At 42.5% G+C, this 57,671-nt stretch carries 47 protein-coding genes, 5 tRNA genes and 1 pseudogene (2 of these 53 only partly in view); 19 read left to right on the plus strand and 34 right to left on the minus strand.

Going from position 1 to position 57,671, the window contains the following annotated elements:
- On the plus strand, positions 1-1,028 hold the end of the coding sequence (locus FCV43_RS03830; RefSeq protein ID WP_136994074.1) for a bifunctional diguanylate cyclase/phosphodiesterase. 1,513 nt of this gene lie to the left of the window's left edge; only the last 1,028 of its 2,541 coding nucleotides appear in the window; its start codon lies off the left edge, out of view; the stop codon is at positions 1,026-1,028.
- 99 nt (positions 1,029-1,127) lie between these two features.
- Complete coding sequence (gene add / locus FCV43_RS03835; protein WP_017052127.1) at positions 1,128-2,132, plus strand: adenosine deaminase; 1,005 nt, start codon at positions 1,128-1,130, stop codon at positions 2,130-2,132.
- 139 nt (positions 2,133-2,271) lie between these two features.
- Here add and hemN read toward each other — a convergent pair whose 3' ends face one another.
- The 5 genes from hemN to FCV43_RS03860 form a co-directional block, all read right to left on the minus strand.
- Positions 2,272-3,663 (minus strand): oxygen-independent coproporphyrinogen III oxidase, encoded by a 1,392-nt coding sequence (gene hemN, locus FCV43_RS03840; protein ID WP_136994075.1) that lies wholly within the window; start codon positions 3,661-3,663, stop codon positions 2,272-2,274.
- A gap of 153 nt (positions 3,664-3,816) precedes the next feature.
- On the minus strand, positions 3,817-4,305 hold the full coding sequence (locus FCV43_RS03845; RefSeq protein ID WP_136994076.1) for a DUF2489 domain-containing protein: 489 nt from the start codon (positions 4,303-4,305) through the stop codon (positions 3,817-3,819).
- Between the two features lie 8 nt (positions 4,306-4,313).
- Complete coding sequence (gene yihI / locus FCV43_RS03850; protein WP_136994077.1) at positions 4,314-4,931, minus strand: Der GTPase-activating protein YihI; 618 nt, start codon at positions 4,929-4,931, stop codon at positions 4,314-4,316.
- Entirely contained in the window at positions 4,931-5,569 is a 639-nt protein-coding gene (locus tag FCV43_RS03855; protein ID WP_017052123.1) for a class I SAM-dependent methyltransferase, read from the minus strand. The genes yihI and FCV43_RS03855 overlap by 1 nt, the downstream gene beginning before the upstream one ends.
- Positions 5,570-5,916: 347 nt before the next feature.
- A complete protein-coding gene (locus tag FCV43_RS03860) occupies positions 5,917-6,534 on the minus strand; it encodes a c-type cytochrome (RefSeq protein WP_136994079.1) in 618 nt (205 codons plus the stop codon).
- A gap of 132 nt (positions 6,535-6,666) precedes the next feature.
- Between FCV43_RS03860 and yihA the strand changes: the two genes are divergently transcribed.
- Positions 6,667-7,320: a ribosome biogenesis GTP-binding protein YihA/YsxC gene (gene yihA, locus FCV43_RS03865; RefSeq protein ID WP_084654905.1), complete on the plus strand. Its 654-nt coding sequence runs from the start codon at positions 6,667-6,669 to the stop codon at positions 7,318-7,320.
- 781 nt (positions 7,321-8,101) lie between these two features.
- On the opposite strand, the gene polA is transcribed toward yihA, so the two are convergent.
- The 3 genes from polA to hemB form a co-directional block, all read right to left on the minus strand.
- Positions 8,102-10,900, minus strand: coding sequence for a DNA polymerase I (gene polA, locus FCV43_RS03870; protein ID WP_136994080.1), 2,799 nt, complete (start codon positions 10,898-10,900; stop codon positions 8,102-8,104).
- Positions 10,901-11,523: 623 nt separating this feature from the next.
- Positions 11,524-11,964 carry a GNAT family N-acetyltransferase gene (locus tag FCV43_RS03875; protein WP_017052117.1) on the minus strand — a complete coding sequence of 147 codons (441 nt, stop codon included), beginning with the start codon at positions 11,962-11,964 and terminating at the stop codon, positions 11,524-11,526.
- A 69-nt stretch (positions 11,965-12,033) separates the two neighbouring features.
- Positions 12,034-13,080 carry a porphobilinogen synthase gene (gene hemB, locus FCV43_RS03880; protein WP_113796156.1) on the minus strand — a complete coding sequence of 349 codons (1,047 nt, stop codon included), beginning with the start codon at positions 13,078-13,080 and terminating at the stop codon, positions 12,034-12,036.
- Between the two features lie 160 nt (positions 13,081-13,240).
- On the opposite strand from hemB, the gene FCV43_RS03885 reads away from it, so the two are divergent.
- A complete protein-coding gene (locus FCV43_RS03885) occupies positions 13,241-14,002 on the plus strand; it encodes a TatD family hydrolase (protein WP_136994081.1) in 762 nt (253 codons plus the stop codon).
- A gap of 290 nt (positions 14,003-14,292) precedes the next feature.
- Here the strand turns inward: FCV43_RS03885 and tatC are convergent, their stop codons facing one another.
- From tatC to rmuC, 7 genes and pseudogenes are all read right to left on the minus strand, one after another.
- Positions 14,293-15,042, minus strand: coding sequence for a twin-arginine translocase subunit TatC (tatC, locus tag FCV43_RS03890; protein ID WP_017052114.1), 750 nt, complete (start codon positions 15,040-15,042; stop codon positions 14,293-14,295).
- 181 nt (positions 15,043-15,223) lie between these two features.
- A pseudogene (gene tatB / locus FCV43_RS03895) lies at positions 15,224-15,524 on the minus strand (Sec-independent protein translocase protein TatB); the annotation flags it as partial.
- Between the two features lie 3 nt (positions 15,525-15,527).
- On the minus strand, positions 15,528-15,776 hold the full coding sequence (tatA, locus tag FCV43_RS03900; protein ID WP_017052112.1) for a Sec-independent protein translocase subunit TatA: 249 nt from the start codon (positions 15,774-15,776) through the stop codon (positions 15,528-15,530).
- Between the two features lie 56 nt (positions 15,777-15,832).
- Positions 15,833-17,467, minus strand: coding sequence for a ubiquinone biosynthesis regulatory protein kinase UbiB (gene ubiB, locus FCV43_RS03905; RefSeq protein WP_113796150.1), 1,635 nt, complete (start codon positions 17,465-17,467; stop codon positions 15,833-15,835).
- Positions 17,464-18,069, minus strand: coding sequence for a ubiquinone biosynthesis accessory factor UbiJ (locus FCV43_RS03910; protein ID WP_017052110.1), 606 nt, complete (start codon positions 18,067-18,069; stop codon positions 17,464-17,466). The genes ubiB and FCV43_RS03910 overlap by 4 nt, the downstream gene beginning before the upstream one ends.
- Positions 18,070-18,105: 36 nt before the next feature.
- Positions 18,106-18,888 carry a bifunctional demethylmenaquinone methyltransferase/2-methoxy-6-polyprenyl-1,4-benzoquinol methylase UbiE gene (ubiE, locus tag FCV43_RS03915; protein WP_029203315.1) on the minus strand — a complete coding sequence of 261 codons (783 nt, stop codon included), beginning with the start codon at positions 18,886-18,888 and terminating at the stop codon, positions 18,106-18,108.
- A 134-nt stretch (positions 18,889-19,022) separates the two neighbouring features.
- Positions 19,023-20,522 (minus strand): DNA recombination protein RmuC, encoded by a 1,500-nt coding sequence (gene rmuC / locus FCV43_RS03920; RefSeq protein WP_136994082.1) that lies wholly within the window; start codon positions 20,520-20,522, stop codon positions 19,023-19,025.
- Positions 20,523-20,654: 132 nt separating this feature from the next.
- On the opposite strand from rmuC, the gene FCV43_RS03925 reads away from it, so the two are divergent.
- Positions 20,655-21,554: a DMT family transporter gene (locus FCV43_RS03925; RefSeq protein ID WP_136994083.1), complete on the plus strand. Its 900-nt coding sequence runs from the start codon at positions 20,655-20,657 to the stop codon at positions 21,552-21,554.
- 157 nt (positions 21,555-21,711) lie between these two features.
- On the opposite strand, the gene FCV43_RS03930 is transcribed toward FCV43_RS03925, so the two are convergent.
- The 4 genes from FCV43_RS03930 to ftnA all read right to left on the minus strand — a co-directional run bounded on the left by FCV43_RS03930 (position 21,712) and on the right by ftnA (position 25,007).
- On the minus strand, positions 21,712-22,539 hold the full coding sequence (locus FCV43_RS03930) for an HDOD domain-containing protein (RefSeq protein ID WP_113796144.1): 828 nt from the start codon (positions 22,537-22,539) through the stop codon (positions 21,712-21,714).
- Positions 22,540-22,678: 139 nt separating this feature from the next.
- Complete coding sequence (locus FCV43_RS03935; protein WP_136994084.1) at positions 22,679-23,866, minus strand: NAD(P)/FAD-dependent oxidoreductase; 1,188 nt, start codon at positions 23,864-23,866, stop codon at positions 22,679-22,681.
- A 218-nt stretch (positions 23,867-24,084) separates the two neighbouring features.
- Positions 24,085-24,408 (minus strand): universal stress protein UspB, encoded by a 324-nt coding sequence (uspB, locus tag FCV43_RS03940; protein WP_017052104.1) that lies wholly within the window; start codon positions 24,406-24,408, stop codon positions 24,085-24,087.
- A 71-nt stretch (positions 24,409-24,479) separates the two neighbouring features.
- A complete protein-coding gene (gene ftnA, locus FCV43_RS03945) occupies positions 24,480-25,007 on the minus strand; it encodes a non-heme ferritin (RefSeq protein WP_017052103.1) in 528 nt (175 codons plus the stop codon).
- Between the two features lie 157 nt (positions 25,008-25,164).
- On the opposite strand from ftnA, the gene uspA reads away from it, so the two are divergent.
- Together uspA and FCV43_RS03955 are read left to right on the plus strand one after the other, a co-directional pair.
- Positions 25,165-25,599 carry a universal stress protein UspA gene (gene uspA, locus FCV43_RS03950; RefSeq protein WP_017052102.1) on the plus strand — a complete coding sequence of 145 codons (435 nt, stop codon included), beginning with the start codon at positions 25,165-25,167 and terminating at the stop codon, positions 25,597-25,599.
- Positions 25,600-25,650: 51 nt separating this feature from the next.
- Positions 25,651-26,541 (plus strand): carboxylate/amino acid/amine transporter, encoded by an 891-nt coding sequence (locus FCV43_RS03955; protein ID WP_136994085.1) that lies wholly within the window; start codon positions 25,651-25,653, stop codon positions 26,539-26,541.
- 166 nt (positions 26,542-26,707) lie between these two features.
- Here FCV43_RS03955 and FCV43_RS03960 read toward each other — a convergent pair whose 3' ends face one another.
- The 3 genes from FCV43_RS03960 to FCV43_RS03970 form a co-directional block, all read right to left on the minus strand.
- Positions 26,708-27,151, minus strand: a complete 444-nt coding sequence (locus tag FCV43_RS03960) for a hypothetical protein (RefSeq protein WP_136994086.1) — start codon at positions 27,149-27,151, stop codon at positions 26,708-26,710.
- Between the two features lie 129 nt (positions 27,152-27,280).
- Complete coding sequence (locus FCV43_RS03965; protein ID WP_136994087.1) at positions 27,281-28,060, minus strand: class I SAM-dependent methyltransferase; 780 nt, start codon at positions 28,058-28,060, stop codon at positions 27,281-27,283.
- Between the two features lie 55 nt (positions 28,061-28,115).
- Positions 28,116-31,253 carry an EAL domain-containing protein gene (locus FCV43_RS03970; protein ID WP_017052098.1) on the minus strand — a complete coding sequence of 1,046 codons (3,138 nt, stop codon included), beginning with the start codon at positions 31,251-31,253 and terminating at the stop codon, positions 28,116-28,118.
- A 105-nt stretch (positions 31,254-31,358) separates the two neighbouring features.
- Between FCV43_RS03970 and asnC the strand changes: the two genes are divergently transcribed.
- Positions 31,359-31,823, plus strand: a complete 465-nt coding sequence (gene asnC / locus FCV43_RS03975) for a transcriptional regulator AsnC (RefSeq protein ID WP_113796138.1) — start codon at positions 31,359-31,361, stop codon at positions 31,821-31,823.
- Between the two features lie 87 nt (positions 31,824-31,910).
- Here the strand turns inward: asnC and prlC are convergent, their stop codons facing one another.
- On the minus strand, positions 31,911-33,953 hold the full coding sequence (prlC, locus tag FCV43_RS03980; RefSeq protein ID WP_136994088.1) for an oligopeptidase A: 2,043 nt from the start codon (positions 33,951-33,953) through the stop codon (positions 31,911-31,913).
- Positions 33,954-34,113: 160 nt separating this feature from the next.
- Here prlC and FCV43_RS03985 point away from each other — a divergent pair, with 160 nt between their 5' ends.
- From FCV43_RS03985 to FCV43_RS04015, 7 genes are all read left to right on the plus strand, one after another.
- Complete coding sequence (locus FCV43_RS03985) at positions 34,114-34,968, plus strand: 23S rRNA (adenine(2030)-N(6))-methyltransferase RlmJ (RefSeq protein WP_136994089.1); 855 nt, start codon at positions 34,114-34,116, stop codon at positions 34,966-34,968.
- A gap of 102 nt (positions 34,969-35,070) precedes the next feature.
- Positions 35,071-36,441 carry a glutathione-disulfide reductase gene (gene gorA / locus FCV43_RS03990; protein ID WP_136994090.1) on the plus strand — a complete coding sequence of 457 codons (1,371 nt, stop codon included), beginning with the start codon at positions 35,071-35,073 and terminating at the stop codon, positions 36,439-36,441.
- A gap of 154 nt (positions 36,442-36,595) precedes the next feature.
- A complete protein-coding gene (locus FCV43_RS03995; RefSeq protein WP_113796132.1) occupies positions 36,596-37,918 on the plus strand; it encodes a serine/threonine protein kinase in 1,323 nt (440 codons plus the stop codon).
- A gap of 22 nt (positions 37,919-37,940) precedes the next feature.
- On the plus strand, positions 37,941-39,380 hold the full coding sequence (locus tag FCV43_RS04000; RefSeq protein ID WP_136994091.1) for a chromosome partitioning protein ParA: 1,440 nt from the start codon (positions 37,941-37,943) through the stop codon (positions 39,378-39,380).
- The gene (locus FCV43_RS04005) at positions 39,380-39,943 is read left to right on the plus strand and encodes a sigma-70 family RNA polymerase sigma factor (protein ID WP_113796128.1); all 564 of its coding nucleotides are present in this window, start codon (positions 39,380-39,382) and stop codon (positions 39,941-39,943) included. Before FCV43_RS04000 ends, FCV43_RS04005 begins: the two co-directional genes overlap by 1 nt.
- A gap of 29 nt (positions 39,944-39,972) precedes the next feature.
- Positions 39,973-41,535 (plus strand): hypothetical protein, encoded by a 1,563-nt coding sequence (locus FCV43_RS04010; protein WP_136994092.1) that lies wholly within the window; start codon positions 39,973-39,975, stop codon positions 41,533-41,535.
- 190 nt (positions 41,536-41,725) lie between these two features.
- Positions 41,726-44,035 (plus strand): acid phosphatase, encoded by a 2,310-nt coding sequence (locus FCV43_RS04015; protein ID WP_136994093.1) that lies wholly within the window; start codon positions 41,726-41,728, stop codon positions 44,033-44,035.
- 63 nt (positions 44,036-44,098) lie between these two features.
- On the opposite strand, the gene FCV43_RS04020 is transcribed toward FCV43_RS04015, so the two are convergent.
- From FCV43_RS04020 to FCV43_RS04065, 10 genes are all read right to left on the minus strand, one after another.
- Complete coding sequence (locus tag FCV43_RS04020) at positions 44,099-45,067, minus strand: SPOR domain-containing protein (protein WP_431188281.1); 969 nt, start codon at positions 45,065-45,067, stop codon at positions 44,099-44,101.
- Positions 45,068-45,231: 164 nt separating this feature from the next.
- On the minus strand, positions 45,232-46,188 hold the full coding sequence (locus FCV43_RS04025) for an ABC transporter permease (protein ID WP_136994095.1): 957 nt from the start codon (positions 46,186-46,188) through the stop codon (positions 45,232-45,234).
- Between the two features lie 2 nt (positions 46,189-46,190).
- Positions 46,191-47,168: an ABC transporter permease gene (locus FCV43_RS04030; protein WP_136994096.1), complete on the minus strand. Its 978-nt coding sequence runs from the start codon at positions 47,166-47,168 to the stop codon at positions 46,191-46,193.
- 151 nt (positions 47,169-47,319) lie between these two features.
- Positions 47,320-48,873 (minus strand): ABC transporter substrate-binding protein, encoded by a 1,554-nt coding sequence (locus FCV43_RS04035; RefSeq protein WP_017052085.1) that lies wholly within the window; start codon positions 48,871-48,873, stop codon positions 47,320-47,322.
- 110 nt (positions 48,874-48,983) lie between these two features.
- Positions 48,984-50,699 carry a dipeptide ABC transporter ATP-binding protein gene (locus FCV43_RS04040; RefSeq protein WP_136994097.1) on the minus strand — a complete coding sequence of 572 codons (1,716 nt, stop codon included), beginning with the start codon at positions 50,697-50,699 and terminating at the stop codon, positions 48,984-48,986.
- Between the two features lie 1,210 nt (positions 50,700-51,909).
- Positions 51,910-51,986: transfer RNA gene (locus FCV43_RS04045), tRNA-Pro, on the minus strand.
- A 70-nt stretch (positions 51,987-52,056) separates the two neighbouring features.
- Positions 52,057-52,132, minus strand: a tRNA-His gene (locus FCV43_RS04050).
- A 43-nt stretch (positions 52,133-52,175) separates the two neighbouring features.
- A tRNA-Pro gene (locus FCV43_RS04055) sits at positions 52,176-52,252 on the minus strand.
- A gap of 177 nt (positions 52,253-52,429) precedes the next feature.
- Positions 52,430-52,505: transfer RNA gene (locus tag FCV43_RS04060), tRNA-His, on the minus strand.
- A gap of 45 nt (positions 52,506-52,550) precedes the next feature.
- A tRNA-Arg gene (locus FCV43_RS04065) sits at positions 52,551-52,627 on the minus strand.
- Between the two features lie 299 nt (positions 52,628-52,926).
- Between FCV43_RS04065 and FCV43_RS04070 the strand changes: the two genes are divergently transcribed.
- Positions 52,927-53,337, plus strand: coding sequence for a c-type cytochrome (locus FCV43_RS04070; protein WP_315973051.1), 411 nt, complete (start codon positions 52,927-52,929; stop codon positions 53,335-53,337).
- 87 nt (positions 53,338-53,424) lie between these two features.
- Here the strand turns inward: FCV43_RS04070 and rep are convergent, their stop codons facing one another.
- Positions 53,425-55,440: a DNA helicase Rep gene (rep, locus tag FCV43_RS04075; RefSeq protein ID WP_017052415.1), complete on the minus strand. Its 2,016-nt coding sequence runs from the start codon at positions 55,438-55,440 to the stop codon at positions 53,425-53,427.
- Between the two features lie 181 nt (positions 55,441-55,621).
- On the opposite strand from rep, the gene FCV43_RS04080 reads away from it, so the two are divergent.
- The 3 genes in view from FCV43_RS04080 to FCV43_RS04090 are tightly spaced (at most 18 nt apart) and all read left to right on the plus strand, a layout consistent with a single transcriptional unit that may run on beyond the window.
- On the plus strand, positions 55,622-56,203 hold the full coding sequence (locus FCV43_RS04080; RefSeq protein ID WP_198927064.1) for a TetR/AcrR family transcriptional regulator: 582 nt from the start codon (positions 55,622-55,624) through the stop codon (positions 56,201-56,203).
- An 18-nt stretch (positions 56,204-56,221) separates the two neighbouring features.
- On the plus strand, positions 56,222-57,328 hold the full coding sequence (locus tag FCV43_RS04085) for an efflux RND transporter periplasmic adaptor subunit (RefSeq protein WP_136994099.1): 1,107 nt from the start codon (positions 56,222-56,224) through the stop codon (positions 57,326-57,328).
- Between the two features lie 12 nt (positions 57,329-57,340).
- Positions 57,341-57,671, plus strand: the beginning of a protein-coding gene (locus FCV43_RS04090; protein ID WP_136994100.1) for a multidrug efflux RND transporter permease subunit. It continues 2,792 nt past the right edge of the window; the window shows 331 of its 3,123 coding nt (coding positions 1-331); the start codon lies at positions 57,341-57,343; the stop codon falls past the right edge of the window.

Raw genomic sequence — 57,671 nt, forward strand, 5'->3', positions numbered from 1 at the left:
TCTACCTTCCAAACGCAACCCAGCAAGAAGAGGTCACACTGTTTGCCCATACCATACTTCAAATCTTCAACTCAGCATTTGTATTACAAAGCGAGAATGTCGTCATTAATGCTTCCATTGGAATTGTTGAAACTGCATCAAACCAAAACATGATGCTTTGGTTACGCAATGGCAGCATTGCATTAAGCCTTGCCAAGAAAGACATCACACACATTACGATATATAGCCCTGAAATGGCCGATGTCTCTCGTAACCGAACCAAAATGATGGCAAAAATTCAGTCCGGCTTAGCAAATGATGAGTTTGTTCCCTTCTACCAACCGATTATCGATCTCGCCACAGGAAACGTCATTGGAGCTGAAGCACTGGCTCGGTGGATAACCTCTGACAATGAAATCATTTCTCCAATCGACTTTATTCCATTAGCCGAAGATACCGGGTTGATTGAAGGGATTGGGCAGCAAATACTTGAAAAAACGAGCCATGACACTGCACACGCCATCCGCACCGGAAAATGGCCAATTAACTTCCAGATTCACGTCAATGTTTCAGTAAATCAACTATCTAAACCGACGTATATTGATGATGTAAAGCGAATCCTTCATGAAACAGGGCTTTCAGAATCGAACCTAACCTTAGAGATAACGGAATCTCGCATTGCTGATAGTGACCCGATGGTGATGCAAAACATGCGTACTCTCAAAGAGATGGGGATAGGCATCGCCATTGACGACTTCGGAACTGGGTACTCTTCTCTCGCTTATCTGCATAAGTTACCTTTCAGCTGTCTTAAAATAGATCGCGCTTTCATCAAAAAATTGGATAGTAAGAATTTAGACAGTTCAATTGTCGCTGCCATCGTGAATATCACAAAAGGGTTTAAGGTCAATTTAGTCGCGGAAGGCGTTGAAACCGTACAACAAGCAGAATTACTCGCGCAACTTCACTGCCCTCAAGTACAAGGTTTTCTGTACAGTAAGCCAGTGCCACTTGATGAATGGCCAACAGATTTAGTTAACATGAATTAGAAAACAGCACTTTGGGCTGATTTTCTAGACATTGAGTACTGACACTTAGGTCAATCATTTTTATACTTACGCTAACTACAGCGATCTGGAATCACAATAATGATAACTAAAAATCTGCCCCTAACTGACTTGCACCGCCACCTTGACGGTAATATCCGTACTCAAACTATTTTAGATTTGGGCCAAAAATTTGGTGTTGCACTGCCTGCTTACGATGTTGCAGCCTTAACACCTCACGTTCAGATTGTTGAAGCTGAGCCATCTCTTGTTGCCTTCCTTTCTAAGTTAGATTGGGGTGTGGCTGTTTTAGGTGATCTTGATGCTTGCCGCCGCGTCGCTTACGAAAACGTTGAAGACGCTCTTAATGCTCAAATCGATTATGCTGAGCTTCGCTTTTCGCCTTATTACATGGCGATGAAGCATAAACTTCCAGTTGCTGGTGTGGTTGAAGCCGTGGTTGATGGTGTTGAGGCAGGCATGCGCGATTTCGGCATCAAAGCTAACCTGATTGGTATTATGAGCCGTACTTTTGGTACCGATGCTTGCCAACAAGAACTCGATGCTATTTTGACTCAGAAAGACAAGATTGTTGCTGTCGATCTTGCTGGTGATGAGCTAGGTCAACCGGGTGATCGTTTCGTGTCTCACTTTAAACAAGTGAAAGATGCAGGCCTAAACGTAACGGTTCACGCTGGTGAAGCTGCAGGTGCAGAAAGCATGTGGCAAGCGATTCAAGAACTTGGTGCAACGCGTATTGGTCACGGTGTAAAAGCGATTCACGATCCAAAACTGATGGATTTCTTAGTTGAAAACCGTATTGGTATCGAGTCTTGCCTAACGTCTAATTTCCAAACAAGCACCGTTGAATCTTTGGCTAACCACCCTGTGAAACAGTTCCTTGACCACGGTGTTATGGCTTGTCTAAATACGGACGATCCTGCGGTTGAAGGTATTGAACTTCCATACGAATACGAAGTGGCAGCACCTCAAGCTGGGTTGACTCCTGCTCAAATTCGCCAAGCGCAAATCAATGGTTTGGATCTAGCCTTCATCTCTGATGCAGAAAAAGCAGAGCTACGAGCTAAAGTGGCTGACCGCGCTTAATTTTAACGGTCATCATTTTAACGGTCATCATTTTAACGGTCATCGTCGATAAGGGTTAAATGCTTTATCGACGGAAAAAAAAATGCCAGCATCGTTGCTGGCATTTTTATTGGTATAAACTGAACTCAGTAATAATCGATTAAATCACTCGTGAGAACTGCTGCTGTCTTGCTCGACTACGTAAGTATTTATCAAAGCACATGCAAATATTACGGATCAACAAACGCCCACGAAGCGTCACTCTAATTTCAGTGTTATCCACTTCAACCAATTCATCATCGATGAATGTTTGTAGCAGTTGTAAATCTTCAGCAAAGTACTGATTAAACGTTACTTTATACTCAGACTCGATCATACTCTTATCAAGTTTAAAGTTACAAATCAGCTGTTTAATCACTTCACGACGCAGTAGATCATCGCTATCAAGAGCGACACCTTTCCATAGCGCATGACGCAATTCATTTACTTGAGCATAGTACTTTTTCAGCTCTTTCTGGTTTTGTGCGTATGCATCACCAATCATTGAAATCGCTGAAACACCAAACCCAACCAGATCCGCTTCACCTTGAGTGGTGTAACCTTGGAAATTACGGTGCAAAATACCTTGGCGTTGAGCAACAGCCAGTTCATCATCAGGCAGAGCAAAGTGGTCCATACCAATAAATTGATACCCAGCGCCTGTTAGTGTGCCGATGGTGTCTTGCAAGATCGCCATTTTCTCTTCCGCTGCGGGTAAATCTTCATCTTTGATTTTACGCTGCGCTGCAAATAACTGCGGCATATGAGCGTAATTAAACACCGACAAACGACCCGGCTTCATATCCAGAACTTGAGACAAGGTTTCCGCAAATGACTCTTTTGTCTGTTTTGGCAAACCATAAATCAGATCTAGGTTAGTTGAACGGAAACCTAACTGCTTCGCGCGTTCAACCATCGCAATGATGAACTCTTCATCTTGTTCACGGTTTACGAGTTGCTGAACTTCTTTATTAAAATCTTGAACGCCGATACTTAGGCGGTTAAAGCCTTCACTGCGTAAGTGATCCAATACATCCAGCTCAATTTCACGAGGATCAACTTCAATACTAATTTCAGCATCTGCATCAAAGTTGAACTCTGCACGTAGAATCGTCATTAAACGAGTAATTTGAGCTTTAGTTAGGAATGTCGGTGTACCGCCACCAAAATGCAACTGAGTAATACGACGTTCATTTAACAGTGACGCACGCAGGCGGATCTCATGTTCAATAACGTCTAGATACTCATCCGCTTTATGAGAGTGGCGAGTAATCACTTTATTACAACCGCAGTAATAACAAAGCTTATGGCAGAAAGGGATATGCACATATAGCGAGAGCGGACGCTCAGGATGCTGCGTGCATGCCATATCGTAATCAGCAATGGTGAACGCTTCATGAAACTCAAGAGCGGTCGGGTATGAGGTATAACGAGGGCCGGAGTAGTTGTACTTATCTAAAATAGCTTGATCCCAAACTATTTGTTGGCCGGATTCAATTTGCTGACTGGACATGGGGTTTTCCACTTAAAACTAGGACGGGTTATTTTGCCACACGACCATGGCAGACGTTGCCTGGCAAAAAAGTTTTTAGATATAAATATTCAGAAATGCTAGCGTGATCACTTCATAAGATACCCCTAAATGAGTATCTAAAGTAACCAATAGTTAGACCATCTGAATATTGATCTGATTATTGAGCGGTTTGACTTGCTCTTGCAGCTGCTTTAACTCATCAACAACAGCGTCATTCAAGCGCGTTTCTGCTTTATGTCGTTCAAGGTTCTGCTTCATGCGCTCAGATTTTTGTAACTCTTGGCGATTGTCACCACGAGCCATATCTTTTACAACGTGGTACAACTCTGAAATAGCAGGGTAGTGCTGTTCAAAATCTATACGCTGCTCACCTTGAACGTAATCCATGATGCAATAAACGCGAATGCTAATTTCCGATAAGTCACACTCACCCTGAATACCCGCTAAGCATAAGGTATTCACATTTTCATAAATATTAGCATTACGTTTATTGATCGCTAAAGCTTGGTGCTGCTGTTGCAGCTCCTTTTGCTTTTTGATTTGAAGCAGAAGGTAACCCGCATAAGCAGCCAAAGCCACAATAATGACTCCACCAACAATCGCTAATAAGGTTACATTCATTCGGCTTCTTATCCTTTAAAGTCGTTTAAATCGATATCTTCAAACTGAGACAGTAGATCGTCGTCTGAACTTGATTTCTTAGGTTGAGACTTAGGCTCAATAGCATCAAGCTCAGCAAGTTCTTCTTCCGAAAGATCTTCGTCAGAGAAATCTTCAGCGAAGTACATATCGTCTGAATCATCCACTTCTGGTTCCATTAAACCAAGTTGATTCATTAATACTTCAATGCGATCCAGCTTCTCATCAACATACTTCTGTAAACCAGCACCTAGGTTTTCACCCATTTCAATGCGATCGATCAGTACATTCAGTTGAGCATCATTCTCAAGCATTTCAAGTTCTTGAGCAGCAGAGATCTTACGCTCTTGCTTAGTCAGTTTCTTCTTAGGCTCGATGATTAATGGGATCTTTTTCTTGCTGCCTAAACGAGGGTCACGTGCTTTTGCTGCACTTTGTGCTTTTGCATCGCTCACTTCAGAGTTACGGTTACCCGTTTTTAGACCTTTACGCTTTTTAATGCGTTTTTGCTCACGACCTTGTACATTTGACTCTGTACGGTTACGAGTTACAACGACTTCACCACCGCTTGATGGTCCTACTTTTCTAGATTTTTTATTACGGCTCATTACTGGGCTTTCCTCAGTAAAATTACATCATTACCAATAAATTCGAGTTCGAGCTTATCCCGCTCGGCCAAAAACTGGAAAGTTTGACGGCTAAAAAAGACTACATGCGTAAGGTCATTTTTATAGTGCCAGCTAGCAAACGCATCTACGTCTATTACTAGCTTAGTCATTAAACCAATCCAGCCACCAGGCTTAACTAAATTCAACCATTTCTGCCACACTTGATTGGGCTCATATAAGTGCTCAATCACTTCTGTGGCTGTCATAAAGTCATACACTTTATCTAACACCTGAGTCTCAGGGTGATAGTAAATATCGTATAACTCCATATTGTGCCCCGCTTCTTGCAACATTAAAGACAATGTCGGTCCTGGGCCACAACCAAAATCTAATCCACAAGATGGTTTTTCCAACCTTTCTAATAAAGGAGTGGAGACGCGTGATAAGAAGCGTCGATATCCCATATCTTGGGGATCATTGTTATGTAGATCGTAGTGAGCTTTTTCAACTTTAGCATCCAATCTTTGTTCAGGTGGAACAAAAACCAAATGACAACGTGAGCACTGCAAGTACTCTCGATGTTTATCTTCAAAATAGTGAGAAATATGACTACTGGAGCATAAAGGACAAAAATTCATTAACACATCCTCAAACAAGGATGCGAAACATACCAGAAACTGGCTTTATAGTGGAGAGGTATTGAACATTTTTTCATCAGATAAAGAAAAAAAATCCACATCTCGACCATCGCTGCCGATTTCAATCAGGGGAGGTAGGAAAAATAGGACGCCTCGACAATCAAGAGGAGAATTCACATGATAAAAAATGACAGATGCCACACACGAACAGCTCCGAGATGAGGCTATGGTTCTAGATCTGGTTTTGCTTCTGGCTTTAAAAAAAGAAAACGCCTCTACCAGTTAGCAGCGGTTAGCTACCACCAATAAAGGCGTATCTGTAATACTATGCTCGAGCGATATTGTTATTAGTGTAGGCCACCAACGTATTTAGATAAGGTATCAATATCTTCATCGTTCAATTTCTTCGCGATATCACGCATCATGGCGTTCATATCGTTATTACGTGACCCATCACGGAATTTTTCCAGTTGAGCTTTTACGTAATCAGCATGCTGACCCGAAATTTTAGGGAATCCAGACAATTCTGTACCGTTACCACGGGGGCCGTGACACGCCGTACATGCTGTAATTCCACGTTCTGCATCACCAGCAAAGTAAAGAACCTTACCTGCTGCGACAACATTTTCTGGCGTTGTATTTCCAGAAATCGGTAGAGAAGAGTAATAAGCAGACAAATCCGCCATATCTTGCTCTGAAAGTGGCATAGCCATGCCACTCATAACAGGATCGTAACGACCTTGCTTACCACCGCTGGTCATTCCAAGCTTAAGTTCTTTTAACTGCTTCTCAAGATACTTAGCATGTTGACCCGCTATTTTAGGGTAATTAGTGATTAGACTGTTGCCGTCAGCACCATGGCAGGCAACACATGTTTGTGATTTTGCTTTACCAGCTTCAATACTACCTTGAGCCCATACTGAGCAGCTGGCTAAAAGACTCAAAATTAGCGCTAATTTCTTCATGACATTCCATTATAATTATCAAGCTTCCAGTACCACTCTATGTTCTCATGGTACAATAGGCGACCTTATGCCGAGCACGGTTATTTTACACAATTTCACAAAAAAGTAATCAATCGACTACACAAAGTCGAGATGGAGTTAACAGTGAGCGTAAAAATTCATTATCAAAACACGCATTTCATTACCAGTGCACCTGATATTCGTCATTTACCAGAAGACGAAGGGATCGAAATTGCGTTTGCAGGACGCTCCAATGCTGGTAAATCTAGTGCATTAAATCGCCTAACCAACCAACGTGGTTTAGCAAAAACAAGTAAAACACCAGGTCGCACGCAATTAATTAACTTATTTAAAGTGCGTGAAGATTGTCATATTGTCGATCTACCTGGGTACGGTTTTGCTCAAGTTCCTGTTGAACTGAAGAAAAAATGGCAGAAATCACTGGGTGAATACCTACAAAAACGTGAGTCTTTAAAAGGACTTGTCGTATTAATGGATATTCGTCACCCAATGAAAGACCTTGATCAGCAGATGATTTACTGGGCTGTAGATAGCCATATTCCAGTTCAGGTATTGCTAACGAAAGCGGATAAACTAAAAAGTGGCGCACGTAATGCGCAGCTGTTGAAGATTCGTAAAGATTCAGCAGGCTTTGGTGGGGATGTTTCTGTCGATGTATTCTCATCACTCAAAGGACTTGGTGTTGATCAACTGCGTAACAAGCTGGACACATGGTTTGCGCCGGCACTTGTTGATTTAGTCGAAAACGACGACATCGATGAGTAAATTGTAGTATTTGATTGAACGATTAAGAGCCCTGCCAAATTTGGTGGGGCTTTTTCTATTCGGGGATTTTTCCAAGCCTATATTTTCTTTCAGGCATAAAAATCCCCACCATCCTGGTGGGGCAATGGGAGAGAAATAGTAGTAGTTATTATGCTGACTAGGATTCCTTAGCTCGGCTAAAATATCAATACCTTATCGCTTCACTTTTCATCGCCCTCCACTCGAACATGAGATCAAAAAAACGCTAACCATTTGTTTTAAATAATCAAAAACAATAAGAACCCTTCAACACTGGCTTCTTAATTTTAGCTGGAAAATATTATTCATGTGATCGGTATAAAATTACATTCCACTCATTGAGTAACACGGTCATGAGTTTTAATAATAAAGGTGTATGCGGCAATACTGAGTTCAGAAAGTAGCTGGGAAGTTAAGAGGAGGAGTTTCATATAGTGCTGTAACTGTAGGTGATATAACGGAAAAAAGTTTTCTTTGCCCCATAAAAAACGCCCCAGTCAAATACTGACTGGGGCGGCTGAATCAGCCTAATCCAATAACGTGAAACAAAAGGTCTGAAAGATAGAACATCTTACCTCTGTACCCTACAAGAGATAATGTACAACAATTGGTCAGAAATGAAAACTTTTTTTGTAATTTATTTTCACCAAAATATTACTAAAAAACAGACAATCCCAATGTTTCAATTCTTTTTTTTAATCAAAAAAAAGCCAGCGTTTGTGCGCTGGCTCATGATTTATGACTCAATATGGTTAAAAAGCAACTAGTGTGCTTGGTCCCAGTTGTCACCATGACCAGATTCAGCCACTAACGGAACATCCAGATTAGCCGCCGCCTCCATCAATTGTTGTACTTTACTTTCAATTTCGCCTAAAGCAGACTCTTGAACTTCAAATACCAGTTCATCGTGTACTTGCATCAACAACTTCACTCGACCATCGCCTTCCGCTTGGATCCATTCGTCTACCAATAACATCGCTTTCTTAATGATGTCTGCCGCTGTTCCTTGCATTGGGGCATTAATCGCTGCACGCTCTGCTGCTTTACGACGCATTCCATTACGTGATTTGATTTCTGGTAAATGCAACTGGCGGCCAAATAAGGTTTCAACAAAACCCTGTTCAGATGCTTTTGAGCGCGTATCTTCCATGTATTGCATCACGCTTGGGTAACGTTCGAAATACATGTCCATGTAGTGTTGAGCTTCGCCTCTTGGAATACCAAGCTGTTTTGCTAAACCAAATGCACTCATTCCGTAGATAAGACCGAAGTTCACCGCCTTTGCTCGACGACGTTGCTCTGTCGTCACTTCATCGATGCTAACACCGATAATTTCAGCCGCGGTTGCAGCATGAATATCTTTGCCCTGTTGGAACGCTTCTAATAAAGCCTTATCCCCTGATAAGTGCGCCATAATACGCAGCTCAATTTGAGAGTAATCGACCGCTAAGATTTTCCAACCGTGAGGTGCAACAAATGCCTGACGAATTCGACGACCTTCTTCATTACGAATAGGAATATTCTGTAAGTTTGGATCGGTTGAAGATAAACGACCTGTCGCCGTTACGGCTTGGTGATACGAGGTATGCACGCGCCCAGTTTCGCCGTTGATCATCTTCGGAAGTTTATCGGTATACGTTGATTTCAGCTTAGCTAGACCACGATATTCTAGGATAAGCTTTGGCAATGGGTAATCTAACGCAAGCTCTTGTAATACTTCTTCGTTAGTCGATGGTGCGCCAGATGGTGTTTTCTTCACGACTGGCAGTCCCATTTTTTCAAATAGGATCGCTTGAAGCTGTTTTGGAGAGCTTAGGTTGAACTCTTGTTCCGCAACTTCATACGCTTTTTGTTCGAGTTCATCTAAACGAGCCGCGATCTCTTGCGATTGAGCCCCTAACAACATGTCATCAATGAAAACGCCCGTACGTTCAATGCGTGACATCACTGGCACTAATGGCATTTCGATATCTTCATAAACGGATTTCAGCTTTTCATCCGCTTCAATGTGTTTCATCAAACGATTGTGCAAACGTAGAGTCACATCCGCATCTTCTGCTGCATATGGTGACGCTTGCTCAAGATCGATCTGATTAAATGTCAGCTGCTTTTTGCCTTTACCTGCGATCTGCTCAAATGAAATACAGCTATGTTGCAAGAATCGAAGCGCTAAGCTATCCATATCATGCTTGCCACCGACACTGTTATACACGTAAGACGCTAACATGGTGTCGTGTTTGATGCCTTTCATATCGATACCGTAACGCGCAAGAACACTGGCATCATATTTCAGATTCTGCCCAACCTTCGCTTGTGCATCATCTTCTAAAATAGGTTTTAACTGTGCTAATACCCAATCACGATCTAGTTGCTGTGGCGCATCAAGATAATCATGAGCCACCGGAACATAAGCGGCTACACCTTCTTCTGTCGCAAATGATAGGCCGACTAGATTCGCTACCATGTAGTCTAGGCTGTCTGTTTCAGTATCAAACGCAAACAGCTCAGACGCTTGCAATTTTTCTAACCACAATTTGAAGGTTTCTTCATCAAGAATGGTTTCGTACTGACTGCGGTCAATAGTCACCGCTGAATTGTCGATTACTGATGCAGAACTTGAAGCGCTTGTGCTACTGCGCATCGCACCGGACTTTTCATCCGCCTCAACAACGCCTGTGCCACCTTCAAGTAATTCATTCAGCCAAGACTTAAAGACCATTTGGCCGTAAAGCTTAATGAGCTCATCGGTATTTGGTTCAGCCTTAACTAAAGATTCTGGTGTCTCTTCTAGTTCAACATCTAATTTGATCGTCGCAAGCTCGTAAGACATCAAAGCATTATCTTTATTGTCGACTAACTTCTTCGCCATGGTTTTAGAACCACGGAAACCTAGGGCTGCGATGTCATCAAGATTTTCATACAGCTTTTCAATACTACCAATACCTTGCAGTAGAGCGGTTGCCGTTTTATCACCAACCCCAGGAACGCCTGGAATGTTATCGACTTTATCGCCCATTAAGGCTAAGTAATCGATGATTAACTCAGGGGGAATTCCGAATTTTTCGATCACCCCTTCACGATCCATGACCACGTTTGTCATCGTATTGATAAGCGTAACGTTCTCATCTACAAGCTGCGCCATATCTTTATCGCCAGTGCTGATCAGAACAGGCATACCCGCTTTAGAAGCTTGTGACGCTAATGTACCAATCACGTCATCGGCTTCAACTCCAGAAATCGAAATTAATGGCAAGCCCATTGCTCGAATCACATTGTGCAGCGGCTCGATCTGACAACGTAGGTCATCTGGCATTGGTGGACGATTGGCTTTGTACTCTGGGTACATGTCGTCACGAAAGGTTTTCCCTTTGGCATCAAAGATGACGGCAATCCTATCCGAAGCAAACTGCCTCATCATACTGCGAAGCATATTCACAACACCGTAAATGGCATTGGTCGGAATATCACCATTACTCATGGTGCCAGGATAAGCATGAAAAGCACGGTAAAGGTACGAAGATCCATCAATGAGAATTAATGGGTTATCAGGAATGCGAGCCATAGTATTTTGTATCCAAAGAAATACGAAAAATGATCTGCTTAGGATGCCACGACTCACGATCTGAATCTATGCCAACCATTCGCTTTTACTCGCATAGATCAAGCGAAAATCGTTGTTCACAAGACACTCAAACTGTGGATAACTCTGTTTATATATTTTATCCACTGGTTATACAAGGTAATTAATTTGCACCAAACCTCAACTTAAGTCCATGAAATAAGTAAACTTATATATAGATCGAACAGATTTAAATCGATCCTTTCACGATCCCTCATTGTGGAAAAGAATGTTCCCCATCCATTATTCCACTCCACCTGACACCTCTAAGCGACAGGCATAAAAAAAGCGACACCCGAAGATGTCGCCTAGCATAAAAGTGGAAAGCCAAATCATTTGTTGTTATTCAGCCTTACCAAAAGCTATAAATTACACTGGAAGCAATGTGAGCAATGTCGTGTCAAAAAAGAACTTAGTGCAAGTTCGTTAAGAATTCTTGGTTAAAGCTAAATTGGAAGCTTTTCAACATCCTTGTGAACCGTTTCTTTATTCCTTAAGACGCAGTTAATAATAATGATTCTCATTTAATAGTCAACCATTAAATGAGAAAAAATATCATTTAGATCTTAACGTGTTAATTGCTTAACAAAATGGATGCTCGAAGCGGATAATGGCTCCTTTTTTTCGAAATGCTCAATGGCGTAGCCGTTTCTCAACAGTAAACGCAGCATCGCTGGAAACTGATTACGAGATTTTACTTTCAGATACTGATACTGCTGGCTTTCGACCCAACGCTCTTGCTCATTCAATAACGCTTGGGCTACTCCTTTATTTCTCGCAATCGGAGAAACGCCACCAAACCAACTATAGAAAGTATCATCATCAAGCTGGTAGCCAATTTTAAATCCAAGCAACGTGCCCTCTTCTTCGGCAACAAGGATTAGCTGCTTTTTACCTTGCAAACGAAGTTGTAAAGATTCGATGGTCTCTCCTCGAACAAATTCATCAATAGATTCAACCACCGCGATGACTTCTTGCAGGTCACCCACTCTCACATCAACCGACATAAACTATCCCTCCAATAAAAAAAGGGCTGGCACAAGACCAACCCTATTCACTACTGCATTTCGTTTACCCTACTTTTCAGTATTTAGGTGCTCAGCGGCTTGTGCATTTTCTTGCGCCAACCATTCCGCTACGTCTTTCGCGAAGTACGTTAAGATGCCATCAGCACCCGCACGTTTAAAGCAAAGTAGTGACTCTAAAACCGTCTCTTGCTCTTTTAACCAGCCATTTTGGATTGCCGCTTTATGCATCGCGTATTCACCAGAAACTTGGTAAGCAAACGTTGGAACTTGAAGCTCTGACTTCACTCGACGAACAATATCTAAATACGGCATGCCCGGTTTCACCATGACCATATCCGCACCTTCATTGATATCCATCGCCACTTCATGAATCGCTTCATCACTATTCGCTGGATCCATCTGGTAGTTTTTCTTATTACCACCCTTCAAATTAGATGATGAACCGACGGCATCACGGAACGGGCCATAGTAACAAGAGGCGTATTTTGCTGAGTAAGCCATAATCTGAGTATGAATATGCCCAGCTTCTTCTAATGCTTCACGAATTTTACCAATACGGCCATCCATCATATCCGATGGAGCAACAACATCTGCGCCAGCTTCAGCATGAGACAGTGCCTGTTTGATCAAGACTTCTGTCGTTTCATCGTTTTGTACGTAGCCATCTTCATCAATAATGCCGTCTTGGCCATGAGTGGTGAATGGGTCTAATGCTACATCAGTAATCACGCCCATTTGCGGCACGTGTTCTTTCAATGCGCGAACCGCTCGTTGCACTAAGCCTTCTGGGCTGTATGCTTCAATAGCACATAAGCTTTTTGCATCTTGATTCACTACCGGGAATAAAGCGATCGCAGGCACGCCCAGTTTGGCTAGGTACTCTGCCTCTTCGAGCATCAGATCGATAGAAAGACGCTCAACACCAGGCATCGACTCAACCGATTCACGACGATCTTTACCCATAAGAATAAACATCGGATAAATAAGATCGCTAACTGTAAGTTGATTTTCGGCCATAAGACGGCGACTAAAATCATGTTTACGCATGCGGCGCATACGTCGCCCTGGGAATTGACCTTGAATTGAAACAGACACTCGATTCTCCTTGTCTGGATTAGTAGCTTAATCAGAGAATATCACTCTCGATCTCAGACGCTAGTGCTATTATTTAAAACCTGTAAAAAATGACGAAAAATGACCTTCTTCTCACACTGCTTTATACTCTCCCTACTAACGAAACCGACTGAGACCAAACATGATTGACTCACACGCCCACATTTACGCCACTGAATTTGATAATGATCGTGATGAGGTTGTGCAGCGCGCACTTGCTCAGGGTATCGACACCATCTTACTGCCCAATATCGATTTGGACTCTATCGAACCCATGCTAAAAACTGAAGCGACTTACCCTGATGTATGTCGCTCTATGATGGGGCTGCACCCTTGTTATGTAGATGGCGATGTAAAACAGACTCTTGCAACGATCCACTCTTGGTTTGAAAAGCATAATTTCATTGCAGTTGGCGAGATAGGCATTGATCTCTATTGGGATAAGACCTTTAAAGCTGAACAGGAGATGGCTTTCATTACTCAATTAAATTGGGCAAAAGAGATGGATCTTCCTGTGGTGATCCATACTCGTGATTCGATTGAAGAGACGTTAACCCTACTGCGTAAAGAACAAAATGGCTCTTTGAGAGGAGTATTTCACTGCTTTGGTGGGACAGTTGAAGAAGCGAAAGCCATCAATGATCTCGGTTTTCATTTAGGTTTAGGCGGCGTATCAACCTTTAAGAATGGAGGCATGGATAAAGTGATCCCACATCTAGATCTCAGTAAGGTGATCCTTGAAACCGACTGCCCATACCTTGCGCCTGTTCCGCATCGTGGTAAACGAAATGAGCCTGCGTACACAAAATTGGTTGCTGACCGGATAGCTCAACTGAGGCTTCTATCAGTTAGTAAAATTAACGAAATTACAACCAAAAATGTTAAATCATTGTTTTTATTGTGATTATTATCACTAATAATTTTATAAATATATCCAAAAATGAGATCCATGCCGCAATTTAATATGGTATTTAGCATATTGGAGCGTTAAGATACCTTTCCACAAAATAATCATAAAAAGTGAGCGGTATATGTGTGATCACACTCTTCACTTACAACGTCGACATAGAAACTTTTGGCATAAAATCATAGGTATCAAAGAAGTCTATATCTGTAAGAACTGCGGCCATATGGTCAAAGTTAAGTAGTTATGACTACAATAAAAAAACGACTCTATATGAGTCGTTTTTTTATTTAATCTTCAACCTGCTCTTCATCAGGATCTTTGCGCACGTAGAATCTCGCAAAGAACAAACCCACTTCGAACAGAATACACATAGGTATCGCTAACAGGGTTTGAGAAACCATATCTGGAGGCGTTAACATCATCCCGATAACAAAAGCGGCAACGACTATGTAAGGACGCTTTTCACTTAATGCTTTTGGATTCGTCGCCCCAGTCCAACATAATAAAATGATGGCAACAGGTACTTCAAACGCAATACCAAACGCAAGGAACAGAGCTAGAACAAAATCGAGATAGCTTGAAATATCGGTCGCGAACTCCACCCCACCGAGTGAAATGGCCGTAAAGAAGCCAAATACCAACGGGAACACCACAAAATAAGCAAAAGCCACACCGCAGTAAAACAGCAGTGAACTAGAGAACATTAATGGCATGATCAAACGACGTTCGTGCTTATACAAACCAGGGGCGACAAAGGCCCATACCTGATACAAAATAAAAGGCACGGCAATGAACACCGACGTCATTAAGGTTAACTTCAATGGCGTGAAAAATGGCGATGCAACATCCGTGGCAATCATCGTTGCCCCTTCAGGCAGGCGATCCACTAATGGTGCAGAGACAAATTCATAGATCTCATTGGAAAAATAAATCAGCCCAAGAAAAACAACAATCACCGCAATGATTGCGCGTAATAAACGATTACGCAGTTCTAACAAGTGGCTAATTAAAGGTTGTGTCTGCTCAGCAGAAGACATATCAAACCTCTTATATAGGGCGATCGAAAAGGAGCCGCAACGGTAGCAGCTCCAATTGGGTGAGACTATTCGGCTTTTTTATCTGACGAGCTTGGCTGCGCTTCACTATTTGTTTGCGCTTCACTATTGGTTGGAACAGACTCATTCCCCTGAGCAGTATTGTCTACCGCATCACCATCAGTGTTTTGCTTTGCATAAGGTCGAGTCACTTCTTGCGCTGCTTTCTTAAGTTCATCAACTGAAGCTTTCAGCTCTGGCGCAAGGTCTTCCATTCCCATTTGCTCAGCTTTACGCAAGTTATCTTGCAGTTCTTGAACCTTGAGCTCATGAGATAACTCATCTTTTACACTGTTCGCCATACTTTTCGCAGAACCAATAAATTTGGATACACTACGAATCGCGACAGGTAAACGCTCAGGACCAAGCACAACTAACCCCACGACAGATATCAATACCAGTTCCCAAAAACCGATATCAAACACGTATTATGCCTGCTCTTTGTCTTTTTCTTTCTTGATTTCAGCAGTGGTGTCCGTCTTCTGCCCTTCAAGATTCTTTGGTTCAAAGTCCGCATCTTTCTTTAACGCTGCAGGATCTTCATCACTCATGGCTTTTTTAAAGCCCTTTACAGCTGAACCTAAATCACCACCCATGCCGCGTAGCTTTTTAGTTCCGAATAGTAATACAACGATTACTGCGATGATTAGGAGTTGCCAAATACTGATACCGCCCATTATTTTTACCTCGGGTCTTTTCTACACAAAAAATTATATTTTCACGAGTCTACCGCTTAACGACGGTAAGCTCGCCAACTAAGCAGCCAAAATGTGACACCTGCTATGCCACAGCCCAATGTTAGCTGCTGATACGGGCTAGAGATTAAGATCGCAGAGCATACGACTAAAGTGGCTCCAACACCAAACAAAAACTTACCTGTTCCTTGTTGTCGCTTGCTATCTCGATAACCTTGATAAAGCTGATCCATTCTTTGATTCATGGATTTTCCTTGTCGTAAGCTATCATAAAGCAACTCTGGTAATTCTGGCAGCTTCTCTATCCAAAACGGTGCTCTATCTTTTACTGCATTCAGTAAAGCTTGTGGCCCGACTTGGTTCGCCATCCATTTTTCAAGAAACGGTTTTGCTGTCTCCCATAAGTCTAGCTGAGGATAAAGCTGACGCCCTAAACCTTCAACGTACAATAGTGTCTTTTGCAGTAACACCAATTGAGGTTGAACTTCCATATTAAAGCGACGAGCGGTATTGAATAGGTTCAATAGCACGTGGCCAAATGAAATTTCACATAAAGGTTTGGCAAAAATCGGTTCACATACAATCCGGATTGCAAATTCAAACTCATCAATATTGGTATCAGCCGGCACCCAACCAGAGTCCACATGCAGCTCGGCAACTCGGCGATAATCACGATTAAAAAAGGCTAAGAAATTCTCTGCCAAATAACGCTTATCTTCGCTATTGAGAGTGCCAACAATGCCGCAATCTAAACCAATCCATTGTGGATTTTCTGGATGCTCTGGGTTAACAAATACATTTCCCGGATGCATATCTGCATGGAAAAAACTGTCACGAAACACTTGAGTAAAGAAGACACTCACGCCACGTTCAGCCAACAATTTCATGTTGGTACCATTGGCTTCTAATGAGGCTATATCAGAGACTTGAATGCCATAAATTCGCTCAGAGACCATCAAGTGTTCACTGCTTAAATCAGAGATCACTTCAGGTACGTAAAGCTCTTCACTGCCTTCAAAGTTGCGTCTTAATTGAATGGCATTCGCCGCTTCTCGACGCAGATCCAATTCATCAATTAAGGTTTTTTCATACTCACGAACCACTTCTACGGGCTTTAATCGTCTCGCTTCTGGCAAGGCTTTTGCGACGATTCTAGCCATGCGATACATCAGCTTAATATCGGCATCAATCACAGGACGAATATCAGGACGAATCACTTTAAGTACAATATCTCGACCTGATTCTTTTAGCTTCGCGGTATGTACTTGAGCAATCGACGCTGAAGCGAGTGGCTCGATATCGAAATCCGTAAACCAGTTATCTAAGCTACCGCCTAAAGACGCTTCCATCTGATCTTTAGCTAATTGGCCATCAAAAGGAGAGACTTGGTCTTGAAGGAGGGCTAATTGATCTGCCAAATGAGGAGGGAACAGATCTCGCCTCGTCGACATCATCTGTCCGAACTTAATCCAGACCGGACCGAGTTCTTGTAAGGCGAGACGTAACCTTTCGCCCATGGTCTTATCTTGATGCTTACGCTTAATCCAGAACAGTGACTTACGCATCATCAATGGTGCTTTCGTCAACTGGTGCTCTGGGAGTAACTCATCTAAACCATATTCAAGTTGTACTTTGACAATATGGTACAGACGGCGCAATTCTGTTGGGGTCATACTTTCTCCAACAAGGCGTTAAGTTTCGATTCTAATCGAGAAACCGAACTCTTAAGTTCATCCACTTGATCGCAAAAATAGGCAATTTCTAACGGTGCCGGAGCAATTTTCCACTCTTCCGTTAAGACTTGTGCGAAATTCGATTGTTGTTTTTCTGCTTGTTGATACAAAAAACTTCCCACATTTTTCGCGCCTTGAACGACAGTATGTGCGACCACATCTCCCGTCACACGAGACAACCACTCTTCGAGATCAGGTTTGCAATCGGTCATGAGTTGAGCAAACTTCTGAGCCAATTGAATATCACCTTCTAAGATCAGCTTATCTTGTTTAATCAGCTTGGTGATGTTGGCCTGCTCACGCAACTCCGGAAGTACGGACAAATTCAAACTAAGGTAACAGTCTGGTTTGGCTTCATAATCGGCCAACACGTCTATTTGTTGGCTAAAAACGAACGTTAAACTCTTATTGAGTTCTTTCAGATGAACCTGAATCACTTGCCCTTTTAAGCGCGATAAACGACGCACCAAGTTAGGGTCGTCATTTACAAGGGTATTAAGCGAAGTTTCAATCACTGCAGTGACAAGCGGATCAAATGGCATGACTATCCTTAAAATATAAGTCTTAACTACACAGGATTAAAATTTATAACCACGGTGTAGCGCAACAATGCCACCCGTTAGGTTGTAGTAGCTCGCATTTTCAAAACCTGCGTTTTCCATCATCCCTTTCAGCGTCTCTTGATTTGGATGCATGCGAATAGACTCCGCTAAATAACGGTAGCTATCAGCATCGTTCGCAATCAACTCACCCATTTTAGGTAATAGGTGGAATGAGTAAGCGTCATAAATCTTAGAAAGGGGCTCAAGAACTGGTTTTGAAAACTCAAGTACCAGCAAGCGACCACCGGGCTTTAACACTCGGAACATAGATTGCAGTGCTTTGTCTTTGTCTGTCACATTACGTAAACAGAAACTGATGGTAATGCAATCAAAGTAGTTATCAGGGAAAGGTAGCTCTTCCGCATTCGCTTGTACGTAATGAACGTTACCCACAATGCCGTTATCGCGCAGTTTGTCACGACCAACGTTCAGCATTGAGTTGTTGATATCAGCAAGAATTACGTGGCCTTTTTCACCGACAATGCGTGAAAACTTAGCAGTTAAATCACCTGTGCCGCCGCCTAAATCTAGAATGCGCTGGCCAGGGCGAACACCACTACAATCAATGGTGAAACGCTTCCATAAACGGTGAACACCACCCGACATAAGATCGTTCATGATGTCGTATTTTGCGGCTACAGAGTGAAAGACCTCTGCTACTTTCGCGACTTTTTCTTCTTTCGCGACCGTTTCAAAACCAAAGTGAGTGGTTTCTTGTGTTTCTAAAGCTGAATTTGATTGCACACTCGTATCCGTCATGTTGTTGTCTGCCATGATAAGTTCTCTTCAGCAGTGCGTCATTTCAACAAGGGCACTGCGGGCGATTAGTGTACTTTATCCTCTGCTTAATACCAATTCCAATAATGCATCAAGCACAAGAAGGGTGACGCCAGTTATGATTCATTTGTCTCAAGAAGTGCATCGGTTTGTGCTAATTCAGTTAAGCTCGGGGAGATTGGCCTTTTGACTTCGACTCCCAGTTGCTTAAAGCTTTCCGCCTGACGAATGGCATTACCTCGCCCTGTCGCTAATTTATTCATCGCCCCTTGATAGCTTTGATTCGCTTTATCCAACGCGCCCCCTAATCCTTCCATATCATCGACAAAAAGACGTAATTTGTCGTACAACCTGCTTGCTCTGTCTGCGATAACCTGTGCATTTTGGTTCTGTCTGTCATTACGCCACAAATTGTCAATCGTTCGGAGTGCCACCAGCAGAGTGGTTGGGCTAACTAAGATAATGTTCTGCTCCATGGCGTCTTTCACCAAGCTAGGATCCGCTTGAATGGCGACTTGGAATGCAGGTTCAACCGGAATGAACATCAACACATAATCCAAGCTTTGAATGCCTTTTAATTGATGATAATCCTTCTGACTTAAGCCTTTGATATGCGCACGCAAGGCGACCAAGTGATCACTCAATGCTTGATCACGCTGAGTATCATTTTCCGCATTGAAGTAACGCTCAAAAGCGACTAATGCCATTTTTGAATCCACCACCACCTGCTTTTCTTGTGGAAGATGAACGATCACATCAGGCTGATAACGTTTTCCTGCTTCGTTTTGCAAGTTCACTTGTGTGTGGTATTCATGACCTTCTCGCAAACCAGACTCCGCAAGCACACGCGCAAGCACCACTTCTCCCCAGTTACCTTGCTGCTTGTTATCCCCTTTTAGCGCTTGAGTAAGGTTCACGGCTTCACGCGTCATGCTCTCATTCAAACGTTGTAGATTTTTTAGCTCATGCACTAAGGTATGGCGCTCTTTGGCTTCTTGACCAAAGCTGTCGTTAACTTGTTTTTTGAAGCCTTCTAACTGATCTTTCAACGGCGACAGCAGCCCCTCTAAGCTTTGCTTATTCTGCTGATCAACTTTGGCAGTCTTCGCATCGAACATCTGGCTGGCTAAGTGTTCAAACTCGGTCTTTAAACGAGCTTCTGCATTTTCTAGCAGCTGAAGTTTTTCACGATTCGATACATTTTCTTGTGCATGTCGAGCGTCTTGCTCTCGCAGTTGAGCTTCAAGCTGAGATTTAAGTTCCTTCACTTGGTTCAATTCATCCGCATACTGCTGGCGCTCTTGCTTGACGGCCTCAAAATAACGCAGCTTTTCAATGGCCGCCATCAACTTGCCGTGGGCTTGTTTTAATTCAAATGCGGATTTATCTCGCTCATTGTCCAACTCATCTAACTCGGCTTGCGCTTGGTTCAGTGCCTCTTGCAACGGCTGAACTTGAGACTGATATAGCTGCTTATCGGATTCAAGCTGCTGCATCAGTAATTGTATTTGAAATTGCGCTTTCTGCTTGGCCCACCAGCCGAATGTGCCACCACTGATGATCGCGCTTACAATGCCGCTAATAAGAAGAGATTGGTACTCAAGAATCCATTGCATGATAAAGATTTAGCCTATAAATGAGATGCTCATTAAATGGTATTTTGATACTGGATAAATGTCCAGTTTGTTGTGGTTTATTTAGTCTATAAACTAGCCACACTCTTCCTTTAACACCAACCACGAGAAATCATGAACGAACGTCGAGCCATTGGTTTCGGGCTTGCTGCGGTACTGCTTTGGTCAACCGTTGCAACTGCATTTAAGCTGACTTTGGCTGAATTTACGCCTATTCAAATGTTAACGGTGGCGAGCTTTGTCTCTGCGATTGCGCTCTCTATCATCTGCATCGCTCAGGGTAAATCGTCTCAAATTGCGAACACCTTCTTGGCTAACCCTTGGTACTACTTACTGCTTGGGCTCATTAACCCTTTGGCTTACTACCTAATCTTATTTAAAGCTTATGACTTATTGCCCGCCTCTCAAGCCCAACCTTTAAATTACAGTTGGGCGATCACCCTCACCCTCATGGCCGCCGTATTTTTAGGTCAGAAGATTCGTAAGCAAGATTGGGCCGCCTGTGTTTTTGGTTATGCTGGCGTTGTCGTGATTGCGACGAAAGGCGATATTTTAGGCTTAGAGTTTGATAGCCCACTAGGGGTTGGGTTGGCGCTACTCTCTACCTTGTTATGGGCGGGATATTGGATCTTAAATGCGAAGAATAAAGCCGATCCCGTTATTGGTGTGCTGCTCGGCTTTTTAGTCGCGCTACCGTTTGCTGTCGGCTTGAGTATTTATGAAGGTGCAACATGGAGTTTGATCAGCACTAAGGGTTGGTTATCTGTCACTTATGTCGGGCTATTTGAAATGGGCATCACCTTCGTTTTATGGCTAACGGCCTTAAAACTGACCGAAAACACCGCGCGTATCAGTAATCTCATATTCGCGTCACCGTTTATCTCCCTCATGCTATTGGCTTATATCATTGGTGAAGAGATCCACCCTTCGACGATGATTGGTTTATTGTTAATTGTGACGGGCTTGGTCATACAACAACTGAAGTTCAAATCAATAGCTGAAAAAGATAAGTAACGCACCACCACATACCTTGCGCACCGATCATAAAAACCGACATCAACAGAGATATTGATGTCGGTTTTTTTCATTCAATCAAAGACAATAGAGCCGAGCCTATTACACAGCTGAAATGCGCCTAACTCACGCGCTTAATGAAGGCAAGGAGCTACAACTAGCTAAAGAGCTCAAATGCTAACTCGCTGCCCTTCCCTCTCACTTCATCAATGACGGCTACGGTCGCAGGAGCGATAGATAACGCTTTCGCTGCTGGATGGGTTGTCAAAAAATGGACTTTATTTTTTTCACTTGGCAAGGAATCCCAACGCTTATGAATATCTCGTGCTAAGTACAATAAGCAGGCTAATTTTTTAGAGACTTCCGCTTTTCCGGGCTGGTTAACATTGGCAATGGCATCCGCCATTTCTGGAGGAAATTTCCATGCATTCGCCAGTTTGGCACCTAATTCGGGGGCATCGGTAGAGAGGACATCACGCTGAACTTGTAAGGGATTTTCACCTTCATCAACGCGCTTCGTGATTTCAACCGCTTGCTCTGGCACCAGTGAGTGGATCATTAATTCACCGATATTGTGTAGCACTCCCGTTGTGAAGGCCTCATTGGGATCCAACCCAACCTTGGGGGCGAGTTTGCTGGCAATCATCGAAATTTCAAACGTATTCGACCAATAATCTTTTACATTTAAGGTCTCTATTTTTGGAAAAGCACTGGATAAAATGGATGATGAGACCAACGTCCGAACGGCCCCACTGCCCACTCTAATAATGGCATCATTGATGGTTGCAACGGATTTACTACCACCAAAATGAGCGGAATTTGCCATGCGTAGCAAGCGAGCGCTGAGCACTTGCTCCATCGACATTTTCTTAGACAGCTCACCAAAATCTACGTTCTCTTGATTCACCATCTCCAAAAGTTCTTGCAGCACGCTTTCAATACGAGGCAGTTCGTTAATGCGGCTAATTAAAGCGTCTTGTCTCATAAAGCTCACTCCTTTGGCTCATTATCACCCTTTAATATAGGATAGATTTGGCGATTAGGAGGGAGCTTATTGTGTTTAAAGTTAATTATATATGTTTGATCAAATTCAATCGAATCTGCTCAACTAGCTACTTATACACTTACGCCCACTGACCTGCGACAAAACCGCTCGACCAGCACCATTGGAAGTTGTACCCTCCAAGCCAACCTGTTACGTCCATCACTTCGCCGATGAAGAACAAGCCTTTATGATTTTTACATTCCATTGTCTTCGATGATAAATAGTCAGTATCCACGCCACCGAGTGTCACTTCAGCCGTTCTATACCCTTCCGTTCCATTCGGAGCAATCTGCCAATTTTCTAGGTGATCGGTAATCGCTTGCAACTCTTTGGCATTAAACTGCTTAAGAGGCTTATCCGTTAGCTCTTTACGCTCAATCAATACTTCTACAAGACGCTTTGGTAACGCTCGCGCTAAGGTATTTTTCAGGCTTTGATTAGGGTGCTTCTCACGAGCATTGGCTAGCAGTTCACTGACATCAGATTCTGGTACAAGGTTAATCGTCACCTTTTGGCCTGCGCGCCAGAACGATGAAATTTGTAACACGGCCGGGCCAGATAAACCACGGTGAGTAAACAGAAGCGCTTCTTTAAATAACGTACCATCTTCTGCGGTGATCTCTGCTGGAATTGCAATTCCAGACAGCTCAGCAAAATCTTCTTTATCTTGCTTGTGCAAAGTAAAAGGAACTAAACCTGCGGTGGTTGGAATGATAGGTAAACCAAACTGTTCAGCAATTTTATAACCGAACGGCGTTGCGCCTAGCTTCGGCATCGATAGGCCACCAGTCGCTACCACAAGAGACTCACACTCAATGGTTTCATCATTAACTTGCAGCAGGTAACCGCTCTCTTTTTTCTCAATCATATGCACATCACAACGGTAACGCTGCTCAACGTTCGGAAGTTTGCACTCTTCGAGCAGCATGGTGACGATCTCTTTTGCTGAGTCTAAGCAGAATAATTGCCCATGATCTCGTTCTTCAAACTCAATGCCGTGCTTGCAGATCATCGAAATAAAATCCCAGTGAGAATACTGAGACAGTGCCGATTTAACAAAGTGTCGGTTCTGGCATAAGTAATGATGAGCAGTAACGTCATAGTTGGTGAAATTACAACGACCGCCGCCCGAGATCAGTATTTTACGTCCCGGTTTTTTGGCATTATCGACCACAAGAACACGTCGACCACGTTTCCCTGCTTCTGCGGCACACATTAAACCCGCCGCTCCAGCACCAATAATCACGACATCAAATTTTTCGCTCATTTCACTTACACCATTTTCATATTTCACAATATGAATTTTCACCAATAAAAAAGGATGTGCTGAGTGCACATCCTTGCTGAATTCGTCGCTAGTTTAACCAGTTCAGGCTCTCACCTCAAGGCGCAGAGTCGATCTCACGATTTAACGTGATATTGATAATAGTCATCGCCCGCTTACGCTCAAGGCAAACAGAGGAAAGCCACTGTTTCTCGTCTACTTTACACCATAAATGCGGCGAGCAGTGTCACACCCAATAACGACATGGATAAAATAAACAGTGAACGAACACGGTCGCACTTACCTGTAAAAACAGGATCGTGATGATGGTGATACTCTTTACTTTTCAGGTAATGAAATAGACGAACTTGCTTGGTGACATTGCCGTGAGTGGTAAAGAAACCACCGCCGTCAACTTGCTGATAAAGTAATGGGTGAGCTTCACGCATAATATAAATCAATGCTCGTAAAGCGGTTAAATAGCGCGCACCATTCACCATGGTTACAACCATAAGTGCGAATAGGATGGTATCTCCATTGATCATCTTTTCCTCCCTACATCTTCTACGATGCCCTGAGAAAAAGATAATCAAATCATATCTTTTTTGCTGTGATGTTACGCAGCAGGGGTATCCATAATAGAAGATGAACCTTCTTTTGCCATCATCGCTAGGTCTTTGTCGATAAAGAATAATGCTTTACCATCTTCACCAACCAACTCTAGCTTATCCAAAATCCCTTTAAATAACTTCTCTTCTTCGTGCTGTTCAGACACATACCACTGTAAGAAGTTAAACGTTGAGTAGTCTTGGTTAGTAAACGCTTCATGAGCAAGCTTATTGATTTGTGTCGTAATCATCTGCTCATGTTGATACGTTTCACGGAACACATCACCTAGGCTCTCAAATTCATGCTGTGGAGCTTCAATTGCACCTAAAATTGGCATTGAACCTGTTTCACTTACATAAGTAAAAAGGCGTTGCATGTGTTCCATTTCTTCGACTGCGTGAGCTCGTAAAAATTCGGCTGCACCTTCGAAACCTTTGTCTTCACACCAAGCACTCATTTGTAAGTATAGATTGGATGAGAAAAATTCTAGATTAATTTGCTCATTCAATTTCTCAACCATATTTGCAGATAGCATGTCTCTCTCCTAATTACGCTTCTTTTTATTAATTTAAATATAACATGATTTAACGACTAACACCTGACGCAGTCTGTAGAGATATGAGATCACAGCAACAAAAAAAAACCACACGCGGTGCTAATCTTTAAGGAGTCAACAATAAGGAGATTGTAATATGAGTTATCAACATATTTTAGTAGCGGTTGATCTGTCTGAAGACAGTAAACTTTTGATTGATAAGGCAGTAGCACTTGCGAAACCTTTAGAAGCCACCGTTTCATTCATTCATATTGATGTGAATTATGCCGAACTTTATACCGGGTTAATTGATATCAACTTAGCTGAAACTCAACACCAAGCAATGGAGGCATCACAGAAACAACTTCAAAGCTTTGCGGACTATGCTCAATACCCAATTAAACATACATTAGTGGGCAGCGGCGATCTGAGTAATGAGCTGTGTGATTCGATCAATGAGTATCATGTTGATCTCGTAGTATGCGGTCATCATCAGGACTTTTGGAGTAAATTACTCTCTTCAACTCGCCAGTTAATCAACGATTCTCCTGTTGATATGTTGGTTGTACCTCTTAAAGAGGAGCAAGACTGAACTCGTAAACTTAGGTAGACTGCTGCCATCTATTGATGGAACGAATTGATTATGAATTATCTAGCAGCAGTGACCCTTTTATGGGCATTCTCATTTAGCCTGATTGGCGTTTATCTTGCCGGTCAGGTCGACTCTTGGTTTTCGGTGTTAATGCGTGTTGCATTGGCCAGCCTTGTGTTTCTACCTTTCTTAAAATTTCGCAATATTCCGAAAGCGCTGATCGCTAAGCTAATGACTATTGGCGGCATTCAATTAGGTTTGATGTACTGTTTTTACTATCAATCTTTCTTGTTATTATCAGTGCCTGAAGTGCTTCTATTTACGGTTTTCACCCCTATTTACGTCACCCTTTTTTATGATTTCCTTAAAGGGCGGTTTTCACCTTGGTATCTCATCACCGCGCTTGTTGCTGTCGCTGGTGCCGTAACCATTAAATTTGCAGGAGTGAACGACCACTTCTTAATGGGCTTTTTAGTGGTTCAAGGCGCCAACCTCTGCTTTGCGATTGGCCAAGTGGGCTATAAATATGTCATGGAACAAGAAGAGATAGATCTTCCTCAGCACACCGTGTTTGGGTACTTCTATCTTGGAGCGCTGTGCGTGGCGACGATAGCCTTTGCGTTAATGGGCAACCTAGACAAACTGCCAACCACATCATTACAGTGGGGAATATTAATCTACTTAGGGTTAATCGCTTCAGGGTTAGGTTACTTTGTGTGGAACAAAGGGGCATGCATGGTGAATGCGGGTGCTCTTGCCGTCATGAACAATGCACTTGTTCCTGCTGGGTTGGTGGTCAATATCCTGATTTGGAATAGAGATGTCGATTTAGTTCGATTATCGATTGGTGGCGGCATTATTTTGCTGTCTCTATGGATTAATGAGAAATGGGTAAAACCTAAAGTTGAGCGCCAATATAAAAAATTGCATTCGCAAGAGTAGAGCTCTTGCTGTTGGTGGGATGAACGAGTCCTACATTCCCGTCACTTTGGTTTGAGTAAGTATGTTTGGAAATCCAAATTAAAGTAAACCCAACTTGAGCCACTTAAAACGCAAAATGCCCGAAATGTCAGTCTCGGGCATTTTTATTTATTGGCTGAACTCAGCATCAATGCAATTGCGATGGCGCAGGATCATGAATGTTCGACACATGAAACAATTGATTCGTCTTGGCAAACTCTAGCTCTAATTCTTGCTGTTTCTTTAAAAGCTTTTGCTGCTTTTTGAGTACTTTTTTCATCTCTTTGTAGTACTCCTTCTGTTTCTTAAGCTCTTTCTTCAATGCTTTTAATTGTGCTTCACTTTCTGGCAATGCCTTATCTTTTAAACTTTCAGAGGATTCACGAGGAAGCTCAGTAGCGAGTTCAAACTGCTCCGTACTCATTGACTCAACACTGAGTTGAATCGATTCAGGGTTACACAGCATCGCTTGAGAAGCGCAAGTTCGAGCGCAAGAACGGCAAACATATTGAGGCGAAGAGGCTGATGTTAAAATACCCTCAAGTTCGCCACGAATTTCCTGACGGGTGAGTTGGCACATCCGCTTAGTCATACTTTACCTTAGCAAGAATAATAATGATTCTTACTTAGATATACCTTCAATCATACCAATTAACAAGTCTTAAATTTGGCTCTTGTTAATTTGCACATCATCACGAACAGATAGAGAGCGTAAGTTTCATTAAACCATCGATGCTTTCACATAAACATCAAAACGATTTTTCTTCGTTTCAATAGCCATCGTCGGCTTTTTTTCATCCAACCAATCAGCATAATCAGGTCTTTTCACCACAACACGTTTACTGGCCAATGCAAGGGCTGGCGTTAACAAGCTATCCGCATCAAGATCAGCACCCACTAATGATTGGAAAACACGCATCTCTTTTTTGACTAGGGCTGACTTTTTCTTATTTTCAGGATGTGGGTACATAGGGTCTAAATAAACCACATCCGGTTGTTCAAAATCATCATCGGCCGCTAATTTATCTAACGCGTCATGGCTGGAGGCGTGGATCAGAGTCATTCTGTCGCCAACCCATGTTCCTATTTCGGGATCTTGCTTAGCGCGCTCTAAACCATCATCGAGCAAAGCCGCAACCACAGGATGGCGCTCAACCATCTGAACCTTACAACCAAGCGAAGCGAGAACAAAAGCATCTCTTCCAAGCCCTGCGGTTCCATCTAGAACCGTTGGGGTTGCGCCTTTATTTAAGCCTGCCGCTTTGGCTATTGACTGTCCTTTGCCACCACCAAATTTACGTCTGTGCCCCACCGCACCGCCAATCAGGTCGACAAAAATCGCACCTAATTTGGGCTCATCCAATTTTCGTAATTCAAGGCGCTCTTGTGTCAGCACTAAAGCAAAAATGCTCTGCTCATCATGAGTTAATTGCCAGCGTTGTGCCAAGGTTTGAAGTCGTGAGGATTGGGTTGGATCTTCGCAAATCAGTTGTAGCTGCAAAGTTAGGCTCCGCATGAAGTTATAGTATTAAAAAGAGTTCGCAAGTGTACCGCCATCACACGGCCTTTTCTAGGCTCAACTCACTGACTAATTCAGCGAGCGGTTTAGGTCGACCAATGACATACCCTTGGGCAAAATCGACATCTATTTCCAGAAGTTTATCGATAATTTTCGTATTTTCGACAAACTCTGCCACCGTATGTTTGCCCATCTGCTTGGCTAAATCATTGATCGCTCTTACCATGACATAATCGGTTTCATTAACGTCCATATCCCGAACGAACAGACCATCAATTTTCACGATATCCACTGGTAATTTTTTTAAATAACCAAACGATGATAAACCTGATCCAAAGTCATCTAAAGCAATGAGGCAACCCAAGGATTTCAAGCGAGTAAAGAACTCTATCGCTTGATTCATGTTACTCATGGCTGCGGTTTCAGTGATCTCTAAACAAATCTTGTCACACGGTACTGAACTTGCCGATAAGGTATGCAAAAGAAAATCAATGAACTCTTGGTTACCCATCGAGTGACCCGATAGGTTAATCGAACAGATCCCTAAGTCCGCCACTGCTTCTGGGTGGGCTTCTAACCAACTCAAGGTTTTAGTCACAACCTGTTTATCAATCAAGTGCGCAATGTTGTAACGCTCCGAAGCCGGTATAAAAATCCCAGGAGAAATATAGTCTCCTTGATGATTTTTCATTCTCACCAAGATCTCGAAGTGCATCTTCTGATTATCGTAAAGATTTAAACCTAAAATTCGCTGACCAAAGAGTTCTAGGCGATCATGAGCCAGTGCATTATGAACTAAATTCACGCACTCCATCTCTAACTGCCTACGGCGAATATCTTCATCGTCTTGGTGGTACAAACTAAAGCGGTTACGCCCTTCTTCTTTTGCAGCATGGCAAGCCGTATCCGCTTGAGCATGAACCATTTGCGAAGAGGTAACAGTATGATCAATAAGTCGAACGCCAATTGAGCAGGTTAAATTCAGTTTAATCTCTTCCCAAGTAAACACTTGATCACCCAAGGTTGAAATAATGTTTCGCGCCACTTTAATCGCATCAAATTCCGTACAATCTTTGAGAAGAACGGCAAATTCATCCCCGCCCATACGCGACAAGATCGAGTTATATGGCAGAACTTCTTCCAACACTTTGGCACAGAATTTAATCGCAGCATCACCTGCATCATGCCCTGCCGTGTCATTAATCACTTTGAGTTGATCAAGGTCGAGGAACAGCATCGCATGCGTTCTCATATGATTTTCAACTTCAAGAAGCGCTTTCTTCAACTCGATATCAAAATGGTTTCGGTTGTAAGTATTGGTGAGTAAATCGTATTGAGCTTGATACTCCAATTTCTCTGACAGCGCATAAGTTTCACTAATATCCTCACCGACAATCAGTAATTCACCAGAATCATGCAGTGGTCTAATATTTTCACGCACCCATATAGTATGTCCATCAGCATGACGATATTGAATTTCACGTCGCCACACGCCTTCCATCGCTTGCTTAGGCTGAAGTAATACATGCCTTGGAATAATGGCATTCTCATCATTATAAAAAACACGTAAGCGTTGACCGAGTAACTTCCCTTGCGGGTAGCCAAGCAACTTCTCCGTAAATTGATTTACTTGTTGGATTCGGTTGTTGCTATCAAGCGTCACCATCATCACGGGCTGTAACTCGTAATAAGTCCGCAAGTTCATTTCACGCTGATGAAGTTTATCTTCTGTCAACTTGCGAGACGTAATATCCCTCGCCTCTAGCAAAACATTCGCATCCGTCTGGTCATCAGAAAGCATAGGTTTCAGCGACAACTCTAAAATAATCAGACCTTTGTTTTGCGACCACACATCCGCTTCAAAAGAGACGATACTTTTCTGACCTTGGACAAACAGCGCTTCGAGCTTTTCAGCCGTCATATTTTGCCAATGTTTATATAGCCAGAATGGTTTATCCAGTTTAATGCCTTGATGGAAAAACAGCCCTTGAAGTTTGCTATTGCTTGAAATGAGTCGCCCATGACGATCAAGCATGCCGATATACTGGAAGCTTTGATCAAATACGGACTCTAATAAGAGTTGACTCTTACGCGCGGCGACTTCACTATTTTTGATTCGTCGGAGGTAATAGACGAGGAATATGATCACTATAGACATCACGATAAACACAACACCGAACGTCTGTAGCGCTTCTTGGTTTCGATTAAAAAAAGTTTCAGGCTTATTCAACAGTGCAGAATGTTCCACGTCATCAGCCACTAATTCCCAACGAACGAGTGCTTCATAATCCAACTTAATTTCAGGGGAAGCAGAGGTCACAGCTGGCAAAGGTTGGTTTAGGTTACCAAGAACCTTAAGTAGTAAATCACCCGTAGCTTTCCCTTGGGTCAAGCCACTTTGCATGATCCCCCCAACAGCTCCATAACCTAGCCCAAGATCATGAATAACAAACAAAGGGGCAGAAGCGACTTGGTTTAATTTTTTCCATTGCTGATTGTCACTTACCCAACCATTAATATCGCGATAGTAAACCCAAAAGAGAATGCTATTTTTTCGATCAAACGACGCTGCTCTAGCGAGAAGCTCTTCATAGGTATCCGGAACATAATGTTCAATTTTTTTCTTATAGATTGGGTTTTGTTCTATGAATTTATCAACTTGCGATCGAATTTCATGTCCGGTGACTGAATGATCAGATATAACCGTGATCTTCTCTGCATCAGGCATCAAGTCTTGAATCATCAAGATATTGCCCATCAAATTAATATCTTCCGTCACACCCGTCGCGTTCAGGCTAGCGTGCATCTCTGGACGATAATTATTGATTCCACCAAAAATAACGGGGGTGTTTTTTAATTCAGAACTTAAACGCTGCATTAAATTAAGCGCGTTATTATCACTCACGACAATCGCTTGAAATTCTTCATTTTGAAATTTGGTTTTATAGAGTTGATAAAGTTGTTCTAAATATTCAGCACTTTGGAAACGCTTCGTGTCTAAATAAACCACTCGGTAAGGGATGTTTCTTGTGTCGAGTCGAGATTGAAGCCCAGACTGAAAGGCATCAGTCCAAAAAAAGCCTTGATGGTAGGAGTGGATGATTAGTACATCTTTACTTTGTGCAGAAGCAAAAAAACTACAGAATGCGACGAAAATAAAAAAGATGGCACGCACTAATGTTATCCCAATAAAGTTATATTTGTTAATACTATCACCCCTGATGATAAAATATACTTTTACCTGTTAACATAGTCTAATTACGTAAAATAAGGAGTTAATATGCATGCATCTAATAGTCGCCTTGATGATTTAGATCGAGCGATACTCAAAACACTGATGGAAGATGCTCGGACCCCTTATGCTGAAATGGCGAAACAATTTAATGTTAGCCCCGCGACCATTCATGTTCGTATCGAGAAGATGAAAACCGCTGAGATCATTCAAGGCACAGAAGTTGTCGTTAATACCAAAAAACTCGGTTACGACGTATGCTGCTTTATCGGCATCAACCTTAATGCCGCTCGTGATTATCATTCTGCGATAGCGAAACTCAATGCCCTTGATGAAGTTGTTGAGGCTTATTACACCACTGGGGCTTACAATATTTTTGTGAAACTGATGTGTAAATCCATTGAAGAGCTGCAATTTGTTTTGATTGATAAATTACAAGCCATTGATGAAGTGCAATCCACTGAAACACTGATCTCTTTGCAAAACCCTATTAATAGAAATGTAAATCCATAACTCAACCAAACCAGAATATAAACATAGACTTAAATGCAAAAAAGAGCCACCAAAGTGACTCTTTTTTTACTAACGACCTCGCCTGAATTAGGCGTTAATCCCAGCATGACGCAACATGGCATCAATTTGAGGCTCGCGGCCACGGAAACGTTTAAAGAGTTCCATCGGCTCTTCGCTTCCGCCCATTTCTAGGATGTTATTAAGGAAGCTTTGACCCGTCTCTTGATTAAAAATCCCTTCCTCTTCAAATCGAGAGAATGCATCCGCTGAAAGTACTTCTGCCCATAAATAGCTGTAGTAACCTGCGCTATAACCACCAGCAAAAATATGGCTGAAGCTATGAGAGAAGCGGTTCCATTCCAAACTTGGCAATACAGCCACTTTCGCTTTTACCTCTTGGAGCGTTTCCAACACGCGAGCACCCAACTCAGGATCAAACTCGGTATGAAGTGTGAAATCGAATAACCCAAGCTCTAGTTGACGCAAAATAAACATCGCTGATTGAAAATTTTTCGCCGCTAACATCTTTTCTAGCATCGCTTTCGGCAGTGGCTCGCCCGTCTCAAAATGTCCTGAAATAAACGCCAATGCCTCTTCTTCCCAGCACCAATTCTCTAAGAACTGGCTTGGTAACTCTACCGCGTCCCAAGGTACGCCATTAATCCCAGAAACAGAGCCGGTATCCACTTTTGTTAGCATATGGTGAATACCATGACCGGTTTCGTGGAATAGGGTCACCACTTCATCGTGCGTGAATAAGGCTGGTTTATCACCGACAGGTTTATTGAAGTTACACGTCAGGTAGGCGACGGGAGTTTGCAGATCACCAGATTCAGTCAGACGACGTACGCGACACTCATCCATCCATGCGCCACCACGTTTGTGTTCGCGAGCATATAGGTCTAAGTAGAAACTGCCACGTAGTGTGTCGTTCGAATCAAAGATATCAAAGAAGCGAACAGAGTGATGCCAAGTATCCACGTCCTTTCGCTCTTTTACTTGCATGCCAAATACACGATTCAACACTTCGAACAATCCGCTAACGACTTTTTCTTCAGGGAAATAAGGACGCAACTCTTCATCTGAAATCTGGAATAAGTGCTGCTTCTGTTTTTCGCTGTAGTAAGGGATATCCCACAAGTTCAGCTCTGTTACGCCAAACTCTTTTTCTGCAAATTGACGCAACTCTTCAACTTCTCTTTCACCTTGTGGTTTCGCTTTTACCGCAAGATCATTTAAGAAGCCAATCACTTGAGACGTGTTTTCTGCCATTTTGGTCGCCAACGACTTTTCACTATAAGTGTTAAAACCTAGCATCCGGGAAATTTCATGGCGCAACTTCAATTGTTCCGCAATCAGCTCAGTATTATCCCACTCGCCCGCTTTTGGACCGCGATCAGAGGCGCGTGTGACATACGCTTCATACATTTCTGCGCGTAGTGCTTGGTTATCACAATACACCATCACCGGTAGGTATGACGGCATTTCAAGTGTCAGCAGGTAGCCATCAAGCTCTTTAGATTCTGCGGTTTCTTTCGCCGATGCAATTGCTGATTCCGGCATACCCGCCAGTTCAACCACATCAGTAATGTGTTTGTTCCAGCCCATTGTGGCATCAAGCACATTATTGGAAAACTGCGATCCTAGCTCCGACATGCGTTTGCTGATCTCACCATAGCGATGCTGCTCATCGGCAGGTAAGCCAATGCCCGAAAGCTCAAAATCACGCAGTGAATCGGTGATGGTCTTTTTCTTCGCTTGCTCTAGTGAATCAAAAGCATCACTCGCCTTGATGGCTTTATAGGCTTCAAATAGCCCTTTATGTTGCCCAACCCAAGTGCCATATTCAGACAGCAATGGTAAGCAACTCTCATAAGCATCACGCAACTCATCACTATTGACGACAGAGTTCATATGACTCACCGGCGACCAAACTTGGCTTAATTTATCATCCACATCTTCGATAGGTGCGATTACATTATCCCATGTTGGCGTGGTGTTATTTTCTAATACATCGTCAATTTTTGCTCGGCATTCAGCTATGACCGCTTCAACAGCTGGCTTGATATGCTCAGGTTGGATCTGAGAAAACGGGGGTAAATCGGTAAACGTCAGTAGTGGATTAGACATGAGGCATCCTTTTAAATTCGTCTTTTTATCATTATATACGTCTAATAAATGTAGGCAGCTTATGCAATTTTCAATAGTGGCGTATAATCATTCACATTAGTTTGTTTGGAGTATCAAATTTTGAGACTTCACGGTTCATTCAGTTAAGCGAGAAATTATTTTGCTCAGTTATCGTCACAGCTTTCATGCTGGCAACCACGCAGATGTAGTAAAACACATTGTACAAAGCCTTATCCTTAATTCTCTTAAACAAAAAGATAAGCCTTTTGTCTACCACGATACTCACTCAGGCGTTGGTCGCTACGATCTGACTCACGAATGGTCAGAAAAAACAGGTGAATACAAACAAGGTATCGCACGCTTACACCCAATGGAGCAAGATCCAAAGGTGGATATTCCTGAAGAGATTCAAAGCTACCTAGATGCCATCCGAGCATTGAATGATGGCGACGAGCTGCGTTATTACCCAGGCTCACCACGAGTTGCCCGCGCACATTTGCGTCAGGGAGATCGTATGGTGCTGACTGAACTTCATCCGAGTGACCACCCACTGCTTGAGCAAGAATTTCATCGCGATCGCCAAGTCAGTATCTACAAAGAGGATGGTTTTCAACGTTTAAAGGGTAGCTTGCCACCGAAAGAACGACGTGGTTTGGTTCTGATTGACCCTCCTTACGAATTAGCAAAAGAGTATCGAGATGTCGTCACGGCTATCGCACAAAGCCATAAACGCTGGGCAACGGGCATTTACGCCATTTGGTACCCAGTGGTTAATCGCTGCGACATTGAAGATATGATCGAAGGTTTGCAAGGTTTAGGGATTCGCAAAATCTTACAAATCGAGTTAGGCGTGTCGCCAGATATCAATGAACGCGGAATGACAGCATCAGGTATGATTGTGATTAATCCGCCTTGGAAGTTAGAAGCCCAAATGAATGAAATTCTACCTTACTTGAAAGAGGCCATTGCACCAGCAACTGGGCATTTCAAGGTTGAGTGGATTGTTCCTGAGTAATAGCTCCTGAATAATGAATAACTCTGGGTTGTTCCTAAGAAATACGTCCCAATCTATTCATTAATACTGAATTGAAATAAAAACTATAAAACGGAGAAAGTAATGGCAACACATTTTGATTATATCTGTATCGGTGGCGGTTCTGGTGGTATTGCATCGGCAAATCGCGCCTCTATGTACGGTGCAAAAGTCGCCATCATCGAAGCTCAAGATCTTGGTGGTACTTGTGTAAACGTAGGTTGTGTTCCGAAAAAAGTGATGTGGCACGGCGCTCAAGTCGCTGAAGCAATCAACTTATACGCAGAGGACTACGGTTTCGACGTTGAGCTTAAAGAGTTCAAATGGAACAAGATGATTGAAAACCGCCAAGCGTACATTGGCCGTATCCACCAATCTTACGACCGCGTTCTGGGCAACAACAACGTCACCGTAATCAAAGGGTTTGCTCGCTTTGTTGACACCGAAGGAGCAAATGTAAAAACGATTGAAGTCAACGGTGAGCTTTATACTGCTGATCACATCACGATTGCTGTTGGTGGTCGCCCAACGATTCCAAATATTCCAGGAGCGGAACACGGCATCGACTCAAACGGCTTCTTCGATCTGATGGAACAGCCTAAACGTGTTGCGGTTATTGGTGCGGGTTATATTGCCGTTGAAATCGCAGGTGTATTACACGCATTAGGTACAGAGACTCACCTGTTCTGCCGTAAAGAGTCACCACTACGTAGCTTCGACCCTATGATCGTCGAAACGCTGGTTGAAGTGATGAATACTGAAGGTCCAACGCTTCATACTCACTCTGTGCCAAAAGAAGTGGTTAAAGAACAAGATGGTAGCCTAACCCTTCACTTAGAAAATGGTGAAACCCAAAACGTTGATACGCTCATTTGGGCGATTGGTCGCCATCCTACAACGGACGCCATTAACCTAGGCTTAACCGGTGTTGAAACTAACGATCGTGGTTACATCAAAGTAGACGAATACCAAGAAACGAACGTGAAAGGCATCTACTGTGTCGGTGACATCATGGAAGGTGGTATTGAGCTAACACCCGTTGCCGTTAAAGCAGGTCGCCAACTTTCTGAGCGCCTATTTAACGGTAAAACAAACGCTAAGATGGACTACGAGTTGGTACCAACGGTGGTATTCAGCCACCCACCAATCGGTACGATCGGCCTAACGACTCAAGAAGCGGAAGAGAAGTACGGCAAAGACAACATCAAGGTATACACCTCTGGCTTCACGGCTATGTACACAGCGGTAACTAAACACCGTCAGCCTTGTAAGATGAAGCTAATTTGTGCAGGTGACGACGAGAAAGTTGTCGGCCTACATGGCATCGGTTTTACTGTTGATGAGATGATTCAAGGCTTTGCTGTCGCAATGAAAATGGGCGCAACTAAAGCTGATTTCGATTCAGTTGTCGCAATTCACCCTACGGGTAGTGAGGAATTCGTTACCATGCGTTAGGCGCTAATATTGAGAAAAAGGTCAGTAATTACTGACCTTTTTTTTTATTTTGTTACCTAACGCTTATTGAGAGCCGCTTTGCCATTCGAAATTATTATATTTTTCTAAAATATATTATAAACTTAGCCAAACAAAATAAAAAATAATAGTCGTCGTGCAGCTAGGTTCCAGTTCAACTCAAGTTTTCTACAATCTGTTAGATCTTGATGAAGTCGAAAGAGAAAAGCAGTTATTTACTCTTAAGATTCATCAACCCAATCTATATAGGCAGTTACAACCTTTACTTAAAACGGTCCCTTCAGAGCCACTCACTCAGTTGCTCGGCTTCCACGCGCAACAAGCAATCAAACAAGAGTTAAATTTCTCCGATCAAATCATCGGTAAATACCAACTTCGTCAAGAGATAGGTCGAGGGGGGATGGGGATTGTCTATGCAGCAGAGAGAGCAGATCATACTTTTGAGCAGCAGTTAGCCATTAAGTTTATTCAAGCAGGATTAACTGACATCTTAGGCAGAAGAGCACTGTTTGATGAAGCACAACTACTCGCAAGGCTCAATCATCCTTACGTGGCAAAAGTATTTGATGGCGGTGAACACCAAGGCTATCTCTATATCATCATGGAACGGGTTATTGGTGACACACTGAATGCGCACTTGGAAAGAAATAAACTGTCTAAAAAAAGAAAGTTGCTGCTTTTTACTCAAATTTGCCAAGCCATTGAGCACGCCCACCAGCAACATATACTCCATGCTGATTTAAAGCCAGAGAACATCCTTGTTGATAGCGATGGAAACCCAAAGCTTTTAGATTTCAACATTACCCAAAAAGTGGCCACCAATGACAGTCACAGTGATCTTCTACTTGCGTACAGTGAGCACTATGCCAGTCCAGAGCAGATGGCTGGCGATTATTTGACGAACCAAAGCGATGTCTATTCGCTGGGGAAAATACTGTCGCTAATGTTTCCAGATGAACATCCGCGATCTGATGTTTTTTGTATCATTCAAAAAGCGACTCAAGAGCAGCCAGAGCAGAGGTACAAATCTGTCGAAAAGCTGCGTTATGATATAAAAAACATTCTCACGCATCAGCCTATTTCCATAAAACAAAATATGCCGTTTTATAGCACTCTAAGGCTATTTCAGCGTAAGCCAATTCAAATGATGCTTGGGGGGTTATTAATAATATCTGCCGCGGCTTTTTCGATCACTCTGATTCAAAAAAACCACCAGTTAGAGCAAGAAAAACAGGTCGCTGAAGAGATGATGTTTGAAGTGGCCAGTTTAATGTTTCATAGCAAAGGGGATGTGAATGCACAGATGTCCGTACAGACGATGCTTGAACTCACGAGACGAAGGATCCTTGCAAACCCCAACTTACCTCAACACATAAAACAAAAGATGCTATTAGCCATGATGACGCCGGTCCCTAAAAAGAGCAGCCTCAATTGCGCGCCAAATTGCACAAAAAAATAAAACAACGTAGAAGAGAATAAACATGAAGAGTATGGCTTTGCTCGGCGCGTGTATCACACTTTTTAGTGGCATTACCCACGCTCAATCAACCCCTAGTACGGGGTATTTTATCGATGCTCCGGTTAGTGGTTTGTACTACCAAACCAGCTCAGGGCTATCTGGAGTCACCAACAAAGGGAAATACCAATATAACCCAAATGATGTGGTGAGCTTCTTTTTAGGGAGTGATGAATCAAGTTATTTACTGACTACGTTATCGAGCCAGAAAATCATCACCCCTAGTCTTGCGACGACTCAACCAAGCCGTAGTATCAATATCACGCGCTTGCTTCTCTCACTGGATAGCACACCATTGAATCAAGAAGAGATTGTGCTTGCTAGTCGCTTATTATCCGATCCAAACTTTCAGCAGAAGCTTAAAAATATTGATTTAAGCTTCTTAAACAGTTCAAGCCAAGATCTCGGTATTCCACTGGTTAGCGTAAAAACCGCCGTTGAGCACCTTAATCAAAGCCAAGAGTACATTCAGAAGAACTTCACTTCTGATGATGTTATCTATCAGCCACTCAATACTCGCCTAAGTAATATCATCATCAAGAAAAAAGATTGGTCAGGTAAGTTATGTGCTTATGATTTACGTTATCGAAAACATCCAAAATACACCCCGCCTTTCGGCAGCATGTCTTATCAAATTACGAATGACAGTATGATCCAATACCCTAGCGTGGGTGACTACTTTAATGGCTGTTATTTAGATCTCAATAAACAATACAAAGAGATCGTAATCGAGCCTATCGGCAACTTCGCTCAACAACAGGGCTTAGTCGGATGCGCTCAAGATGGTTGTACTCGTAATGATCTCAACGGCTTTTCAGTCGAAAACTATAGCGATGAAGGAAAGTGGAAATATCGGACAGTTGCCTTAAGTTTTGACCCAAGCACCCAACTATTAATGGAGAAAGTCCAAGGGCTAGGTCCGACTGAAAAGATACAGCATAATAATCAAACTGAAATGCTTTGGTTTACCTACCCAGAAATCAAAGGTAACAACATCTCTTACCAAGGTATTTGGCAAAAAACGCAATACCTTAGCGATAACACGACTCAGCAATGTTTACTTATAAAACAGCGTCAAATATTCCTAACCGAAAAAGAAAATACAGATTGCCCAACAGATATTAGCCAGTACAGCATCGACGTCACTGACCAATATCCAGATATGTGGTGGCTAGAAAGCTCACAGGGTTCAGCGACTCTCGCTCAAATGAATATATTAGTTCGTTGGTACAACAAAGACTCCCTACCTCAATACACCACTTGGGAATATTTACCTGCTGGGGAAAGTTGGGATCAAGGTGTGCTTTATCGCTATAGACAAGAAAAAAGAATACAACAAGACGGCTCAGAGCAATTAGAGACGTTCAAAATCTCCGAGTTCAAAAAAATTGCAGGAGCAGCATAATGGCAAACTCACTGACCCAAATTATCCAACAGTGGCAATCTGGCAACAAACAAGCTGAAAGTGAACTCTATCAATTTGCCTATTTGCAACTCAGAAACATCGCCCAACAAGAGCGTGACAGAAGCGCAGTAAAACATGGCATTGATAACGAAGTGCTTGCCGACAGCGTGAATAGCACAACCGCCCTCATACATGATGCGTATTTAAAAATGAGCCACTCAGATCTCAGCGATGTATCAAACAAGCGTGAATTTTTTCTGATGGCCGCGAAAGTTATGCGCCAAATATTGATCGATAACGCACGTTCGCTCCAAGCGAAAAAACGCCAACAACTGACGTCCATTCCGAATTTGCATGACGATAAATTCGAACAACTGATTATTGTCGATAAAGCGCTGGATCGGTTTAGTGTTCAGTACCCTAGACAGTCCAATGCGTTAAAGCTGAAATATTTGATGGGTATGAGAAATCAAGAGATCAGCCAACTACTCGAATGCAGCGATAGCTTAATCGAAAAAGACCTAAAATTTTCGCGCTGTTGGCTACAGTCACGCATGGCTTAATCATTATTCAATTTAGAGCGTTAATAACAATGAACAAACGTCGGCTTCTATTATGTGTCACTTTATTCGGGAGTGCCGCTTGGTTATGGATCTCATCGACCTATAGTGAAGAGTTAACTGCAACTCTGAGCGAGCGCTCAAAACAGCCTCAGAGTGCGAATTCAAGCCTTGAACCACCTCACCCCGAGGTTTCAAACGCTACCTTGAATATGGTGAAAAAGAATCCAAAAAACATTCCACTTACCGAAAAGTCCGATGATGCGAATGTTAATGCTTCACCGTTAAACCAAGAACAAAAAAACGCTGAACAAGCGTTGTTAGACGCCTTTGAACCAAACAGCACGACGGTGATAGTCAGTACCGATGATAACAACGACGGAACAGGACAAAACCGAAAGCCGGAACTCAACCAACAAATTCATCAACAGCTACAAACGGTCATTTATTCATGGCAACTCACTCAAGGTAGCCCTATCAGCTATGAGTTGAACCTAAATCTGCTGTTTTCAGATCCTGATGATGATTTTTTAACAACTCGCATCGACCTCAGTGCGACAGGGCTCTCTATATCCAATAACGGTGCTTTACTCATTCAGGGCACACCCGAATTACAAGCCGAACCTTCTAGATTAACGGTATCAGTAAGGGACAGTTACCATGGTGATGATCAGCAAGCGTGGGTTTCGGCACACTTCTCACTACCAGAAGTAGAAGCATCAACTGAAGAACAAGAACATCCGCTCATTGGTGACATGGTTTATCGCTTAGAATCAGCCAAGCAGCACGCAGGAGTCAGTTACAACTATGAGGTGGTTTTCTGTGAGGCATTCAAATTCATTAATGATGTTGTTTATTACGCCAAATCAACGGCCAAAACTTCCTGCCCCAATGAAAATCAACTGCGTGACATTGGGCATTATCAAATAAACGGCAACCAACTCATTATAAGCAGTAATGAGTCTAGCTTTCATGCTCAGCAGATATGGGATTTAAAGAAAGAGTACTCATCGGTACAACAAAAAGGTGTGACGAACTATTTCACCACAATTTATGATGGTGAAAAATATGAAAGCTACACCTTACAGAAAAGCAAAGCGGCAATGGAAGCAAAAATAAACATTCATACAGGCCAATATGAATATCAATCAGCCACTTTTGATTATCTTATTCTGACACCAAAACAAGAGTATCTCCTTGTTTATGCAGGTAACTACATTTACCAGCGAGAGAATATTGGTAGCAATGGTGAGTTTATGGATTCCGACCTTAATATTCACGGTTACGATATCAGCCTCAATTGCCAATATGTAGGCCCATTTTTCCAATCTTCAGTGATGGCAGGAAAAGGTAATTACGACATTGATATCGTATCCTCAAGCACTCATCCCGAGAATACGTACTCTTTTCATTGTGGTGAGTTCCCTTCAAATCAGCGTTTTTCACTTTTCACTGATCTCACATACAGTCCCTATGATGAGTTCATTGATGGCAACGTATACAGCTATATTTTTAGACCAAAACCTGAGTACGCACATTTGTATGAGGAACTAAAAATGAATTTTGTCTACCACTCACCAACCAGAAATAAATAGATCGATTGTCTTAAATAAAAGAAAAACGTAAAAAAGTTTACGGTTTTTTTCATGCTTTCCGTGTCTTGTTATTGCTTATGAAAACTCGTAAAAAACATGCCTTAAAGATTCTAATATCGGCTTAAAAAAATAATCAGTGGTAAACAAGGAACTGTGGGTCATCCACACCTTAAATAACAAAGGATAAATAATGAAGAAGATTACTTTGCTAGCAGCGTCAGTAGCAGTGGCACTAACAGGTTGTGGTGGCGGTTCGAGCAGTTCAGATGGCGCAGCGCCGCAAGTGAGTATTGCATCTTTTGACGGCTACTTTAAAAATGCAGTCATGTTTGTTGATAGCAATGACAATGGTGTATGGGATGAAGCTACTGATGAATTCATCGGCTTAACAAAGAGCAAAGGTGAAGTGACAATGACGGAAAAACCTTCCGGAATTATCGCTGTCCAAACTCTAACTCCTGGCGGTCCAGCACAGGCAAAACTGATTAGCCTTGATGCAGATAAATATGCAGGTGTTTACACTGTTGATATGGATCACCCAGCCCAACCAATGGCTCATGAGGTTGTTTTCCGCGCTCGAAATGGATCTGATGTTATATCACCAATCACTGACTTATCTCTAAGCTATGTAGAGAAAGGCCTCACAGAAGAGGACCTTGTTGCCGATCTAGGCTTGGAGTCAACAGATGAGCTTTATACTGATTTTGTTGATGGCGAAGATAAAAACACTGATTTGCACAAAACAGCACAACTATTAACTGAAACAAAAGGTTCTGGCTCGGATATCAACAGTAAACCTCAAGAGTTTGTGCAAGATGCAAAACAGAGTGTTGATAGCATGACTCCAGAACAAAAAGCAGACCCAAGCTACAAAGCTCCTGTTGATGGTGACAAATCGACATCTGAAACACCGACATATAAAACAACAGTAAACGCTGAAGTTTATAAAGAAGTTCAAAATAAATTCGATAGCTTGAATTTAACTTTAGGCGACAAAGGCTCTAGTGATTACTTCTTTAGTATCGATATTAACAACCTATTTGAAGATAAAGACATCAGTCCTGATGAATCATTTATTGAGGTTGCTGGAATAAAAGTTTATGACAACGACAAACTGAACGCGAGTAACGTAAAAGCAGTCATTAATTACCAGACAGGAATACTGAATGTTGGTGTTAGTCCATCAGACACAGTTGATCTTGCAGGCGATATCACTTTAGATCTAGTCTCTGGGAACTCGGACTTAACCAATTCATTAAAGGCCACATTCTCATTTACTGTTGACAAAGGCGAAGCTAAAGCACCTACGTATTCCGATAACGGTGTTGCGGGTTTACAAACACAAGTTAACCTATGGGAGCTCACTAAAGGTAAAAGCTTAGGTGAAGGCTATACACTCGACTTCTCAACACTATTTAGCAGCGACGATCAGCTGACTTTATCTTTCTCTTCCAATGCACTAACAAATGGTCTCATTTTTGACAATATGGGCACTGGTATCATTGGCGTTCAAGGTACACCACTCCGCTCAAAACAAGATGATGACACAAACTATAAAATCAAACTCAAAGCAACTGACGCTAGTGGGTTATCGACAATTGTAGAACTCGACCTTCCAGATGTACAAGAAGCGCTCAAACCAGATACACACCCTCTAGAAGGTAAAACCTGGTACATCTTAGAGCATGGCAGCTCAAACGGAGAAGCAGAACAAGAATATTCAAGTATTTGGTGTGATTCGATCAAGTTCGAAGATGGGATTGTTCTCGGAAATGTTAGAAGCATTGCAAATAAAACAACATGTACCGAAGCAGACACACAAACAGAAGAAGCAACTTACGAAATCGTTGATGGATCGATCGTCGCGACGTTCCATTTTGAAGAAGATGGTGAAAAACTAACAGAAAAATTCCAAGTTGAAGTGGCTAATGACGCTGACAGCATTTCAACTGGTGCAAAAACCATTGTTCACCGTTTACTTAATTCAGATGAAGAGTCTGCTGAACGTTACACATATTTCATCAACAAAGCTGACATCGAAAAGCGTCTCAATGTAACGTCAGAAATGGGGCCAGAAGCCCGTACTTTTAATGCTTACTTACCCGCTGAAGAGGATAACGCTTATAATTTAGGTCAGATAGGGCTGTCACTCCGAGAGAATGCTCACTCAAATGATCAAGGCGAGATGGATGCCAACTTATCTTTCGACGTAAACAATACCGACTTCACTTGTGAGACGGTTAACGAGTTCTTCTCGAACTTCTACTTCACTGGTGAAGATATCGGATCCATTAAGTCTAAAGACTATACAGGATCATCAATCGAGTGTTACACAAGTGAAGAAGATGGCATTAAGCACGCTTCTGTTGATTTTGACCTACCAAGTCTAACGGTCAATAACGTATACAGTGTTATTGGTAAAGTGAAAGACAATAATGGTGAGTTCATGGAAGCGATGAAGTTCAACATCAAATGGACAGGTACAAGTAACAACGATTAATTAAGCTAATAAAACGAAGCCCCGCATTGCGGGGCTTTTTTATCACTTTTTCTTGTCTCTACACTACTTCACACACAATACATTCAGCAATGATGAGCCCTTTAGTTGGGTGATTCTTCCGTTGGTGAATAATCCTTTCTTCTGATGGCCCCAATATGGCAGATGCATTGGCCAACTGTCTTTTTCCATCACATTTGTCGCCAGTAATTTTTTCCACTCATCTTCTGTTACTAAACGCATTTTAAGTTCGCTACAAACTTCCCCTGCGTTGTCATAACTTAAACGGTTCCATGCTTTGCTGTGCTCCATATAGAACTGGTTATTATCATCCAAAACATATGGCACAACATAAGTTCGCCCGTCTACTTGCGTTTGAACTCGGACGGAAATATCGGTATTTGTGGTTAGCTCAGATGTCGATAATACCTGCGTTGATTTAGGTTTCATTGTGTTCAGCACAGACGGTGACACTTTTGCTTTCGGTTCTTTTGCTTTAGGCTCTTTTGTTTTAACACCTTTAGCTTTAAGCGCTTTATTTTTCGCGGCTGGATCGGGTTTTACTGACGGTTTAGCTTGAGGTGCTGACTTATCAACCACTCGGATAAAGGCTTCTTTATAGGCTTTAAGGCTTCTGACTTGCGAAAGCTCTTTCTTCGCATCCGGGAAGTTATCGTAAGGCCCAATCAGGCATCGATATCCATTCCCTTCGGGCTTCATCCACACATCCGTAGATATTTTCTGGTAAAGCGGTTTCGCAGTAGCGAGAGGTAATGTCCTGGCTAACATCCCACATTGAATCCAAAACGTTGGATCCTCAATGTTTTTATTCGGCAACGCCTTGCCCCATAAGCCTTTACCTATTGGGCAACTTTGGCTCAACTGTGGCAACTGATTTGCGGCAGCTTGCGTACCATCACATAAGAATGTCTCTGCGTGAGAAATAGTGGGAAAACTCAACGAAGCGGCCACTATTAAGCCTAGGCTGTAGGTTTTATTTTTAATACGTGGCTTTTTTGCCATTCTAAACTCCATACATACTCTAGCTGATTGATAGTGAAAACGTTGTTTTTTCCATACCAATCACATTCAAGGATTTGACGATAATGCGATACCCTAGATTACATGCAAAAAAAGAGCCGTAATATCTTACGGCTCTTACTTTTCATTATTAATTAGCTAACAATCCAATTATTCAGTTACCCTTTATAGATCTTAGGGTTGAATACATCTCGCAACCAGTCACCGAGTAAGTTTATTACCAACACAAGGGTAACTAAAAGTACACCTGGGAATGCGGTGATCCACCACGCTCCTGAGAAGATGTAGTTAAACCCTGTGCTAATCAAGGCACCAAGCGAAGGCTGATCAACCGGGAGACCCAAACCAAGGAACGACAATGCCGCCTCTGACATGATGGCATTCGCTATTTGTACGGTAGAAATAACCAAAATTGGCGATAAGCAGTTCGGCAAGATATGACGGAACATGATGCGTGGCGCTTTAAAGCCCATCACTCGTGCCGCTTCTACATACTCTTTCTCTTTTTCAGCCAATACCGACGCACGAATCGTACGAGCATACTGAGGCCACTCGGCAATACCGATGATCACCACCAGCATTAGCACTGCGTATTGACTATAAAAGTCACTACCAAAACTTGCCTTGAAAATCGCAGAGACAATTATCGCGACCATCATTGTCGAAAATGACAGCTGAACATCGGCAAACCGCATTAGGAAACTATCAATTCGACCACCAAAGTAACCTGATGATAGTCCGATAATAATGCCCAAGAACAGCTGTAAACCAACCGCTAAGAAGCCAATCGTTAACGACAAGCGAGAGCCGTAGAGCATAGTTGAAAGAATATCACGGCCTTGTTCATCGGTTCCGAGCAAAAAACGCTCATCCCCCTCTTCCATCCACGAAGGAGGAAGTTCGGAGTCCATGATATCAATAGAAGTCACATCATATGGGTCCATCGGTGCCACGAGTGGTGCCGCGAGTGGTGCCGCGAGAGCCATAATCAAAAAGATAGAGAAAATGGCAAAACTGAACATCGCCACTTTATCGCGTAAAAAATAATATAAAAAATCTGACTGTTTAAAACGTTCCCAAGTAGACGGGGCAACGGCAGTTTGAGTATTGCTCATGACTATGCTCCTTTACCTGTAAGATTAACTGTCGGGTTAATAATTCCGTACAACAAATCGACAATCGTATTTGTCACCACAAAAATAAGCCCAACAAAAATAACGTAAGCAGTGATCAGAGGGGTGTCCACTCGATTGATCGCTTCTAAAAATAGGAAGCCAGTACCCGGCCACTGAAACACGGTTTCGGTCAGAATGGTATAAGCCACCATGGTACCAATTTGCACACCACCAACCGTTAACACTGGAAGCAGAGTATTTTTCAGAGCATGTTGATAGTAAATTTTATTCAGATCCAAGCCTTTCGCTTTAGCAAATTTTATATACTCAGAGCTCAACACTTCTAACATTTCAGAACGAACTAAACGAATAAACAGCGGCAGCATAATCGATGCCAACGCAATGCACGGCAACACTAAGTGTGCAAGACCGTCGAGACTAAAGAAGCCAGACTCCCAACCCAATAAATTGTACGTTTCTCCGCGTCCAAAAGAGGGAAGCCAGCCTAACTCAATAGAGAAGACATACATCAGCATAATCGCGGTCAAAAATACCGGCACGGAGATCCCGATACTACTGCCCGCCATAACGACTTTGGTAAAAAAACTCTTTGGGTGGATGGCGGTATATACACCAAGAGGTATCGATAAAAAAACAATAATCAACGCTGCGCCGAATACCAACTCTAGCGTCGCGACTAATTTATCTAAAATCACGTCAACGGCTGGACGCTTGAAGAAATAAGATGTGCCAAGATCGCCCTGAACAGCGGCGCCAATGAAACGAGTATATTTAGTAATGAAGGGATCGTTGAGGCCTAACTCATCGCGCAAAGCTTGACGCTCTGACTCAGAAACAGATTGCCCAACTAACTCACGTAACGGATCACCCAGATTATCCTGAATGGAAAACGCCACCAAACTGATCACAAACATCACTATCAGTGCCTGAAACAGGCGCTTGACCAGAAACGTAAACATTCCTTGCCCCTTAACTATCCATGTATTTCTATCGCTAGAAAATATAATTCAGCCTTTAAAATGATACACCGCCCGACTGAAATAAGAGGGTATACAAAGAGTAAACAAAGAGCCGCCAAGTCGACGGCTCTTATTTAGCAAGTAATAAAGATTACTTAACTACAAGGTCGCCAAAGTAAGGCATAACCATTGGGTTAACTACCGCAGCTGCACCTACGTTAGATTTCGCACCCCAAGCTTCACTCTGCCAATGTAGTGGTACAAATGCTGCGTCTTTATAAAGTGTTGCTTCGACACCTTTCAGCATCATTGCACGTTTCGCTGCATCAGTTTCAGAGTTAGACGCTTCAACAATCGCATCCATCTCAGGGTTTGAGTAGTGACCACAGTTATATTGACCACGGCCAGTCTCTTCGTTACGAGTCATCGTTAGGAACTCATTAAAGTTCGCCGAATCTTCTGTATCTGAGTGCCAACCAATCATCATCATATCTGCAGCACAGACATCGAATTCAGGCCAGTACTGCGCTTTAGGCATGGTTTTAAGATCAACTTTAATACCAATCTTAGATAGCATTGCCGCTGATGCTTGTGCCACTTTCGCATCATTCACATAACGGTTATTTGGAGCCATCATTGTTAGAGTAAAGCCTTTCTCGTAGCCCGCCTCTTTCATTAGCTGCTTAGCTTTTTTCAGGTCGTAGCGAGGAACAAGAGACTCATCGTGTCCTGCGTAACCTGTCGGGCTTTGCTGGCCAGCTGATGTTGCAAATCCTTTCATGATCTTCTTAACGATACCTTCGTTATTGATCGCATGAACGATAGCTTGACGAACGCGCACATCTTTTAGCGCTTCGTTGCTGTTTTGGTTCATTTGGAAAGTGATGATACGTGTACCAGGAAGGGTAACCAAATCGACCCCTTTCGCATTCTTAACACGCTTGTGATCATTTGGCGCAACAGGGTGAATCATGTCCACGTCACCAGAAAGAAGTGCAGCAACACGCGTCGCATCTTCTTTAATTGGCACTAACGTTAGCTTATCTACGTTACCGTCAGACTTTGAATCCCAGTAATCATTAAAGCGTTCAAATACCACTTTAACGCCCTGCTCACGAGACGTTACGATGAACGGGCCCGTACCTGAAACGTTAGTCGATGCAAAAGAGTTACCATGCTTAACCACTTCAGATTTTTCTTTGCCATCTGACGTCTTACCTGAATAGAACTTGCTATCCATAGGGAAGATGTACGTTGCTGTTTGAAGAACCAATGGGTATGGCGCTTTTGAAATGAGTTCTACTGTGTAATCGTCAACTTTTACCAATTTTTCATACGGCGTAAAAATTGATTTAAAATCAGGTGAATTTTGAAGACGCTCGAATGTCCATACTACGTCGTCTGCGGTTAGCTCGTTACCAGAATGGAATTTTACACCTTTACGTAAGTTGAAACGGAAAGTTGTATCGTTTACACGCTCCCAGCTTTCAGCTAGGCGTGCTTCAAAGTCCATTGACTGAGAGAAGCGAACTAGAGGGTCAAATACCATGTGAGACATTTGCAGTGTGCCGCCAGATAGCTGCTCATGCGGGTCAAGTGATACAGGGTCAGCTGCATAGCCAACGGTAATATCTGCTGCCGCTGCGCCAAAACTTAGGCCAGCTGCCATCAAAGCGACTGCTAACTTGCTTTTCATGGTTTTCATTGCATAACTCCTTCATGCGGGGACTTAAATCCCTATTTTATGTATTTGCTTTGTTTTATATCCAAGAGAACTTGGAACCACTGCCTTTTCTTACTTTTTTATTTCGACTTTTATGCCGATTTTACATCTTCTCTCAATCCCAAAAACTCAGGCATCAAGGAAATTAGGTGTTGGCTGTACTCATGTTGAGGGTCAGTAAATAGCTGCTCTGTTGGTGCTACTTCTAATAATTTACCCATTTGCATCACACCTACACGATCACACATTTGACGAATAACCGGTAAATCATGACTGATGAAGAGCATCGTGAGGTTTAGTTCAGCTTGAAGGTCTTTTAACAGGTTGAGGATTTGAGCCTGTACCGACACATCCAGTGCCGAAGTCGGTTCATCACAAATTAATAGGCGTGGACGTGTTGCCAGAGCTCGGGCGATAGAAATACGCTGACGTTGACCACCAGAAAATTCATGAGGATATTTAAGCCCCGCCATTTTTCCTAACCCAACATGATCCAATAAATCATGCACAATTTGACGTGTTTCATTTTCATTGCGAGTCAATTTATGAAAACGAATCGGCTCGGCAATAATGTCAAAGATCTTCATTCGAGGGTTCATTGATGTATATGGGTTTTGGAATACCATCTGCATTTGACGACGCATTGGGCGACGTTCTTTTTCTGATTTGAGGCCAGTGAGGTCGATACCTTCAAAGGTAACGTGCCCTTCGTTAGGCTTGTACAATCCAGCAATAACCCGTGCAATGGTTGATTTACCCGACCCTGATTCACCAACTAAACCAAACGTTTCACCTTCAAACACCTCAAAGCTAACGTTATTCGAAGCTTGAACGTACTGACGGCGACTCTCAAACATCGAATCTTTAGTGATGAAGCGTAAGCTAACATTCTCAACATTTAGCAGTGGGCCAGTGTAATCACGGTGATCTTGACTTTGACCTAACCAATGATTTTTGACGTCCAGTTGCTCCATTTCATGCGCTTCTTCGATATAGCTAACAAGCGGGAATCGGTCGAGTTTTACATCTGAACGAGGGACTGCTGAAATAAGGCTGTGCGTGTAAGGATGTTCTGGTGTTCCTAAAACTTTCGCGGTTGGGCCAAACTCAACCAAATCACCACGGTACATGACCGCCACACGATCCGTCACGTTCGAAACAACACCCATATCATGGGTCACTAACATACAGCCAACGTTATTAGTCACGCATAACTCACGGATAAGGCTTAAAATCTGATCTTGAATTGAAACATCTAATGCGGTCGTTGGCTCATCAGCAATAATAAGATCGGGTTCACCTGCAAGAGCAATGGCAATAACAACACGCTGTCGCATACCGCCTGAAAATTGGTGCGGATACTGCTTTAATCGGTTTTCTGGTTGAGGAATACCCACTTGGTTCATTAGTGACAATGCACGCTCAGATGCTTCTTCATCTGTCATATCCAAGTTCGCGTGAATCGTCTCTTTTAACTGATGTTCAACGGTGAATAATGGGTTTAACGAGGTCATCGGGTCTTGAAAAATAAAACCAATCTTAGAGCCACGAACTTTACGCATCTGCTCCGGAGTTAACCCCGAAACTTTTTCACCATCTAAGAAAACCTCGCCATCAGCAATAACACCTGGAGGACTTAATAGATCAATAACCGCGTTACCGACGGTGGACTTACCAGCGCCAGATTCCCCCACAACACCGACGATTTCACCACGTTCAATATTAAACGACAGCGATTTAACTGCCGCATGAACACCGTGACGAGAAGGGTATTCAATACGAAGATTTTTAACTTCTAAAAGTGACATTACCAGACCTCTACTGCTATGGCAGCTCTCTGCCCTGTCTGCAAAATTGGAATCCATTCACTGCCAGAACAATGTTCTGCCAATTTACAAGTCCATCAATTTGGCAAATATTTCACAGAAAAGCAACAAACATAGGATAAAAAATCGAGATTGCGCAGTTTTAAAGCACTTAATAAATATAGTTATGCCGAATTTGTGAATAAATTATCACTCTTTATTATTAAATGCTGGGCTTTCATACTTTACATTTATCTATTTTCGTACTTAATAGCCCTATTTCCTAAGAACAAGCGCCTATTCTCAGAGAAAAAAACCAAACAGTTTTATTCACCATTAAGTTTTAACATTTCAAATACATAAACCATATAAAAAACTAAATACAACCAATAGGACTACCCATAAGTATAAATATAGTCATAAAAACCATATTCACATGGCGATTTAATACAAATAGTTTCAATCGAGAAAATACATAACGGGATTGTTCTCAATGAAACCAGCTTCTACACGAATGTAGAGCCGAGAAAATATTCATGAACATCAGGCGAACCCCTTCTGTTTCTCTTCTATAGCCGACAACTAAAAATCATTAATTCCACTGATCGCTAGACGAAAAAAAACCTCATCATTTCTGATGAGGTTTCTTCAAAGGTGATCTGTGGAGAGACATTCCTTGAACATCAGGCGAACCCCTTCTGTTTCTCTTCTATAGCCGACAACTAAAATCATTAATTCCACTGATCGCTAGACGAAAAAAAACCTCACCATTTTTGATGAGGTTTCTTCAAAAGAGATCAGTGAAGAGACATTCCTTGAACATCAGGCGAACCCCTTCTGTTTCTCTTCTATAGCCAACAACTAAAAATCATTAGCTCTACTGAGCGCTAGACGAAAAAAAACCTCATCATTTCTGATGAGGTTTCTTCAGAGGTGATCAGTGAAGAGACATTCTTTGAACATCAGGCGAACCCCTTCTGTTTCTCTTCTATAGCCGGCAACTAAAAATCATTAATTCCACTGATCGCTAGACGAAAAAAAACCTCATCATTTCTGATGAGGTTTCTTCAAAGGTGATCAGTGAAGAGACATTCTTTGAACATCAGGCGAACCCCTTCTGTTTCTCTTCTATAGCCGACAACTAAAATCATTAATTCCACTGATCGCTAAACGAAAAAAAACCTCATCATTTCTGATGAGGTTTCTTCAAAAGTGGTCGGTGAAGAGGGATTCGAACCCCCGACCCTCTGGTCCCAAACCAGATGCGCTACCAAGCTGCGCTATTCACCGACTTTTATTTTATTTTGACTTATCAAAAAGGGAAATCTCATTCACTACGTAAACTTGACTACCGAGTTAATGGGGTGGCTAACGAGATTCGAACTCGCGACCACCGGAATCACAATCCAGGGCTCTACCAACTGAGCTATAGCCACCACTAACTTTTTATATAACCGTTTAAAACGATTATTGAAATAGTGGTCGGTGAAGAGGGATTCGAACCCCCGACCCTCTGGTCCCAAACCAGATGCGCTACCAAGCTGCGCTATTCACCGACATTGTATTTTTTTACTTGGTTTGCGTTAGAGAGATACCCTCTGGTCCGCTTATTCCAAGGTCAGGATGCGTAACAAATCACGCTATTCACCAACATGTTTCGTTCCGATTCTAAGATAAATCTTGAATCAGCACTGGAAACCTTCATTTACGAATAAACTTGGTTACCAAAATAATGGGGTGGCTAACGAGATTCGAACTCGCGACCACCGGAATCACAATCCAGGGCTCTACCAACTGAGCTATAGCCACCACTACTTTTTGCCAATATAGTGCTTATTTTACTAAGCATCCGGATGGTACGCCCGAAAGGATTCGAACCTTCGACCTTTGGCTCCGGAGGCCAACGCTCTATCCAGCTGAGCTACGGGCGCATGCCCTATCGGCGGAGTGGAATAATACGTATATCACCCTATGCCGTCTAGTGTTTTTTTTACTTTTTTTTCTGTTTGTTCTCTTTTTCAGCAGTTCATATGCAATAAAAGCTTATATAGGATGTGATAGAGCCCTTGTCGCTGATAACTTGTTGTTTATTGCAACAAGTTATCAGGATATAATCACCCATTATTTACATTGATTTAACAGGTTACTGATGACCGATTAAGTCAAAACACAGTTTAACACTATAATTTTGGTAAGCATGTACTTACCTTGGGAATGTGAAGTGAGTTTAATGGATATGTCTCGACGAATCATAAGCGTTTTATTCGCTGCGTTAACTTTTTCTAGCGCTGCGTTTGCCACTACCGATCAAGCTGAATACGATGCAATAGCTGAACGCATCCAACCCGTAGGTCAAGTTTACCTTGCTGGCAGCGAACCCGTTAAAGCTGAACCAACAGGTCCTCGTGATGGTGCAACAGTATATGGAACTTTCTGTATTGCTTGTCACTCATCAGGTATTAGCGGAGCGCCTAAAACAGGCAACGCTGCTGAGTGGGGGCCTCGTATTGCTCAAGGTAAAGATGTCTTAAAAGATCACGCAATTAATGGCTTTAATGCAATGCCAGCAAAAGGGTCATGTATGGATTGCTCTGATGATGAAATCGTCGCAGCCATCGACCACATGATCAAAGGTCTATAAGGCAACTATCCACACCTACCAATGTGCCTAGTTAAAAAAATGCCCGTGAACTATCACGGGCATTTTTATTATTCCTATTGAACATCGCTATTTTTTGAACATCGCACGTAAGTTTGCGATATGCGCCTGCCCTTTTTCCATTCTTTCTTCTGCTGACTGCGGCTTTTTAACCGTTTCCCAATCCACATCATCATGTGGAAGTTCATCTAAAAATCGGCTCTGTGTCGGTTTAATAAGCTCACCATACTGCCTACGCTCCCGACATTTAGTAAAAGTCAGCTCTTTTTGAGCACGAGTAATACCGACGTACATTAAACGGCGTTCTTCTTCGACATTATCTTCATCAATACTTGTTTGATGAGGAAGGATCCCCTCTTCTGCTCCCATGAGGTAGACGTACGGGAATTCGAGTCCTTTTGAAGCATGTAGTGTCATCAACTGCACTTGATCAGCATCGTCATCGTCTTCACCTCGCTCCATCATGTCACGCAAAGTTAAACGCTGAACAACCTCTTTTAGACTCTTCTCTTCTTTATCGTAATTGTCACCTTCGAGGTCGGCCACAATCCAACTATAAAGCTCAGACACATTTTTCATTCGCATTTCAGCCGCTTTAGGGCTTGGCGAGCTCTCGTATAACCAATCTTCATAATTGATATCTCTCACCAAAGAACGAACCGCTTCTACGGTATTTCCACGCTCAGCATTATCTGAAATTTTTACAATCCATTCGGTAAAGCGACGTAAATTATCGAGCCCTCGACCAGTTAGATGCTGCTCCAAACCCATCTCAAAGCTTGCTTCAAATAAGCTCTTACCACGCATGTTGGCATAACTACCCAGCTTTTCGAGAGTAACCGGACCAATCTCTCTACGAGGTGTATTCACAATTCTCAAAAATCCGTTATCGTCGTCAGGGTTAACTAACACTCGCAGGTACGCCATGATGTCTTTGATCTCTGCGCGAGCAAAGAAAGAGGTACCACCCGAAATTTTATAAGGGATCCTATTTTGCATTAATGCTTTCTCAATCAAACGCGACTGGTGATTACCTCGGTATAACACTGCGTAATCTTTATATTCGGTTCGATTCAAAAATCGGTGGGCGATCAGCTCTCCCGTAATTCTCTCCGCTTCATGCTCTTCATTTTTAGCATTCAGTACTTTTATTTTTTCCCCATCCGGAATTTCAGAGAAAAGCGTCTTGGTGATCTCATGCGGGTTATTTGCAATCAGTATATTCGCCGCTCGCAAGATACGACTAGTAGAGCGGTAATTCTGCTCTAGCTTAATGACTCTGAGTTGTGGATAGTCTTTACTCAATAAAACCAAGTTTTGTGGTTTTGCGCCTCGCCAAGAATAAATCGATTGGTCGTCATCACCAACAACCGTGAGGCGACAACGCTCACCGACTAAAAGCTTCACTAATTCATACTGGCTCGTATTGGTGTCTTGGTACTCATCGACAAGTAAGTATCGAATGCGTGATTGCCATCTTTCTCGAACTTCTTGATTGGTTTTTAGTAGCAGAACTGGCATCGCAATCAAATCATCAAAATCCAATGCGTTATATGCCTTCATCTGCTTTTGGTACATATCAAAACAGAATGCAAAAACCTGCTGCTGTTCACCTTGTGCATAAGCTATTGCTTGCTCAGGTGTCAGCATGTCATTTTTCCAATTAGAGATACTACTCAGCAACTGACGCAGTAGATCTTTATCACCATCTAACTGTTTTTCGGTTAACTCTTTCAACAATGCTAATTGGTCTTGATCATCAAAAAGCGAAAATCCGGCTTTTAAACCTAATGCTTTATACTCACGGCGGATAATATTCAGCCCCATGGTATGAAACGTTGAAACCATTACCCCTTTAGATTCTTTCTTACCTAAACTTTGTCCTACGCGCTCTTTCATTTCACGAGCGGCTTTATTTGTGAACGTCACTGCCGCGATATTGCGAGCTTTATAACCACACTGCTGCACTAAGTAAGCAATTTTATTTGTAATCACACGAGTTTTGCCCGATCCCGCCCCTGCGAGAACAAGGCAAGGTCCAGATACAAATTTTACAGCTTCGTCTTGTCTAGGGTTCAGTTTCATTAAGTTCTCAACATGGTTTCATCAGGTTTTATGTGTATTCCTCTCTATGATAATGCTGCAACACAGGGAATGCTATGCTCTCGTATACAAGATTTTCACACATTAAATGCGAAACTCTATTATGTAAAAGTGTGATCTATACGCTATAATGAATGAACGTTCATTCATTGGTGGTGAGAAAATGACCATTCATAACCCTCAGGATAAACGCCTTCAGATACTCTCAGCAGCTGAAGCTCTCATTGCAGAGGTTGGCTTTCAGGGGTTATCTATGCATAAGTTAGCAAAAAAAGCAGGGGTCGCTGCAGGCACTATCTATCGCTATTTCGATGATAAAGAACATCTCATTGAGGAAGTTCGGATACATGTAACCCAAAAAATTGCAGACGCGATACAGGAAGGTGTTGACGATTCAAAGCCGATAAAACAACGTTACCGCACCATGTGGCTAAACATTTGGAACTTGGCGGGAACAAACCTTGATGCAATCAAAAACCGGATTCAATATGATTGTTTACCTGCAACAAATAGCACTACATTTAGGGAACTAGAGCGTAAAATGTTTGCCCAAGTGGAGTTACTATTTAATGATGGTAAAAAACAAGGACTATTTAAACCACTTGATAACGAAGTATTAAGTGGATTGAGCTTAGCGGCTAGTGTCTCACTCGCACGTAAGCATTCTTTAGGATTCTACCAACTGGACGAAACTGCATTAGATGCGGCTATTGAGGCTAGTTGGGACGCAATAATTACACACTAGATCGGAGTTCTGACAATAATGAAAAAGTGGACCTTCTTTATGTTACTTATCGCTTTGACCCTTTTTGGGAGCGTGATAGGTTTTAACATTTTCAAACAACAAAAAATCGCTGAGAACATGGCTAACAGGCCAGAAGCGGAATTCCCTGTAACGGTAACAAAAGCACAGCCAGTAGACTGGGTGCCTGTGATTGAAGCGATTGGTTTTATAGAACCTAATCAAGGGGTGACTCTATCAAGTGAAGCAAGTGGTGTAATTAGAAAAATTGCTTTTACTTCAGGTACGCAAATCGAAGATGACCAACTATTAGTAAGCTTAGATTCATCTGTTGAAAAAGCGAACCTAAAAAGTGCGCAAGCAAAGCTTCCTGCGGCGAAAGCAAAATACAAACGTTACAAAGGCTTGTTTGCTAAAGGTTCAATTTCAAAAGAATCTTACGACGATGCAGAAGCGAGCTTTTTCTCACTTTCAGCTGATATTGAAAGCTTGAAAGCAGCAATTGAGCGTCGTGAAATCAGAGCGCCTTTCTCGGGTATTATCGGTATTCGTAAAGTTTACTTAGGTCAATACTTGCAAGCCGGAGATGAAATTGTACGTTTAGAAGACACCAGTGTTATGCGTCTTAACTTCACTGTACCTCAAACTGATATTTCTCGTATTTCAATAGATCAAGCGATCGATATCTTTGTCGATGCTTACCCAGATCAACCTTTCCAAGGAACAATCAGTGCGATTGAGCCTGCGGTTAGCATTCAAAGTGGCTTGATTAGAGTCCAGGCAGACATTCCAAATAGCGATGGTCTACTTCGCAGCGGCATGTTTGCTCGTGCGAATATCATCCTTCCTGCGCTGACAGATCAAATTACGCTTCAACAAACGGCGATTACGTTCACTCTATACGGAGACAATGTTTACATTATCTCTGAAGAAGATGGTGTGAAACGAGTGAAGCAGCAAGTTGTAAAAATTGGCGAACGAACAAAAGATAAAGCTCATATCTTAGAGGGTGTTAAGGCTGGAGATATGGTTGTGACATCAGGCCAAGTACTCCTAAGCAACGGGGCAAAAGTTAAGATTGTAGAAAACGATACAATCACCCCACCATCTGAAACACCTAAGCTGTAATTTGGAGGCATAATGCGCTTTACTGATGTTTTTATTAAACGTCCAGTTTTAGCGGTATCCATCAGCTTTTTGATCGCATTGCTTGGATTACAAGCAATCTTCAAAATGCAGGTGCGTGAATACCCTGAAATGACGAATACTGTCGTTACCGTTTCGACCGGTTACTACGGTGCAAGTGCGGATCTTATCCAAGGCTTTATCACCCAGCCTCTCGAACAGGCGGTGGCTCAAGCGGATAATATTGACTATATGACTTCCTCATCGGTTCTAGGTAAGTCAACGATTACGGTCAATATGAAGTTGAATACGGACCCTAATGCTGCGCTGTCTGATATTCTAGCCA

The sequence above is a fragment of the Vibrio genomosp. F6 genome (assembly GCF_005146325.1).
In the GTDB taxonomy this organism is placed as follows: domain Bacteria; phylum Pseudomonadota; class Gammaproteobacteria; order Enterobacterales; family Vibrionaceae; genus Vibrio; species Vibrio cortegadensis.

Bases quoted from the DNA above. Each gene is read 5' to 3' on its own strand.
- add (WP_017052127.1), top strand. From the start codon at position 1,128: ATGATAACTAAAAATCTGCCCCTAACTGACTTGCACCGCCACCTTGAC.
- hemN (WP_136994075.1), bottom strand. From the start codon at position 3,663: ATGTCCAGTCAGCAAATTGAATCCGGCCAACAAATAGTTTGGGATCAA.
- FCV43_RS03845 (WP_136994076.1), bottom strand. From the start codon at position 4,305: ATGAATGTAACCTTATTAGCGATTGTTGGTGGAGTCATTATTGTGGCT.
- yihI (WP_136994077.1), bottom strand. From the start codon at position 4,931: ATGAGCCGTAATAAAAAATCTAGAAAAGTAGGACCATCAAGCGGTGGT.
- FCV43_RS03855 (WP_017052123.1), bottom strand. From the start codon at position 5,569: ATGAATTTTTGTCCTTTATGCTCCAGTAGTCATATTTCTCACTATTTT.
- FCV43_RS03860 (WP_136994079.1), bottom strand. From the start codon at position 6,534: ATGAAGAAATTAGCGCTAATTTTGAGTCTTTTAGCCAGCTGCTCAGTA.
- yihA (WP_084654905.1), top strand. From the start codon at position 6,667: ATGGAGTTAACAGTGAGCGTAAAAATTCATTATCAAAACACGCATTTC.
- polA (WP_136994080.1), bottom strand. From the start codon at position 10,900: ATGGCTCGCATTCCTGATAACCCATTAATTCTCATTGATGGATCTTCG.
- FCV43_RS03875 (WP_017052117.1), bottom strand. From the start codon at position 11,964: ATGTCGGTTGATGTGAGAGTGGGTGACCTGCAAGAAGTCATCGCGGTG.
- FCV43_RS03885 (WP_136994081.1), top strand. From the start codon at position 13,241: ATGATTGACTCACACGCCCACATTTACGCCACTGAATTTGATAATGAT.
- tatC (WP_017052114.1), bottom strand. From the start codon at position 15,042: ATGTCTTCTGCTGAGCAGACACAACCTTTAATTAGCCACTTGTTAGAA.
- tatA (WP_017052112.1), bottom strand. From the start codon at position 15,776: ATGGGCGGTATCAGTATTTGGCAACTCCTAATCATCGCAGTAATCGTT.
- ubiB (WP_113796150.1), bottom strand. From the start codon at position 17,467: ATGACCCCAACAGAATTGCGCCGTCTGTACCATATTGTCAAAGTACAA.
- FCV43_RS03910 (WP_017052110.1), bottom strand. From the start codon at position 18,069: ATGCCATTTGATCCGCTTGTCACTGCAGTGATTGAAACTTCGCTTAAT.
- ubiE (WP_029203315.1), bottom strand. From the start codon at position 18,888: ATGACGGATACGAGTGTGCAATCAAATTCAGCTTTAGAAACACAAGAA.
- rmuC (WP_136994082.1), bottom strand. From the start codon at position 20,522: ATGCAATGGATTCTTGAGTACCAATCTCTTCTTATTAGCGGCATTGTA.
- FCV43_RS03925 (WP_136994083.1), top strand. From the start codon at position 20,655: ATGAACGAACGTCGAGCCATTGGTTTCGGGCTTGCTGCGGTACTGCTT.
- FCV43_RS03930 (WP_113796144.1), bottom strand. From the start codon at position 22,539: ATGAGACAAGACGCTTTAATTAGCCGCATTAACGAACTGCCTCGTATT.
- FCV43_RS03935 (WP_136994084.1), bottom strand. From the start codon at position 23,866: ATGAGCGAAAAATTTGATGTCGTGATTATTGGTGCTGGAGCGGCGGGT.
- uspB (WP_017052104.1), bottom strand. From the start codon at position 24,408: ATGATCAATGGAGATACCATCCTATTCGCACTTATGGTTGTAACCATG.
- ftnA (WP_017052103.1), bottom strand. From the start codon at position 25,007: ATGCTATCTGCAAATATGGTTGAGAAATTGAATGAGCAAATTAATCTA.
- uspA (WP_017052102.1), top strand. From the start codon at position 25,165: ATGAGTTATCAACATATTTTAGTAGCGGTTGATCTGTCTGAAGACAGT.
- FCV43_RS03955 (WP_136994085.1), top strand. From the start codon at position 25,651: ATGAATTATCTAGCAGCAGTGACCCTTTTATGGGCATTCTCATTTAGC.
- FCV43_RS03960 (WP_136994086.1), bottom strand. From the start codon at position 27,151: ATGACTAAGCGGATGTGCCAACTCACCCGTCAGGAAATTCGTGGCGAA.
- asnC (WP_113796138.1), top strand. From the start codon at position 31,359: ATGCATGCATCTAATAGTCGCCTTGATGATTTAGATCGAGCGATACTC.
- prlC (WP_136994088.1), bottom strand. From the start codon at position 33,953: ATGTCTAATCCACTACTGACGTTTACCGATTTACCCCCGTTTTCTCAG.
- gorA (WP_136994090.1), top strand. From the start codon at position 35,071: ATGGCAACACATTTTGATTATATCTGTATCGGTGGCGGTTCTGGTGGT.
- FCV43_RS04000 (WP_136994091.1), top strand. From the start codon at position 37,941: ATGAAGAGTATGGCTTTGCTCGGCGCGTGTATCACACTTTTTAGTGGC.
- FCV43_RS04005 (WP_113796128.1), top strand. From the start codon at position 39,380: ATGGCAAACTCACTGACCCAAATTATCCAACAGTGGCAATCTGGCAAC.
- FCV43_RS04010 (WP_136994092.1), top strand. From the start codon at position 39,973: ATGAACAAACGTCGGCTTCTATTATGTGTCACTTTATTCGGGAGTGCC.
- FCV43_RS04015 (WP_136994093.1), top strand. From the start codon at position 41,726: ATGAAGAAGATTACTTTGCTAGCAGCGTCAGTAGCAGTGGCACTAACA.
- FCV43_RS04020 (WP_431188281.1), bottom strand. From the start codon at position 45,067: ATGGAGTTTAGAATGGCAAAAAAGCCACGTATTAAAAATAAAACCTAC.
- FCV43_RS04025 (WP_136994095.1), bottom strand. From the start codon at position 46,188: ATGAGCAATACTCAAACTGCCGTTGCCCCGTCTACTTGGGAACGTTTT.
- FCV43_RS04030 (WP_136994096.1), bottom strand. From the start codon at position 47,168: ATGTTTACGTTTCTGGTCAAGCGCCTGTTTCAGGCACTGATAGTGATG.
- FCV43_RS04035 (WP_017052085.1), bottom strand. From the start codon at position 48,873: ATGAAAACCATGAAAAGCAAGTTAGCAGTCGCTTTGATGGCAGCTGGC.
- FCV43_RS04040 (WP_136994097.1), bottom strand. From the start codon at position 50,699: ATGTCACTTTTAGAAGTTAAAAATCTTCGTATTGAATACCCTTCTCGT.
- FCV43_RS04070 (WP_315973051.1), top strand. From the start codon at position 52,927: ATGGATATGTCTCGACGAATCATAAGCGTTTTATTCGCTGCGTTAACT.
- rep (WP_017052415.1), bottom strand. From the start codon at position 55,440: ATGAAACTGAACCCTAGACAAGACGAAGCTGTAAAATTTGTATCTGGA.
- FCV43_RS04080 (WP_198927064.1), top strand. From the start codon at position 55,622: ATGACCATTCATAACCCTCAGGATAAACGCCTTCAGATACTCTCAGCA.
- FCV43_RS04085 (WP_136994099.1), top strand. From the start codon at position 56,222: ATGAAAAAGTGGACCTTCTTTATGTTACTTATCGCTTTGACCCTTTTT.